The organism is Anoxynatronum buryatiense, assembly GCF_900182905.1.
Classification (GTDB): domain Bacteria; phylum Bacillota; class Clostridia; order Peptostreptococcales; family Tindalliaceae; genus Anoxynatronum; species Anoxynatronum buryatiense.
On the sequence record NZ_FXUF01000003.1, the window covers coordinates 57,672 to 115,342 of the forward strand.

Annotated in this window: 63 protein-coding genes (2 of these 63 cut by a window edge); 60 read left to right on the top strand and 3 right to left on the bottom strand. The window is 44.2% G+C overall.

All coding sequences use genetic code 11. The features are described 5' to 3' along the window. Nucleotides 1-1,094, bottom strand: the 5' portion of a protein-coding gene (locus QOL74_RS04960) for an Rqc2 family fibronectin-binding protein (RefSeq protein ID WP_283408342.1). The gene continues 694 nt to the left of window position 1, outside the view; only the first 1,094 of its 1,788 coding nucleotides appear in the window; the start codon lies at nucleotides 1,092-1,094; its stop codon lies off the left edge, out of view. A gap of 165 nt (nucleotides 1,095-1,259) precedes the next feature. Here QOL74_RS04960 and dapF point away from each other — a divergent pair, with 165 nt between their 5' ends. The 17 genes from dapF to QOL74_RS05045 all read left to right on the top strand — a co-directional run bounded on the left by dapF (nucleotide 1,260) and on the right by QOL74_RS05045 (nucleotide 17,995). Beyond that, on the top strand, nucleotides 1,260-2,078 hold the full coding sequence (dapF, locus tag QOL74_RS04965; RefSeq protein WP_283408343.1) for a diaminopimelate epimerase: 819 nt from the start codon (nucleotides 1,260-1,262) through the stop codon (nucleotides 2,076-2,078). A gap of 33 nt (nucleotides 2,079-2,111) precedes the next feature. Next, nucleotides 2,112-2,981 carry a YicC/YloC family endoribonuclease gene (locus QOL74_RS04970; protein ID WP_283408659.1) on the top strand — a complete coding sequence of 290 codons (870 nt, stop codon included), beginning with the start codon at nucleotides 2,112-2,114 and terminating at the stop codon, nucleotides 2,979-2,981. 12 nt (nucleotides 2,982-2,993) lie between these two features. Next, complete coding sequence (gene remA, locus QOL74_RS04975; RefSeq protein ID WP_283408344.1) at nucleotides 2,994-3,299, top strand: extracellular matrix/biofilm regulator RemA; 306 nt, start codon at nucleotides 2,994-2,996, stop codon at nucleotides 3,297-3,299. Between the two features lie 30 nt (nucleotides 3,300-3,329). Next, nucleotides 3,330-3,938: a guanylate kinase gene (gene gmk, locus QOL74_RS04980; protein WP_283408345.1), complete on the top strand. Its 609-nt coding sequence runs from the start codon at nucleotides 3,330-3,332 to the stop codon at nucleotides 3,936-3,938. Nucleotides 3,939-3,978: 40 nt separating this feature from the next. Continuing rightward, on the top strand, nucleotides 3,979-5,178 hold the full coding sequence (coaBC, locus tag QOL74_RS04985; RefSeq protein ID WP_283408346.1) for a bifunctional phosphopantothenoylcysteine decarboxylase/phosphopantothenate--cysteine ligase CoaBC: 1,200 nt from the start codon (nucleotides 3,979-3,981) through the stop codon (nucleotides 5,176-5,178). A 26-nt stretch (nucleotides 5,179-5,204) separates the two neighbouring features. Next, nucleotides 5,205-7,460, top strand: coding sequence for a replication restart helicase PriA (gene priA / locus QOL74_RS04990; RefSeq protein WP_283408347.1), 2,256 nt, complete (start codon nucleotides 5,205-5,207; stop codon nucleotides 7,458-7,460). A 41-nt stretch (nucleotides 7,461-7,501) separates the two neighbouring features. Beyond that, on the top strand, nucleotides 7,502-8,005 hold the full coding sequence (gene def, locus QOL74_RS04995) for a peptide deformylase (RefSeq protein WP_283408348.1): 504 nt from the start codon (nucleotides 7,502-7,504) through the stop codon (nucleotides 8,003-8,005). 43 nt (nucleotides 8,006-8,048) lie between these two features. Beyond that, on the top strand, nucleotides 8,049-8,984 hold the full coding sequence (fmt, locus tag QOL74_RS05000) for a methionyl-tRNA formyltransferase (RefSeq protein ID WP_283408349.1): 936 nt from the start codon (nucleotides 8,049-8,051) through the stop codon (nucleotides 8,982-8,984). Between the two features lie 5 nt (nucleotides 8,985-8,989). Continuing rightward, complete coding sequence (locus QOL74_RS05005) at nucleotides 8,990-9,760, top strand: DUF116 domain-containing protein (RefSeq protein ID WP_283408350.1); 771 nt, start codon at nucleotides 8,990-8,992, stop codon at nucleotides 9,758-9,760. A gap of 5 nt (nucleotides 9,761-9,765) precedes the next feature. After that, the gene (locus QOL74_RS05010; protein ID WP_283408351.1) at nucleotides 9,766-10,449 is read left to right on the top strand and encodes a zinc metallopeptidase; all 684 of its coding nucleotides are present in this window, start codon (nucleotides 9,766-9,768) and stop codon (nucleotides 10,447-10,449) included. Between the two features lie 91 nt (nucleotides 10,450-10,540). After that, on the top strand, nucleotides 10,541-11,917 hold the full coding sequence (gene rsmB, locus QOL74_RS05015; protein ID WP_283408352.1) for a 16S rRNA (cytosine(967)-C(5))-methyltransferase RsmB: 1,377 nt from the start codon (nucleotides 10,541-10,543) through the stop codon (nucleotides 11,915-11,917). Between the two features lie 29 nt (nucleotides 11,918-11,946). After that, on the top strand, nucleotides 11,947-12,990 hold the full coding sequence (gene rlmN, locus QOL74_RS05020) for a dual-specificity RNA methyltransferase RlmN (RefSeq protein WP_283408353.1): 1,044 nt from the start codon (nucleotides 11,947-11,949) through the stop codon (nucleotides 12,988-12,990). 44 nt (nucleotides 12,991-13,034) lie between these two features. Next, nucleotides 13,035-13,784, top strand: a complete 750-nt coding sequence (locus QOL74_RS05025) for a Stp1/IreP family PP2C-type Ser/Thr phosphatase (protein WP_283408354.1) — start codon at nucleotides 13,035-13,037, stop codon at nucleotides 13,782-13,784. 5 nt (nucleotides 13,785-13,789) lie between these two features. Then, the gene (pknB, locus tag QOL74_RS05030) at nucleotides 13,790-15,778 is read left to right on the top strand and encodes a Stk1 family PASTA domain-containing Ser/Thr kinase (RefSeq protein WP_283408355.1); all 1,989 of its coding nucleotides are present in this window, start codon (nucleotides 13,790-13,792) and stop codon (nucleotides 15,776-15,778) included. A 9-nt stretch (nucleotides 15,779-15,787) separates the two neighbouring features. Continuing rightward, nucleotides 15,788-16,666: a ribosome small subunit-dependent GTPase A gene (gene rsgA, locus QOL74_RS05035; RefSeq protein ID WP_283408356.1), complete on the top strand. Its 879-nt coding sequence runs from the start codon at nucleotides 15,788-15,790 to the stop codon at nucleotides 16,664-16,666. Nucleotide 16,667: 1 nt separating this feature from the next. Further along, nucleotides 16,668-17,330, top strand: a complete 663-nt coding sequence (rpe, locus tag QOL74_RS05040) for a ribulose-phosphate 3-epimerase (protein ID WP_283408357.1) — start codon at nucleotides 16,668-16,670, stop codon at nucleotides 17,328-17,330. A gap of 11 nt (nucleotides 17,331-17,341) precedes the next feature. Beyond that, entirely contained in the window at nucleotides 17,342-17,995 is a 654-nt protein-coding gene (locus QOL74_RS05045; protein ID WP_283408358.1) for a thiamine diphosphokinase, read from the top strand. Between the two features lie 63 nt (nucleotides 17,996-18,058). Here QOL74_RS05045 and rpmB read toward each other — a convergent pair whose 3' ends face one another. Further along, on the bottom strand, nucleotides 18,059-18,250 hold the full coding sequence (rpmB, locus tag QOL74_RS05050) for a 50S ribosomal protein L28 (RefSeq protein WP_283408359.1): 192 nt from the start codon (nucleotides 18,248-18,250) through the stop codon (nucleotides 18,059-18,061). A gap of 270 nt (nucleotides 18,251-18,520) precedes the next feature. On the opposite strand from rpmB, the gene QOL74_RS05055 reads away from it, so the two are divergent. The 5 genes from QOL74_RS05055 to QOL74_RS05075 are packed head-to-tail and all read left to right on the top strand — an operon-like array spanning nucleotide 18,521 to nucleotide 22,071. Beyond that, nucleotides 18,521-18,877 carry an Asp23/Gls24 family envelope stress response protein gene (locus QOL74_RS05055; protein WP_283408360.1) on the top strand — a complete coding sequence of 119 codons (357 nt, stop codon included), beginning with the start codon at nucleotides 18,521-18,523 and terminating at the stop codon, nucleotides 18,875-18,877. Nucleotides 18,878-18,895: 18 nt separating this feature from the next. Further along, nucleotides 18,896-20,524, top strand: a complete 1,629-nt coding sequence (locus tag QOL74_RS05060) for a DAK2 domain-containing protein (protein WP_346771717.1) — start codon at nucleotides 18,896-18,898, stop codon at nucleotides 20,522-20,524. Continuing rightward, on the top strand, nucleotides 20,484-21,110 hold the full coding sequence (rsmD, locus tag QOL74_RS05065) for a 16S rRNA (guanine(966)-N(2))-methyltransferase RsmD (RefSeq protein WP_283408361.1): 627 nt from the start codon (nucleotides 20,484-20,486) through the stop codon (nucleotides 21,108-21,110). The genes QOL74_RS05060 and rsmD overlap by 41 nt, the downstream gene beginning before the upstream one ends. Next, nucleotides 21,107-21,610 carry a pantetheine-phosphate adenylyltransferase gene (coaD, locus tag QOL74_RS05070; RefSeq protein WP_283408362.1) on the top strand — a complete coding sequence of 168 codons (504 nt, stop codon included), beginning with the start codon at nucleotides 21,107-21,109 and terminating at the stop codon, nucleotides 21,608-21,610. Before rsmD ends, coaD begins: the two co-directional genes overlap by 4 nt. 2 nt (nucleotides 21,611-21,612) lie before the next feature. Then, nucleotides 21,613-22,071 (top strand): ATP synthase subunit B family protein, encoded by a 459-nt coding sequence (locus QOL74_RS05075; RefSeq protein WP_283408363.1) that lies wholly within the window; start codon nucleotides 21,613-21,615, stop codon nucleotides 22,069-22,071. Between the two features lie 9 nt (nucleotides 22,072-22,080). On the opposite strand, the gene QOL74_RS05080 is transcribed toward QOL74_RS05075, so the two are convergent. Continuing rightward, on the bottom strand, nucleotides 22,081-23,334 hold the full coding sequence (locus tag QOL74_RS05080) for a nucleotidyltransferase (protein ID WP_283408364.1): 1,254 nt from the start codon (nucleotides 23,332-23,334) through the stop codon (nucleotides 22,081-22,083). A 336-nt stretch (nucleotides 23,335-23,670) separates the two neighbouring features. Here QOL74_RS05080 and QOL74_RS05085 point away from each other — a divergent pair, with 336 nt between their 5' ends. The 38 genes from QOL74_RS05085 to QOL74_RS05270 all read left to right on the top strand — a co-directional run. After that, nucleotides 23,671-24,867, top strand: coding sequence for an acetate/propionate family kinase (locus QOL74_RS05085; protein WP_283408365.1), 1,197 nt, complete (start codon nucleotides 23,671-23,673; stop codon nucleotides 24,865-24,867). A gap of 72 nt (nucleotides 24,868-24,939) precedes the next feature. Further along, nucleotides 24,940-25,473 (top strand): YceD family protein, encoded by a 534-nt coding sequence (locus QOL74_RS05090; protein WP_283408366.1) that lies wholly within the window; start codon nucleotides 24,940-24,942, stop codon nucleotides 25,471-25,473. 12 nt (nucleotides 25,474-25,485) lie between these two features. Further along, nucleotides 25,486-25,665, top strand: a complete 180-nt coding sequence (gene rpmF, locus QOL74_RS05095) for a 50S ribosomal protein L32 (RefSeq protein WP_283408367.1) — start codon at nucleotides 25,486-25,488, stop codon at nucleotides 25,663-25,665. A 128-nt stretch (nucleotides 25,666-25,793) separates the two neighbouring features. Next, nucleotides 25,794-26,387, top strand: coding sequence for a transcription factor FapR (gene fapR / locus QOL74_RS05100; RefSeq protein WP_283408368.1), 594 nt, complete (start codon nucleotides 25,794-25,796; stop codon nucleotides 26,385-26,387). Continuing rightward, nucleotides 26,384-27,403 carry a phosphate acyltransferase PlsX gene (gene plsX, locus QOL74_RS05105; RefSeq protein WP_283408369.1) on the top strand — a complete coding sequence of 340 codons (1,020 nt, stop codon included), beginning with the start codon at nucleotides 26,384-26,386 and terminating at the stop codon, nucleotides 27,401-27,403. Before fapR ends, plsX begins: the two co-directional genes overlap by 4 nt. Continuing rightward, nucleotides 27,400-28,128, top strand: coding sequence for a ribonuclease III (rnc, locus tag QOL74_RS05110; RefSeq protein ID WP_283408370.1), 729 nt, complete (start codon nucleotides 27,400-27,402; stop codon nucleotides 28,126-28,128). The genes plsX and rnc overlap by 4 nt, the downstream gene beginning before the upstream one ends. Nucleotides 28,129-28,190: 62 nt before the next feature. After that, nucleotides 28,191-31,778: a chromosome segregation protein SMC gene (smc, locus tag QOL74_RS05115; RefSeq protein ID WP_283408371.1), complete on the top strand. Its 3,588-nt coding sequence runs from the start codon at nucleotides 28,191-28,193 to the stop codon at nucleotides 31,776-31,778. A gap of 49 nt (nucleotides 31,779-31,827) precedes the next feature. Continuing rightward, nucleotides 31,828-32,793: a signal recognition particle-docking protein FtsY gene (ftsY, locus tag QOL74_RS05120; RefSeq protein ID WP_283408372.1), complete on the top strand. Its 966-nt coding sequence runs from the start codon at nucleotides 31,828-31,830 to the stop codon at nucleotides 32,791-32,793. A 79-nt stretch (nucleotides 32,794-32,872) separates the two neighbouring features. After that, nucleotides 32,873-33,247, top strand: a complete 375-nt coding sequence (gene ylxM / locus QOL74_RS05125; protein WP_283408373.1) for a YlxM family DNA-binding protein — start codon at nucleotides 32,873-32,875, stop codon at nucleotides 33,245-33,247. Between the two features lie 12 nt (nucleotides 33,248-33,259). Then, nucleotides 33,260-34,606 carry a signal recognition particle protein gene (gene ffh / locus QOL74_RS05130; protein ID WP_283408374.1) on the top strand — a complete coding sequence of 449 codons (1,347 nt, stop codon included), beginning with the start codon at nucleotides 33,260-33,262 and terminating at the stop codon, nucleotides 34,604-34,606. Between the two features lie 83 nt (nucleotides 34,607-34,689). Beyond that, nucleotides 34,690-34,938, top strand: a complete 249-nt coding sequence (rpsP, locus tag QOL74_RS05135; RefSeq protein WP_283408375.1) for a 30S ribosomal protein S16 — start codon at nucleotides 34,690-34,692, stop codon at nucleotides 34,936-34,938. A 27-nt stretch (nucleotides 34,939-34,965) separates the two neighbouring features. Beyond that, nucleotides 34,966-35,193, top strand: a complete 228-nt coding sequence (locus tag QOL74_RS05140; protein WP_283408376.1) for a KH domain-containing protein — start codon at nucleotides 34,966-34,968, stop codon at nucleotides 35,191-35,193. Nucleotides 35,194-35,259: 66 nt separating this feature from the next. Beyond that, nucleotides 35,260-35,763 (top strand): ribosome maturation factor RimM, encoded by a 504-nt coding sequence (gene rimM, locus QOL74_RS05145; RefSeq protein WP_283408377.1) that lies wholly within the window; start codon nucleotides 35,260-35,262, stop codon nucleotides 35,761-35,763. Further along, nucleotides 35,760-36,500, top strand: coding sequence for a tRNA (guanosine(37)-N1)-methyltransferase TrmD (trmD, locus tag QOL74_RS05150; RefSeq protein WP_283408378.1), 741 nt, complete (start codon nucleotides 35,760-35,762; stop codon nucleotides 36,498-36,500). The genes rimM and trmD overlap by 4 nt, the downstream gene beginning before the upstream one ends. Before the next feature lie 103 nt (nucleotides 36,501-36,603). Beyond that, a complete protein-coding gene (rplS, locus tag QOL74_RS05155; RefSeq protein ID WP_283408379.1) occupies nucleotides 36,604-36,948 on the top strand; it encodes a 50S ribosomal protein L19 in 345 nt (114 codons plus the stop codon). A 45-nt stretch (nucleotides 36,949-36,993) separates the two neighbouring features. After that, nucleotides 36,994-37,851, top strand: a complete 858-nt coding sequence (gene ylqF / locus QOL74_RS05160; protein WP_283408380.1) for a ribosome biogenesis GTPase YlqF — start codon at nucleotides 36,994-36,996, stop codon at nucleotides 37,849-37,851. Then, nucleotides 37,848-38,471: a ribonuclease HII gene (gene rnhB / locus QOL74_RS05165; RefSeq protein ID WP_283408381.1), complete on the top strand. Its 624-nt coding sequence runs from the start codon at nucleotides 37,848-37,850 to the stop codon at nucleotides 38,469-38,471. Before ylqF ends, rnhB begins: the two co-directional genes overlap by 4 nt. 4 nt (nucleotides 38,472-38,475) lie before the next feature. Further along, nucleotides 38,476-38,835 (top strand): YraN family protein, encoded by a 360-nt coding sequence (locus QOL74_RS05170; RefSeq protein WP_283408382.1) that lies wholly within the window; start codon nucleotides 38,476-38,478, stop codon nucleotides 38,833-38,835. Between the two features lie 96 nt (nucleotides 38,836-38,931). Then, complete coding sequence (locus QOL74_RS05175) at nucleotides 38,932-40,467, top strand: YifB family Mg chelatase-like AAA ATPase (protein ID WP_283408383.1); 1,536 nt, start codon at nucleotides 38,932-38,934, stop codon at nucleotides 40,465-40,467. Between the two features lie 4 nt (nucleotides 40,468-40,471). Then, on the top strand, nucleotides 40,472-41,560 hold the full coding sequence (gene dprA / locus QOL74_RS05180) for a DNA-processing protein DprA (RefSeq protein WP_283408384.1): 1,089 nt from the start codon (nucleotides 40,472-40,474) through the stop codon (nucleotides 41,558-41,560). Between the two features lie 51 nt (nucleotides 41,561-41,611). Further along, entirely contained in the window at nucleotides 41,612-43,714 is a 2,103-nt protein-coding gene (topA, locus tag QOL74_RS05185) for a type I DNA topoisomerase (protein WP_283408385.1), read from the top strand. 94 nt (nucleotides 43,715-43,808) lie between these two features. After that, nucleotides 43,809-44,588, top strand: coding sequence for a GTP-sensing pleiotropic transcriptional regulator CodY (codY, locus tag QOL74_RS05190; RefSeq protein ID WP_283408386.1), 780 nt, complete (start codon nucleotides 43,809-43,811; stop codon nucleotides 44,586-44,588). A gap of 248 nt (nucleotides 44,589-44,836) precedes the next feature. Beyond that, the gene (gene flgB, locus QOL74_RS05195) at nucleotides 44,837-45,244 is read left to right on the top strand and encodes a flagellar basal body rod protein FlgB (protein WP_283408387.1); all 408 of its coding nucleotides are present in this window, start codon (nucleotides 44,837-44,839) and stop codon (nucleotides 45,242-45,244) included. A 2-nt stretch (nucleotides 45,245-45,246) separates the two neighbouring features. Beyond that, nucleotides 45,247-45,690 (top strand): flagellar basal body rod protein FlgC, encoded by a 444-nt coding sequence (flgC, locus tag QOL74_RS05200; protein ID WP_283408388.1) that lies wholly within the window; start codon nucleotides 45,247-45,249, stop codon nucleotides 45,688-45,690. Between the two features lie 25 nt (nucleotides 45,691-45,715). Then, nucleotides 45,716-46,015, top strand: coding sequence for a flagellar hook-basal body complex protein FliE (fliE, locus tag QOL74_RS05205; protein WP_283408389.1), 300 nt, complete (start codon nucleotides 45,716-45,718; stop codon nucleotides 46,013-46,015). A gap of 30 nt (nucleotides 46,016-46,045) precedes the next feature. Further along, nucleotides 46,046-47,569, top strand: coding sequence for a flagellar basal-body MS-ring/collar protein FliF (fliF, locus tag QOL74_RS05210; RefSeq protein WP_283408390.1), 1,524 nt, complete (start codon nucleotides 46,046-46,048; stop codon nucleotides 47,567-47,569). A gap of 12 nt (nucleotides 47,570-47,581) precedes the next feature. Further along, entirely contained in the window at nucleotides 47,582-48,601 is a 1,020-nt protein-coding gene (gene fliG, locus QOL74_RS05215; RefSeq protein ID WP_283408391.1) for a flagellar motor switch protein FliG, read from the top strand. After that, complete coding sequence (locus tag QOL74_RS05220; protein ID WP_283408392.1) at nucleotides 48,594-49,379, top strand: FliH/SctL family protein; 786 nt, start codon at nucleotides 48,594-48,596, stop codon at nucleotides 49,377-49,379. Before fliG ends, QOL74_RS05220 begins: the two co-directional genes overlap by 8 nt. Further along, on the top strand, nucleotides 49,379-50,695 hold the full coding sequence (fliI, locus tag QOL74_RS05225; protein WP_283408393.1) for a flagellar protein export ATPase FliI: 1,317 nt from the start codon (nucleotides 49,379-49,381) through the stop codon (nucleotides 50,693-50,695). Before QOL74_RS05220 ends, fliI begins: the two co-directional genes overlap by 1 nt. A 15-nt stretch (nucleotides 50,696-50,710) precedes the next feature. Continuing rightward, nucleotides 50,711-51,154, top strand: coding sequence for a flagellar export protein FliJ (gene fliJ, locus QOL74_RS05230; protein ID WP_283408394.1), 444 nt, complete (start codon nucleotides 50,711-50,713; stop codon nucleotides 51,152-51,154). A 21-nt stretch (nucleotides 51,155-51,175) separates the two neighbouring features. After that, the gene (locus QOL74_RS05235) at nucleotides 51,176-52,417 is read left to right on the top strand and encodes a hypothetical protein (RefSeq protein ID WP_283408395.1); all 1,242 of its coding nucleotides are present in this window, start codon (nucleotides 51,176-51,178) and stop codon (nucleotides 52,415-52,417) included. A gap of 38 nt (nucleotides 52,418-52,455) precedes the next feature. Then, nucleotides 52,456-53,865, top strand: coding sequence for a flagellar hook-length control protein FliK (locus QOL74_RS05240; RefSeq protein WP_283408396.1), 1,410 nt, complete (start codon nucleotides 52,456-52,458; stop codon nucleotides 53,863-53,865). Nucleotides 53,866-53,901: 36 nt separating this feature from the next. Next, complete coding sequence (locus QOL74_RS18455; RefSeq protein ID WP_430383856.1) at nucleotides 53,902-54,330, top strand: flagellar hook capping FlgD N-terminal domain-containing protein; 429 nt, start codon at nucleotides 53,902-53,904, stop codon at nucleotides 54,328-54,330. A gap of 27 nt (nucleotides 54,331-54,357) precedes the next feature. Next, nucleotides 54,358-54,747, top strand: a complete 390-nt coding sequence (locus QOL74_RS05250; protein ID WP_283408397.1) for a TIGR02530 family flagellar biosynthesis protein — start codon at nucleotides 54,358-54,360, stop codon at nucleotides 54,745-54,747. A gap of 87 nt (nucleotides 54,748-54,834) precedes the next feature. Continuing rightward, the gene (locus QOL74_RS05255) at nucleotides 54,835-56,229 is read left to right on the top strand and encodes a flagellar hook protein FlgE (RefSeq protein WP_283408398.1); all 1,395 of its coding nucleotides are present in this window, start codon (nucleotides 54,835-54,837) and stop codon (nucleotides 56,227-56,229) included. A 65-nt stretch (nucleotides 56,230-56,294) separates the two neighbouring features. After that, nucleotides 56,295-56,477, top strand: a complete 183-nt coding sequence (locus QOL74_RS05260; protein ID WP_283408399.1) for a flagellar FlbD family protein — start codon at nucleotides 56,295-56,297, stop codon at nucleotides 56,475-56,477. 40 nt (nucleotides 56,478-56,517) lie between these two features. After that, nucleotides 56,518-57,306, top strand: a complete 789-nt coding sequence (locus QOL74_RS05265) for a flagellar motor protein (protein ID WP_283408400.1) — start codon at nucleotides 56,518-56,520, stop codon at nucleotides 57,304-57,306. Next, on the top strand, nucleotides 57,306-57,671 hold the start of the coding sequence (locus QOL74_RS05270; protein ID WP_283408401.1) for a flagellar motor protein MotB. Its footprint extends 381 nt past the window's final position; only the first 366 of its 747 coding nucleotides appear in the window; the start codon lies at nucleotides 57,306-57,308; the stop codon falls past the right edge of the window. Before QOL74_RS05265 ends, QOL74_RS05270 begins: the two co-directional genes overlap by 1 nt.

Sequence of the window (57,671 nt, forward strand, 5' to 3'; positions counted from 1 at the left end):
ACTGTCTGATAGGTGGACTGACCGGCCTCAATTTCATGCAAACCGGCCATCAACAAATCAGCCTTGATTTTATCTTGAGTGGCCTTCAGTGCATTCGTCTCATCCTGATGCAGGTTTTGCAGTTTGTGGGTGTGGCGATTTCGTTTAAGAGTAAGCATCTTGCGCAAATCTGAAGAACGTTGTGTTAAACGTTCCTGATGATCTTTGAGTCCATAAAAGCGCTCTAGCAGTTGGCTGGTACTGTCTGCGGGGATCGAATCAAGAGCATTCAAATGCTGGATGGGAATAACAGAAAAATCGATCATTCGACCAGTGACAGTATCCTGATACAATGCAGGGGAGAAATCGGCCTGAGAAATAAGATGGGTCACTTCTAAGAACACATTCTTAAAAGATTTCTTTTCTGCGTGACTCAGTTCAGACCAGTGTTGACTGTGATCAATGCCTGACCGAACAAGTATTTCAGAAGCCATTAGCGGGGACAACCCATTAAAGGTGTTTATAAGGGTGCTTTTTAATGGCTGGTTGTCAGAATGCGAAAAACAGTCGTTCAGATCAATTGCATCGCTCAATGTCAGTGGATTTATTTTACTCATGGGTGGCATCTCATAAGCTAATCCTGGAAGAACTTGACGTTTGCGACTGATGTGAAGCGGGACTCTTTTGATGGCATCCAGAATCAGGCCGGAATGTGTATCCACCAGAATGATATTGCTATGTTTTCCCATCATTTCGATAATTAATTTCTTGTGGGTGATCTGATTAAGCTCGTCGAGCCCCTGCACGTGAAAAATCAGCATCCGTTCAAAGTCAGGCTGCTCAATATGGATGATTCGACCACCCGAAAGGTGCTTTCGAAGCAGCATGCAAAAAACCGGCGGCTGAGCAGGATTAGATCGTGCAAGGGTGGTGAAATGAGCACGTGGATACTGATTGTGCGCCGAAATAAGCAGCCGACGTTGTTCACCACGATTGCGGAGAGTTAATACCAATTCATCAGATTCCGGTTGGTATATTTTATCAATACGGCTGTCAAGGGCATACTGTTCAAGTTCATGGCGGAGAGCTGCCACAACACTTCCATCTAAAGGCATAATAATCACTCCTGTCTATTCATGAGATATCATACTTGATTCAGAGATGATATTCAAGGGGTATCGACAGGCGAGTTATTTCTAAATATGGAATTTAAGGAAAGTGCCATCGAAATAAAAGGGAGAATTTGTTATAATGGAAGGAATAAAAAAGGAGGCAATCCTGTGAAAATCCCGTTTGTTAAAATGCAGGGCATTGGAAATGATTTTATACTGGTGAAAGAAATGGAACTTCCGGCAGGCATCGAAATTGCCAGCCTTGTTAAGAATGCTTGTCATCGGCGTTTTGGCATTGGTGCTGACGGGCTGATGGTCGCCGCCGCATCCAGCGTTGCAGATGCACGCATGGATTACTACAACAGTGACGGATCGCGAGGAGAAATGTGCGGCAATGGCATTCGTTGTTTTGCGCGTTACATTGATGCAAAGGCATCTTCTGACAAAAGAGAAATGCGCATTGAAACCCTTGCAGGTGTGATCGCATTAAACATTCGAGCGGTCGACATCAATACCAGCGAAGTGTCTGTTGACATGGGTAAACCCGTGATACATACATTACATGCAACACTTGAAGCGGGTGGTCAATCATTTGAATATGCTTATGTCACCATGGGAGTGCCTCATGTTGTCATTTTCACTGATAGCCCTGTACCTGATCTGGTGGATCAAGTTGGGCCGATGATCGAGAAGCATGCACTTTTTCCTGATGGAACAAATGTGAACTTCTGCTACATTGAAAACTCCCGCCAGGCCCGGGTGATGACCTGGGAACGGGGCGCAGGGCATACACTTGCCTGTGGAACAGGAATAACCAGTGTTTGTGCGGTGGCTCATCAACTAGGCCTTGTAAAAGATGAGGTTCAAGTAAACGCAGAAGGTGGTCAGCTTCATCTGGCTATTTACCCAGACCAGCGACTGGTAATGACCGGACCGGCAACTGATATTTGTCATGGGGAGTATTTGCACAGAAATGACAGCATTTAATCCAAAGAGAGGACGTGTTAACCAGTGAACAGCATGACAGGATTTGGAAGAGCTGAAGTGACTGTGCAGCACACCGGATTCACAATTGAAATCAAATCAGTGAATCACCGGTATCTTGATATGGGGATTAAAATACCCCGAAAGCTGGGATTTCTTGAAGAAAAGATTCGCCAGTGCCTTAAGGCGCACATTCGAAGAGGTCGTGTTGACCTGTATGTCAACCAGCGATCGAGTGAGGAGTCAGACAAACGAGTCCTGATTGACGAAAATCTTTGCCGCGAATATCAACAATCCATGGTACGTCTGAGTGATTCCCTCGCAATTAGAAATGATCTGACAGTCGCTCAACTTGTAAGATTGCCGGAAGTGATTACCGTTGAACAACAGGAGTTGGATGAAACGTTGTTGTGGAACTGCCTTGAAAAAGGTGTGCTGACTGCTCTGGGACAGCTAATGCAAATGCGAAAAACTGAAGGAACAACGATGAAAGCGGTTTTATCGGAAAGACTTGATTTACTAAAAGAAATGATTGATCAGATTCAGCTGATTAGTCCCGAAGTGTCTGAAAGCTACCGGGAACGTCTGATGAGACGAATACAGGAGATAACGGATCGCGAGATTGAAATCGACGAAAATCGACTGATGATGGAAATTGCCATGATGGCAGAAAAAAGCAGTATTGATGAAGAAGTTGTCCGGTTCAACAGCCATTTGAGTCAGTTTCTGCATACCATGGAGCAAGAAGATGCTGTTGGCCGAAAGTTGGATTTTTTAATGCAGGAATTGAATCGCGAGATTAACACGATCGGATCAAAAGCAGGCGATTTAAAAGTAAATGGGCTGGTTGTCGAAATAAAGAGTGAACTGGAGAAAATTCGGGAACAGGTTCAGAATATCGAATAAAGGAGAATCATCATGACACATCGCCTGATCAATATTGGATTTGGCAATATTGTTTCTGTTAATCGAATTGTAGCCATCGTTAGTCCTGAATCAGCTCCGATTAAACGAATGATACAGGAGGCACGGGAACAGGGTTCGTTGATAGATGCTACTTATGGTCGCCGTACCAGGGCAGTCATAGTCACTGACAGTGATCATATTATCCTTTCGGCTGTTCAGCCCGAAACGGTGGCTCATCGGCTGCATACCCGAAACGACTCAAAAGAAGAAAAAGATGACGGTAAAGAGTATAAGGGTTATGATGCAGATGAGGAATAGACGAATCAGGAAAAAGATGGAGGAGCAGCGATGACACAAGAGGGAATTCTGATTGTTATTTCCGGACCTTCTGGAACCGGCAAAAGCACCATTGTGAAAGAATTTATCAGACGAAATCCAAGCGTACAACTTTCAGTTTCTGCAACGACGCGAAAAGCAAGGCCCGGTGAAGTGGAGGGCATTAATTATTTCTTTCATTCCGAGGATGAGTTCCAGAAAAAATTGCATCAAGATGCTTTCTTAGAGCACGCAGTTGTCTATGGAAATTATTATGGAACCCCCAGAGAATTCGTCAGAGAGCAGCTGGAGAGAGGCAAAGATGTATTGCTGGAAATTGATACGGCAGGTGCCATGCAGGTGCGAAAAAAGTTTTCTCAGGGAGTGTTTCTCTTTATTTTACCACCATCAATGGAAGAACTGCATCGAAGGATTAATCACCGTGGAACCGAAACGCCGGAAGAACTGGAGCGGCGGATGAACAGTGCATTGGAGGAGATTCTTCATCTTGGGAACTACGATTATGCTGTCATGAATGACCATGTCAGCGATGCTGTTCAACTTATTGAAAGCATTTTAAAGGCTGAAAAGGCCAGCGTTGTCCGCAGCAGGCATTATTGGCTTAAAACTTTCTCTTCCTGAAAAATGATAGACATCGTTTATGTGAAAGAGGTGGGATTCAATGCTGAAAGGAAAACAGATAGTTGTTGGTGTTAGTGGCGGGATAGCTGCCTATAAATCATGTGAGCTGGTTAGTCGACTGGTCAAGCAGGGAGCACAAGTGGATGTGGTCATGACAGAGGCTGCCACATCATTTGTTCACCCACAAACATTTCAGGCATTGAGCAGAAATGTGGTGGTTACAAGTTTGTTTCAGTCCATTAAACACTGGGAAATCGAACATATTTCATTATCACAAAAGGCAGATCTTATTGTGATTGCTCCGGCAACTGCCAACATCATCGGAAAGATTGCTGGGGGTATTGCGGATGATTTTCTTACGACAGCAGTGATGGCATCGACTGCACCTGTTGTTTTTGCACCTGCCATGAATACAAAAATGTATGAAAATCCCATTTTTCAAAAAAACATGAAGACATTACAGCAAGTGGGCTATCAATTCATTGATCCCTGCGAAGGCCTTCTGGCTTGTGGTGACACGGGAACAGGTAAAATGGCAGAACCAAGTCAGATTGAAGGGTATATTCTTGATCACTTCCGTCGCAACCAAACCCTTAAAGATGTGAATGTGCTTATCACAGCAGGACCAACCATGGAGCCGATTGATCCTGTTCGCTACATTTCAAATCACTCATCAGGGAAAATGGGCTTTGCATTGGCAAAAGCAGCATTGCTCTGCGGAGCCAAAGTGACTCTGGTGGCTGGGCCTGTCCATTTGGAACCACCTGCAGGCTGCACTTATCATTCTGTGAAAACAACCAAAGAGATGCATGAGATAGTTTTACAACTGTTCGATCAGCAACAGGTCGTCATCAAGGCAGCAGCAGTTGCAGATTATAGGCCTGCAGAGATGGCGATGCAGAAAATAAAAAAGAATCAGACTGATTTGACCATTCAAATGGTGAAGAATCCTGATATTTTGCTGGAACTTGGGAAAAAGAAAACACATCAGATTCTGGTAGGATTTGCGGCAGAAACAGAACAGGTGGCTGCATATGCTGCTGATAAAATGAAAAGAAAGCGATTGGATCTGATGGTTGCCAATGATGTCAGTCGTGAAGGGGCTGGGTTTCAGCACGATACAAACGAGGTGATTTTAATGAAGCCGTCAGGTGAAATGAAAGAAATCCCGCTTGCGTCGAAAGAGATCATTGCCCAGGAAATTATCTCGGAAATTGTCACCATTTTGAATAGAAAGTAGGAACCGTCTGCTTAGGGGGCATTCACTTGAAGAAAGAAATACTGATTGCCCAGGTTATTCTGGACCATTATCATGCTAAACTTGATCATCTGTTTGATTATCTTATCCCAGAACATATGCAAACGCTGATTCAACCAGGCATGCAGGTAACGGTGCCCTTCGGTAGAAACAATCGCCTCACAGAAGCTTTTGTCATGTCGATCAAATGCCGGCAGAAAATGGATCAACCATTAAAAGAACTGGCGCACATTTCGGAAGAAGCATACGTGATGACCGCCGCACAGATAGAAATGGTTCGGTGGATGAAAAAATCATATTTATGCCGTTACATTGAAGGGATTCGATGCTTTGTTCCGAATCATCGTACGGGAAAAAAGAAAGTCATTTGGGTACACTGTCAGCTTGAGAGCGAAGAACTGGCAGAGCAACAAATAAAGATGAAGCGGGCTCCGATGCAGCAAAAAGTTCTTGAAGCATTACAGGAAATCAGACATGCGCCATTAGCATCACTGCTAAAAATGACAGGGGCACCCAACAGTGCAGTGAAGGCATTGGCTGCGAAGGGCTTTATAACGATTTCCGAAGAAATAACCCGGCGCAACCCTTTTAAGGATTCGGTGACAACCCCATATCCTGAACCCAGACTAACTCATTTTCAGGAAAGGGCAATGATGCTGATCAGAGGACACTGGGAAAAAAAACCGGAAATACCAGTATTGCTGCATGGTATCACTGGCAGCGGAAAAACGGAAATATATCTACAACTTATTAAAAGAACATTGGCACAACAACAAGACAGTATTTTGCTTGTTCCTGAAATTGCATTAACACCCCAAATGGTTCAGCGATTTCGCGGCCGTTTTGGGGACCAGGTTGCGGTACTGCACAGTCATTTATCAGAAGGAGAAAAACTGGATGAATGGGGGCGGATTCGCAGGGGAGAGGCAAGAATTGTGATAGGACCACGGTCGGCTATTTTTGCACCGTGCCAAAACCTGGGGATCATTATTATTGACGAAGAACACGAACATACCTATAAATCGGAGCAGGCACCCCGCTATCATGCCACCGAAATTGCCAGACAACGATGTCGTCTTGAAAAGGCGCAGCTGCTTTTGGGATCAGCAACCCCCTCCTTGGAGTCTTACCATGAAGCAGAGCATCAAAAGATATTGCTGGTTGAACTTAAAGAAAGAGCGGCAGGAGGGCGTTTACCTCAGGTGGAAGTGGTTGATTTAAGAAAGGAAGCCAGGGAAGGAAACAGAACGCTTTTTAGCCGTTCGCTGATAGCTGCGCTGGAACATTGTCTGGGCAAAAAACATCAGGCTATATTGCTTTTGAACCGGCGTGCGTTTGCCACACTTGTGATGTGTCCCCAGTGTGGGTATGTGGCCAAATGCTCTCAATGTGATATCTCTATGAAATGGCATCGAAAAGAACGTGTACTGAAATGCCATTATTGCGGTCGACGGGAGCCGGTGCCAGAAAGTTGTCCGATGTGTGGTGAACTTGTCAGCTTTCAGGGGGCAGGTACCCAAAAGGTGGAAGAAGGCTTGCAGTTGCTTTTTCCCGATCATGTGGTTGCAAGAATGGATCAGGATGTCACTCGACAAAAAGGATCACACCAGGCAATCCTGGAAAGGTTTGAAGCAAAAGAAATTGATTTACTTGTGGGAACCCAAATGATCGCCAAAGGACTTGATTTTCCAAATGTAACAGTGGTGGGAATTTTACTTGCCGATACTTCGCTGAACTTGCCGGATTTTAGAGCGGCAGAAAAGACATTTCAGCTGATGACGCAGGTAGCGGGCCGTGCAGGGCGGGGAATGCAAGAAGGAAAAGTCATTCTCCAGACATTTCAACCTGATCATTATGCGGTTCATCTGTCTGCTATTCAGGATTACCATCGCTTTTATCAGGAAGAAATGCAAATTCGCCAACGCTTTCTTTACCCACCGTTTTCCCGTTTGATTCAGGTAACATTTTGGAGCGAATCAGAAGAAGCGGTGGCTAAAGCAGCACATCATTCAGCTGCGGCAGTACGCTTTATTCTCGAAAAAAGCGGATATGGCGAGCATCTTGAGGAAGTCATGGAGCCGGGTCCAGCTCTAATTGCCAAAATCGAAAACCGCTACCGCTATACACTGTTGATGAAATCTGTAAAAATACCCTTTCATCTTATGAGAAAAACGGTCAAATATCTGTTGATGGATGGCCGCGATCGATATATTTCTCCAATGGTAACTGTGACCGTTGATCCTGACCCGCGAATTGTGGGGTAAGTTAACTTGTTGGTACAATCTATTTCGAAAGGAAGTTGACAATGGCAATACGAATTATTCGAACAGACGACGACCCGGTCTTGAGAAAAAAATCAAGGGAAGTTACTGATATTAATCAACGGGTTTTGACGTTGTTAGATGATATGAAAGAAACAATGGCCTTGGCAGATGGAGTTGGGTTGGCAGCGCCTCAGGTGGGGATTTTGAAACGCATTATTGTGACGGATGTGGAGGAAGAAGTGATTGAGTATATTAACCCGACGATCATTCATGAAGAAGGAGAGCAATGCGCCATTGAAGGATGTTTGAGTCTTCCTGATCAAAGCGGCCGTGTGATTCGACCTGAAAAGGTGCGCGTACAGGCATTAAATCGAAAAGGTGAGATTTTTGAACTTGATGCCGAAGGGCTGCTGGCGCGAGCTATATGTCATGAAGTGGATCACTTGAACGGTATTCTGTTCATCGACAGGGCTTTGCCGGAAGATGATGAGGATGATCAAGATGATGAAATAACTGACGCATCACCGGTCATCGAACGGCAGTAATCTGAGAGATAATCATAGGCATGGCATTGACAGGAGGAAAACAATGAGAACAGTCTTTATGGGAACCCCGGCATTTGCAGTTCCCTGCCTGGAGGTTTTGTCCACCATACCTGAAATACAGCTTCAGGGTGTCTACACTCAGCCAGATAGGCCGAAAGGGCGTGGTTATCACACGTCGCCAACGCCGGTAAAGGTAAAAGCACTTGAATTAGGTCTGCCTGTGTTCCAACCTGAATCTTCAAAAGATGAAAAATTTCGGTCCACCCTGGCGTCATGGAGACCGGAAGTAATTGTTGTCGTTGCTTATGGGCTGTTGCTGCCGGCTGATGTGATCCGCTTACCGGCATATGGCTGCATTAATGTTCATGCCTCATTGCTGCCTTTTTATCGGGGAGCTGCACCGATTCAACAGTGTCTGATCGACGGATGTCTTGAAACCGGCATTACGACAATGCTGATGGATGAGGGCATGGATACAGGACCAATGCTGTTGCAGAAGAGCATCAAGATTCGTAAAGATGAAACCGCACAGACCCTGCATGATCGTTTGTCGGTCATTGGCGCTGAGACGCTCAGGGAAACGATGATCTCATGCATTACCCAATCATTGGATCCGAAGCCTCAAGATCATTCCAGAGCGACGTATGCACCCAGACTGACAAAACATGCTGGATTAATCAACTGGAATGCTTCTGCATCCAGTATTGACTGCCTGATTCGAGGCACTCAACCCTGGCCAACTGCCTATACACAATGGAACGGTAAGACGCTGAAGATTTGGGAAGCATCAGTACTTTCTGGAACATCTGCGCTACCATCGGGAACAGTGGAGCAGGTCTCTTCTGAAGGAATGGTCATTGCAACTGGTGAAGACAGATTATTGGTAAAGGATGTTCAATTGGAAGGAAAAAAAAGAATGGCAGTCTGCGATTTTTTACATGGTCACAGCATTAAACCCAACATGCGATTTGGAGTATGATCATCATGAACAGGATGACCAACCAAGAGCAAAAGAGCCTCAAAAAAACAATGATACTATTGCTGCTGCTATTGGTCGCTCTTGCGACAGCGATAGGAGTCTTTGTGTGGATTTTGGCTGAGGAAACGCTCTTGGGATATCGTCTCATCGGAGTTGTGTTACTGGCCGTCTTAGTGGCGCTCTCTATTATTGCATTATCGGGAATGGTGGCCTTTCGACGTTTGTGGTATAATAAACCCATTCCCATTTGGATGTTTTCAATGTCACACTTTTTCCTAAGATGGCTTTACCCAACGCTGACTCACATGAGTCTCTGGTTCAACATTGACAAAGATGATATACGTCGGGCTTATACAAGGCTGAACAACCAGGCTCTTTTAAATCATAAAAAGCGTTATAATGCTGATGAAGTGCTGATACTCACCCCCCACTGTCTGCAACAAGCTGCCTGCGGGATTAAAATTACCAATGATATTACCCAGTGCACCGAATGCGGCGCCTGCAACATATCCGGGCTTCTGGACTTACAGCGACGATATCAGGTGGAAGTAGTGGTGGTAACAGGAGGGACGTTGGCCAGAAAAAGAATCCAAGATATGAAACCTGCCCTGGTCATTGCCATTGCCTGCGAACGTGATCTCATGAGCGGGCTGATGGATGTGAGACAACTGCCAGTTTATGCCCTGACCAATGAAAGACCAGAGGGGCCTTGCCATAATACCAGGGTGAATTTGTTAGAAGTAGAACAAGTATTGAAACGATTTATAAAGAGGTGATAAAAGTGTGGTTACCCTATGATTCGAGTTTTGTCATACTGATTCCGGCAATGATATTCGCACTTTATGCTCAGAGCAAAGTCAAAAACACTTTCGCTAAATTTCTTCGAGTCGCTGCACGCAAAGGCTACACGGGAAGAGAAGTGGCCAGGTCGATTCTGGATCAACATCATTTATTTGATGTGCCGGTGGAATTAACAGAAGGCTACTTGTCGGACCACTACGACCCCCGTTCGCGTGTGTTGCGGCTTTCTCGTGAAGTTTACCAGGGAACGTCGGTTGCAGCGGTCAGTGTGGCTGCCCATGAGGTGGGGCATGCGCTTCAGCATGCCAATGGATACGCCCCGTTATCATGGAGAAATGCTATTTTCCCCATTGCACGTTTCGGATCATCCATGGCCTGGGTTTTTGTCATTGCTGGCTTTATCTTTGATTCACTGGGAATGATCGACTTGGGTATTCTGTTGTTTACGGCGGCGGTTCTATTTCAGGTGGTCACACTTCCTGTGGAGTTCAATGCCAGTAGCAGGGCGTTGCAGTTGCTGTCAACAAATGGATTTTTGGTGGACGATGAAGTGCCAGCCTCGAAAAAAGTACTTAATGCCGCAGCTCTCACTTATGTAGCGGCGATGGCTACGGCAGTAGCACAACTGCTAAGATTGATCTTACTTCGAAACCGAAGATCCTGATGAAAAGGCGTGATAAGCGCCTTTCTTTATGTTTGACATTGTTTATTACTGTTCATTTCATTCGAGAACAGCAAAGAAGGGATGAAACTCCTTGAAAATAAGTCCGAGAGAAGCGGCTGCCCATGCATTGGAGAACATATTAACGTTTGAACGTTTTTCCAATCGGGAAACAGGTCGCTGGTTGGAAAAGGGTTGGTGGTCAGATGAAGACCAGCGGTTATTCCTGTTGCTTGTCTATGGATCACTGGAGCAGTTGCTTCAGCTGGATCAACTGATAGCGACCCATGCCCGGCGCCCTGTTGATAAACTGGACCCTTTTCTGAGAGGGATTCTACGCATATCAGCCTATCAACTTTGCTTTACAGATAGAATTCCGGCTTATGCTGTTATCAATGAGGCGGTCGAGCTGGCAAAGAAGAAAAAGCCGAAAGCAGCCGGTCTGGTAAATGCTGTGTTAAGAGCAATTACCCGCAGTGGAGTTAAGAATAGAGTGAGTATGCCAATCATAGTGAATGATAATATTCAGGCATTGTCGCTGCGTTATTCTCATCCACTATGGTTGGTGGAACTTTTGCATCAGGATTACAGCTGGTCAGATTTGAAAACGATGCTCGCTGCTCATCAGCAGCCTCCGAGCCTGACAGTGAGGCTCAATCTGCAGAAGGGAAAAATGGAAGATTTGCTGCTTGCCATTGGGCAGGAGGGAATTGAGCTGGAGCCGCTGGGCTATATCCCTGAGGCTTTCAAAGTGACTACACAACAGGGCCTGATTACCCATAGCGATGTGTATCGACGTGGCCTGTTTCATATCCAAAGTCTTGCCTCAATGATGGCGGTGCATTGGCTTGATCCTCAACCGGGAGAAAGAATCATTGATATGGCTGCGGCTCCTGGAGGTAAAGCGACTTTTATTGCGCAGCGTATGAAAGGCCGGGGCATGGTGATGGCAAGAGATATATCTGTCGGTCGAATTCAGCAGATCCAGGATAATGCCCGGCGCCTGGGTTGCAACGAACTCATTACGTGTCAGGAACAAGACGGCCGCAAACCGGATCCTGAAATGATACAGAAAGCCGACAGGGTTTTGCTGGATGCTCCATGTTCGAGTCTTGGGATGATTCGAAAAAAACCGGAACTTAAGTATATTAAAAACTGGCAGCGACTGCGAGAGCTTCCCCAGCTACAGTACCAGATGCTGGAAAATGCAGGCAAGATGGTTCGAAATGAAGGCGTGCTTGTCTATTCCACCTGCACATACCTGCGCAGGGAGAATGACGCTGTTTTAGAACGGTTCCTTGATAATCATCCAAACTTTAAACTGGAACCATTGATCGAGAAAGGGATACATGATTCCATCAATGATCTCTTCACTGAAACAATAGTGTCAAAAGGATTTATTCAACTGGGTCCACATGTTCATATGGACTTTGACGGTTTTTTTGTGGCGCGTATGAAAAGAACAGATTAAGAAGAAAGAATTTCATGGAGTGAACAGGTATGAAAAAAGACTTACTGAATTATTCGTTTGAAGAAATGCGAAAGGAAATCCAAGAACTTGGCTGGCCGGCTTTTCGTGGCGATCAAGTTTTTGCGTGGCTTCAGAAGGGAATCACTTCCTTCGATGAAATGACCAATTTGCCAATCGATCAGCGGCAGACATTGAAAAATAGCTATTACATCAATGCACTGAAAATGGTACGCAAACAAGTCTCATCGGTGGATGGTACCACCAAATATCTGTTCCAACTGGAAGACGGGCAACTCATTGAAAGCGTTCTGATGATATACCGACACGGAGTCAGCGTATGCCTCTCCACTCAGGTTGGTTGTGCCATGGGATGCTCTTTTTGTGCATCTGGACAAGAGGGGCTGATTCGCAACTTGACAACGGCCGAACTGCTTGGTCAGGTTCTCTTCATTGCTGGTGATCAGCCCAGGCGGGTAAGTCATCTGGTCCTTATGGGTAGCGGTGAGCCTTTACAGAACCTGGCTAACGTAGTAAAATTAATGAAAATTGTTAATCATCCTAAGGGACTTCATATCAGCATGAGGCATATTACCCTCTCTACATGTGGGCTAATTCCTGAAATAAGGCAGCTGGCATTGCTTCAACTGCCTTTTAATCTGGCAATTTCCTTGCACGCCCCCAATGATGCCATCAGAATGAGACTGATGCCTGTAGCAAGCCGGTACTCAGTTCATGATCTTGTTGAGGCCTGTGAAGCGTATGCCAGACAGACGGGAAGGCGAATCACCTATGAGTATGCCCTGATCAAGGGTGTGAATGACTCAGTAGAGCATATGGGTATGCTGGGAGACCTTCTTGTCGGAAAACTATGCCATGTCAACCTGATTCCGGTTAATCCAATAAGAGGTTCAACATTTCGATCAACAGATGGGCAGCATGCCCAACGATTAAAGTTGGTGTTAGAGAAAAAAGGAATTCCAGTAACAATCAGAAGAGAAATGGGCAGTGATATTGATGCTGCCTGTGGTCAGCTCAAAAGGCGCACATTAACCGAACCTGAGCTGGGAGAGTAACACTGGAAAAGAGGGTCATAAGACGAGTTGCGGGAGGAGCCATCATGAGAACAGGTGTCTGCACAGACGCCGGTAAAATCCGGGAAATCAATCAAGACGATTATGGCATTCTGGAAAATGGATATGGCCTCTACGTTGTTGCTGACGGAATGGGAGGACATCAGTGTGGTGAAGTAGCCAGCAGAATGGCGGTCGAAGCGGTCTTGGAGCATGTTCGAAAGTATGCTTCTCCTGATCTGGACAATGTTGCAGCTGAAGGGCTTTTATTTGAAGCATTTCAACGTGCCAATCGCCGTATTCTGGATCATGCCCGCATGGAACCTTCATGCAGCGGGATGGGGACGACGCTGACGTTGCTTTTTCACTCAGCTGAAGGATCGATTGTGGGTCATGTTGGTGACAGCCGGGCCTATTTGCTGAGAAGTAAAAAAATAACGCAGTTAACGAGAGATCATTCTCTGGTGGCGGAACTATACCTGCGAGGTGAAATCACAGAAGCAGAAGCCATGAATCACCCACAAAAACACGTGATAACAAGGGCGTTGGGAATTAGTGACACCATTAAAACAGACTTTTTATCCATTGAACTACAACCCCATGATCGGGTTTTATTGTGTACAGATGGATTGACTAATATGGTGAGTGACGCAGAAATAACACTGACAGTTCTGCAGGCAACACACGAACAGGAAGCTGCAAGAAACTTGGTAGAGCTTGCAATTCAACGAGGTGGGCATGATAATATTACTGTGTTGCTGGTGAACGTTCAGCCAGATCAGAAAGAAAGCAGGTGAGCCCCTTGATTGGCAGAATGTTGGGTAATCGTTACGAAATTATAGAAAAAATTGGCGGAGGAGGCATGGCAGTAGTCTATAAAGCTAAATGCCATCTTCTGAACAGATATGTAGCCATCAAAATTCTGCGTCATGAGTACATTCACGACAAAGATTTAGTCAGCAAATTCAAAAGGGAATCTCAGGCAGTTGCAAGTCTATCACACCCCAACATTGTCAATGTGTATGATGTCGGTGAAATTGATGATCTCTATTATATTGTGATGGAACTGGTGAGTGGCAAAACCCTTAAGAAGCTGATCCAGGAAAAAAAGAACTTACATCAGGAAGAAATAATATACTTCACAAAGCAAATAGCAAGGGCATTGCAACATGCCCATGAGAACTTCGTGGTCCATCGCGATATTAAGCCACAGAACATTCTAATAACAGAAGACCATCGGGCAAAAGTCACGGATTTTGGGATTGCTTTGTCAGCCTCGGCGTCCACCTTGACGAATACAGGAAGTCTGGTGGGTTCTGTTCACTATTTTTCACCTGAACAGGCACGGGGGGGATATACTGATGCCAAAACAGACTTATATTCTTTGGGAATTGTGATGTATGAAATGGCCACAGGGAAAGTGCCCTTTGAAGGTGAGAGCCCTATTACGGTTGCCCTTAAACATCTTCAACAAGATATGGAATTGCCCTCTGATGTCAATCCTTCTATTTCTGAGGGTCTTGAAGGCATTATTCTCAAACTGACCCAAAAGGAACAAATGGCTCGTTTTCAGTCAGCAGCTGCTTTAATAGATGCACTCAATCAGCTGGAAACTGATCCGACCTATATTTTGGAAGATGCAGATGAAGAGTATGATGAAAGTCCGACACAAATCACTCCGCAGACAAAAGGAGACGGGATTCGAAAAATGGCTGCTCAAAAAAGTAACAGAAGAAAAAAAACAGGGAAAACCAGATTTATTCTTGTGACAGGCGTTCTTACTGCCTTGGTGGCAGCATTACTATTCACATTTGGCTTATTTTATCTGAGCAGTCTTTTTGGCACATCCGACGACAGTATAAAGGTGCCGCAACTTGAGGGACTCTCACTGGAAGAAGCACGCATTGAGCTGGAAGCACTTGATTTGCAGCATCGTATTGAATATCGGTTTGATAGTGAAGTGGCAGCAAATACTATATTGGCACAGAATCCTTCGGCAGGGATGAGTGTGCGCCCCAACTACCCGGTGGAACTAATTGTCAGTACGGTTGAAGATGCTGTCGAAGTGCCGGACGTTACATACAAAACCCTAGATGATGCCCGGTTTGCATTGGAAGATGAAGGGTTTGTGATGGCGGAACCAGAATATGTTTTTAGTGATTTACCAAAAGGCACTGTCGTGCGGCAGGATCCCAGGGCAGGCAGTGCTCATGAAGAAGGCGGCACGGTACATCTGATTATCAGTGAAGGGCCTGAGGTGGCTCTGATTCCCATGCCCAACGTTGAGGGAAACACCCTTGAAAATGCAAGGGGAATTCTTGAAAGTTTTAATCTGCGCATTGGAGAAGTCCGGGAAGAATTCAGTAATGAGTATGTGGAAAACATGGTTATCGGGCAGAGTATTCCAGCTGGCCGGGAAGTAGCGGAAAATACTGCTATAACAATCACGGTGAGTAAGGGTGTAGAAGAAATTCAAATTGAAGAGCCTGTGTTGGATCCCGAAGATCCTGAAGAGGTCAATGGAACAACACCGGAAGCACCGACAGATCCAGCAACCGGTGAGTCAGTGCGCTCGCGTCCCATGACTATTGGACCAGTTGGACAGAGCGGCATTGTGGAAGTAAGGCTCTATCGACTGGATGATGGACAGCGAACATTGATTTTCAGTAAAACACATAATATTGACAACGAAGGTGACCATTTACAAGTGAACGTTACCGGAACAGGAGTCCAGACCTACGAAATAGAAATTGATGGTCGCGTGGTGCATACGACTGACGTTACTTTTTAGGGAGGGATCATGATCAAGGGCAGAATTGTCAAAGCAATTAGTGGATTCTTCTACGTACAGACAAATGAAGGTGTGATTACATGTAAAGGAAGGGGAATTCTTAAAAAAAAAGAGGTGACGCCTCTTGTTGGTGACGAAGTTGAAGTGACCGTCACGCAACATGAAGTGAGTGAAGGTATGCTGGAACTAATTTATCGGCGCCATAATGAACTGATTCGACCACCTGTAGCCAATGTTGATCAGGTTCTTGTGGTTTTTGCCCATCAAAAGCCAGCTCCCAATTTTGTGTTGCTGGACAGAATTTTGGTAATGGCAGAGAGTCAGCAGTTGCCTGTGATCATATGTTTTAATAAAATGGATATGAATAGTTCTCAAGAAGATGAAAAACTGATGAAGGCATACAAACAGGCGGGGTATCAGGTGTTGCATGTCAGTGCTGCAACAGGCGAAGGGTTATCAACTCTCAAATCATCCCTGCAAGCCCATACAACAGCACTTGCGGGCACTTCTGGAGTGGGAAAATCGACGCTGATTAACAGCTTGTTTCCGGGTTTTTCGCTTGAAACTGGCAAGTTGAGCGTAAGGATTAACCGGGGTAAACACACCACTCGTCACTCGGAACTATTTCAAGTGAATGATGAAACATGGCTAATGGATACGCCTGGATTTAGCACACTGACGGTAGACTATTTGGAAAAGGAAGAGGTACGCCATTATTTCAGAGAGATAGAAGCTGTTCAGGAAAAATGTCGATTTAGTTCCTGCTTGCATTTGGAAGAGCCGGGTTGTTTTGTGAAAGAAGCTGTTAACATAGGCGATATTCACTCGAACCGCTATCAGAACTACAAACAGATTATTGAGGAGATTCGTCAGAATCGGAGGTATTAATATGATAAAAATTGCTCCCTCCATCCTTGCGGCAGATTTTTCGTGTCTGGGGCAGGAAATCACTCGTATGGAAAAAGCGGGTGCCGACTATATTCATGTGGATGTTATGGATGGACGCTTTGTACCGAATATTACAATTGGACCACCAGTAGTGGCTGCTTTGCGTTCTAAAAGTCAGCTGCTCTTTGACGTGCATTTAATGATTGTTGAACCTGAAAAATATATACCGGACTTTGTGAAAGCTGGCGCCGATATCATATCTGTGCAGGCTGAGACTTGTCCACACCTTCACCGAACCATTTACCAGATTAAGGAGCTTGGGGCGATGGCATGTGTGGCACTTAATCCTTCAACACCACTTCATACACTGGAATATGTACTTTCAGATCTGGATATGGTGCTGGTAATGACAGTCAATCCTGGTTTTGGAGGGCAGACATTCATTTCTGCAATGCTTCCCAAAATTGCAAAACTGAAAGACATGATCACAACCGCCTCAAGTCAGGCTGTCATCCAGGTGGACGGAGGTATTCATTCCGGCAATATCGGAGAAATAGCTGCCGCCGGCGCGACTGTTTTCGTTGCAGGATCCGCCATTTTCAACAGCAAAAATCCTGAACAGGCAGTTGCTGGTTTAAGAAGAGCTGCAACTGAACAAGTGTAGGAGTGACATAGATGAGAATTCTTGTGGTGACCAATGGTGATGTTGACGATCTGGCTTATTTGGAGGAACAGGCAAATGTACATGATATGATTATTTGTGTTGATGGAGCCGTCAGACATTTACGTCCCATTGGTATAACACCATCGATACTGGCAGGAGATCTGGATTCGATATCTGCTGAAGATCTTCAATGGGTTGAAGAACATCATATTCCCCTCCTGCGCTACGAAACCCGTAAAGATTATACTGATACTGAACTGGCGCTGCTCCACGCCATTGAAAAAGGCGCCAGGCACGTGACGATGACAGGTGCAATTGGCAGTCGGATCGATCATACCCTTGGAAATATCTTTTTATTGAAATTGCTTTGGAATCGTCAAGTGGAAGGAACTATTGAAAGTGAAACGGTTGAAATGCGTATTATCGGAAAAGAAGTTAATCCTTCATGGAGAAGTGGAGAAACGGTTTCCTTTATCCCCATATCAAATATGGTGACGGGGCTGACGCTTCTTGGATTCGAATATCCGCTGAATCGGGCAACAATACATCTGGGGAGCAGTCGTTGCATCAGCAATGTTATCGCTTCGGATTGTCCGGTGATTCGGGTGGAAAAAGGGCTATTGCTGGCTATTCGCAATAAGAGGAAAGAACAAAGTCTCGGGTGATCGGGAAAATAAAAAAAGCCTCTCCGTTACCGCAACAAAGAGGCTTTTAATATCCGAAAAAGCTTATAAAGCACGCTCCACTTTCCCTGAACGGAGGCATCGGGTACATACGTTGATTCTTCTTGGTGAGCCATCAATCACAGCTTTGACTCTTCTGAGATTTGGCAGCCAGACTCTTTTACTGTGGCGGTTGGAGTGACTGACCTGATTGCCAAACACTTTTCCTTTGTCGCATACGTAGCATGTTCTTGCCATGTTGAAACACCTCCTTTAATCAAGGTCAACCTTTAAAACATTAACATGTTATCACATAAATGACGGTTTTGCAACAGCCTATTAATAACTTGATGATGAAACGGCAAATGGTGGTTGCTATTGGGTTGATAGAATTGGTCGTCAACAAATTCTATCAGCTGTGATATAATGATTAGGGTATCCCAACGTTCTATGAGTTTTTGAAAAGAGCGATGATGAAGGAGACCGCATTGATGAAGGCTGATAACGAATAGATAGGGAGGAACATCTATGCCTGGCAAATTGACAAACCAGTACGGGACAACCATTATTGATGATCATGTACTGGCATCCATTGCAGGACTTTCGGCCATGGAGTGCTATGGTGTTGTGGGAATGGTCACCCGATCGTCTGCAGGTGGGCTGGTTGAACTTTTGCTTCGTGAGCAATCCAGCAAGGGCGTTAAGGTTCACACCAACGATGACGAAATTGTCATTGACCTTTACGTGATCATTCAGTTTGGAACCCGAATTTCTGTGGTTGCAAATAACATCATTGAAAAAGTTAAATACAGCATTGAAAACCTGACGGGGATGACAGTGAGCAAAGTGAATGTCAACATTCAGGGTGTGCGTGTACAAAAGTAACTGAAGGAGGTAGCCCCTTTGAATAAAGAGACCATCGATGGCGTCATGCTGAGAAAAATGCTTACGGCTGCCAGACAGAACCTGCAGGCACAGCAGGAGGTCATCAATGCATTGAATGTTTTTCCCGTGCCAGATGGCGATACAGGCACCAATATGTCACTCACGATGGAAGCTGCCATTAGAGAACTGGGAAAAGCACAAAGTGATGAATTGGATGAACTAATGGAACATGCTGCGAATGGATCATTGATGGGTGCCCGGGGAAATTCGGGAGTGATTCTCTCTCAGTTGTTTCGTGGTTTTTCCAAGAGTGTTGCAGGAAAACAACGGTTAACCATACAAGATATGGCACTTGCATTGAAATGTGCTTCAGATACTGCCTATAAAGCAGTGATGAAGCCAACAGAAGGAACCATTTTGACAGTGGCTCGCGAAAGTGCTGAAGCTGCCATTAAGTTGGCAGAGCAGTCTGTTGAGTTGGAGTATTTTTGCGAACAGGTGATTCGGGCAGCCAATGAATCTCTGGAGGGGACTCCAGAATTGCTAAAAGTGCTTAAAGATGCCGGTGTAGTCGATTCAGGTGGAAAAGGATTGGTATCAATTCTGGAAGGCGCATACAATGGACTTACAGGCAAAAGCATCGTACTGATTGAGGAAGCATTGCCTCAAATGAATGTCACTTCATCACATGAACATGATGAATCGCTTGAGTACGGCTATTGCACCGAGTTTATTATTCATTCAGATGCCAGCCATGTGGATCCATTGAGAGAGGCCTTTGAAACATCGGGTGATTCACAGCTGGTGGTGGGTAACGGGAATATCATAAAAGTTCATATTCATACCAATCACCCCGGTGAAGTGATGGAATCAGCTTTGAAACTGGGATATCTGAGTGATATTAAAATTGATAATATGCGTTTGCAACACCGTCATGAGATTTTTGAAAAAGCAGTAACAGAGACAACGGCTGCAACTGAAGATCCGTCAAAACCTTATGGCATGATCACTGTTGCCATGGGGGAAGGGATTGCGCAAATTTTCAGGGATTTTACGGTTGATGAGGTCATTGAAGGTGGCCAGACCATGAATCCCAGTACAGAGGATTTTTTGAAAGCCATTGAAAAAATGAATGTGGAACATGTTTTTATTCTGCCCAACAACAGTAATATTATAATGGCTGCAAATCAGGCAAAGGCATTGAGTCCAAAACCTGTGACAGTGATACCGAGCAAGACTGTTCCGCAGGGAATTGCTGCCGTGCTGGCGTTTCATCCTGAAATGAGCGCAGAAGAGAATCAGGATTTGATGCAGGAAGCAATCACCGATGTCAGAACCGGACAGGTAACCTATGCGGTACGAGATACAGAAATGAATGGGCTGACCATTAACAAAGGCGCTATGATCGGTTTGGCAGGGAAAGAAATTCTGGCTGCCGGAAAAGACGTTCAACAGGTGTCTCTACAATTGATAGAGAAAATGATTACCGAAAAAGATGAAATTTTGACAGTCTATTATGGGGAAGATATCAAAGAATCAATGGCATCAGAGTTGGAGGAACACTTAAAAAAACAGTACCCTGAGCTTGAAATTGAGGTGTACTTTGGTGGTCAGCCACTCTATTACTATCTTTTTTCGCTGGAATAACTCACAAAGGGAATGGGACCATATGCGCGTAATTGGCGGGAGTGCGAAAGGACACCGATTGCTGTCACCTAAAGGAACGGCAGTTCGCCCCACCTCTGACAGGGTTCGGGAAGCGATCTTTAACTCTATACAGTCGCGGGTGGGAAATGCGGTTGTATTGGATCTTTTTGCGGGTGCAGGCACCTTGGGCATTGAAGCGTTATCACGCAACGCTCAAAGAGCTGTTTTTGTCGATTGTGCACCCAGGCAGATAGAACTGATAAAGGAAAACTTGACCAAAACACGCTTGTTGGAAAGGGCTGAACTGCTTCAACAAGAAACAGATATTGCAATAAAGCAGCTTAAATCTAGGCAAATTATGTTTGATTTGGTTTTTGCAGATCCGCCCTATTGCCAGGGTCACATTGAAAAAACCCTGCGGTGCTTGAGCCAGGCAGGAGTGGTCAAAATGGAGGGGCTTGTGGTGGTTGAGTTCAGCTTTGAAGAAAAGATTCCAGAAAAAATGGGTGATTTTCATCAAACATCAGTGCGAAAATACGGAACCACCGGCGTTGCTTACTACAACCGGAAGGAGGAACGCGAATGATCAGGGCTTTATACCCGGGAAGTTTTGACCCTATCACCAACGGGCATCTGGATATCATTGAGCGCGCTTCAAGGCTTTGTGACGAAGTCTTTGTGACAGTACTTCCCAATACCTCGAAGTCACCGCTGTTCACTCTAGAGGAAAGAGTTGCCATGATAGAGGAAGTTGTTGCTCCCTTTCACAATGTGTCGGTTAAAATGCATGCAGGTCTTTTGGTTGATTTTGCGGATGAACAGAATGCACAGGTTATTATTAAAGGGCTGCGAGCAGTTTCTGATTTCGAATATGAGTTTCAAATGGCTTTAATGAATCGAAAGTTAAACCAAAAGGTTGAGACGATGTTTCTGATGACACAGAGTCAGAATTCATTTTTAAGTTCCAGTCTTGTAAAAGAAGTTGCAAAACTGAATGGCTGCATTAAAGGGTTAGTGCCGGAAACGGTCGAAAAAGTGATTCGACATAAATTTCGTTCTGGGTTAACAGATGACAGGGAGGGATAGTCGTGGATGTACTGCAACTGCTTGAAGAACTGGAAGACTTGATTGAAAGCGGATCAACGATCCCTTTTGTAAGCAAAGTCATGGTTGATCAGGGAGAGTTACTGGAAATCATTAAAGAAATCAGAATTCATCTACCTGATGAGATGAAACAGGCTCTTTGGATTAAGGAAGAACGCCAGCGAATTTTAACAGAAGCACAACAGGAAGGTGAACAAACCATCCAGGAAGCACGCAAGCATGCTGAATCGCTGGTTGAGCAGGATGAAATTGTTCGCATGGCGCGACAAAAGGCAGAAGAAATTATTCTGCAGGCACAGCAGGGAGCCAAAGAAATGAAGATGAGCGCCCGGGAATATACAGATGACCTGCTGGCTGAGACCAGTGAGACGCTTCGCGAAATGTTGCATACCATTGAAGAAAACAGAAAAGAGTTGAAGCAAATGAGTCGCCAGAACAACTAACGATTCAGGTTATTTAACATAAACGGGGCTCATGAGAAGGTCTGGATCTCCATGCAAAAAAGACTTATGGAGCAGTTTTGCACCATAAATTCGACTGGCCTTGAAGTCTATGTCCAGTAACTGATTGATTTCAGGAGAAGCTGTTTGGAAATTGGCCATTTTGTTGATAAGCGGTATTTTTGCGGTGGCTTGACAAGTTCGGATTAACTCCCTTCCCCTGTCATTGAAAGCAAGAATGCGGCCATATGTTGAAGATGTGTCATGCTGGTATGTTGCCAGTTGGTTTCGGTTGAGATTTAATAGCAAATGGATGAGCATTCTTTGCAAACGAGTGTATGGCACTCGTTTGTTTTTGACGCAAAACATGAATTCTTCAATGGAGCCTGCTTTTTTAACGCATTTCATGATTCGATGTTCAAGTCCTTCAGAAATATCTGGAAGGTTTGCAAACTCGCAAATACTGGAACGCTTTAAAAGTGTCAGAAGCTCCTGATGATAATCATCATGAAACACCGGCCCGCGACCTTCGCTAATACCACAAAGCAACCTTTCATAAGCTTGGGAAGGCAGAAAGGGTTTGATGGAAGATACATCTCCAGTATTATGGTAAAGGCGTCGGATGCCTGTCGCACTGCTAATGGAATGCACTGTTGTTGGATCATGATATTCGGCTCCGATGCGCTGAATGGTGTGCAATGCCATAGAAGAGCCTGTTTTGATGATGTGCTTGGCATAAGCCATACCCAGCACATTATTTGGTCGATTAAAGACCTGTTTGGCCAATGGCAGTTTTTCTGGGAAATCGCGTTCAATGATATATATCAGGGCTTTTTCCTGAGCGGCAGCAAAAGGAATGCCTGACGATAGAGCTTTTTTTAAATAATAGGAATAGTCAGGATGTGGATCGGCCAGTAAGAACCCAATAAGTTTAAAGATGGCCGGATCGCCTATTTCACTTCCGAAGCATACATCGGTCACGCACCCCAACTGATCAAGCAACAGAATGCTGCCACGTGCAAACTGTTCAGCTGTTGAACAAGCAAAAATAGTAGGCAGTTCAAGCACAAGATCGACACCACAAGCCACAGCCATTGAAGCTCGGGTCCATTTGTCGGTGAGGGCAGGCTCTCCCCGCTGCATAAAATGTCCGCTCATCACAGCCACGGTATGAGTTGCGCCAGTGATTTTTTTTGATTCGTTCAAATGATGAAGATGACCATGATGAAAAGGGTTGTATTCCGTTATAAGTCCCAGAATAGGCATGGTTGAAACCGCCTTTCTTAAGTTATGTTCAATATGATATCCATCTTATCATGAGATGCAAGTAACACACCAGATGGTAAGAGATGTCAATTTCGATGGATATAAAAAATATACCTGTATAACCTTGTTTTCGTAATATGGATAAGTGGTATGGATAAAAGGATTATGCTATAATGAAATTCAGTGTGTCAATAGAGACCAAAGCGAATAAAGAAACATCTGGCAAGTAATGTGATAATTTGGACCAGGTGTTGAAAAATTGTTAAAAGTTTATTATTATTGACAGGAAGCATTGGGAAATGGATGTAATCACATTTAATCATGGGAGGGTCAAACATGAAAGTATTGGTATTAAATTGCGGCAGCTCATCACTTAAGTATCAGATCATCAACATGGAAAACGAAACGCTGCTTGCAAAAGGCGTAGCAGAGCGGATCGGAATCGAGGGTTCTTTTGTCAAGCATGAACCTGTCGATAAAGACAAGACGGTGATAGAAGTCGCACTTCACAATCACAAAGAAGCTATTAAAGTTGTACTGGATGCATTGCAGGACAAAGATCATGGTGTGGTGAGCACGTTGGATGAGATCAATGCAGTTGGTCATCGGGTTGTGCATGCGGGCGAAAAATTTTCCGGCTCAGTAATGATCACCCAAGAGGTCATTGATGCTCTTGAAGAGTGTTCTGATCTGGCACCTTTGCATAATCCTCCCAACTTGATGGGAATCTACGCTTGTCAGGAAATTTTGGCCGAAGTGCCCATGGTTGGTGTTTTTGACACTGCTTTTCATCAAACCATGCCGAAATCATCCTATTTATACGCACTTCCATACGAACTTTACGAAAAATACAAAATTCGTCGCTATGGTTTTCACGGAACATCTCACAAGTATGTGGCTATTAAAACAGCTGAATTACTTGAAAAACCATTGGAAACATTAAAATTAGTCACCTGTCATTTGGGTAACGGGGCAAGTATGGCCGCTGTGATGAATGGCAAATCAATTGATACAACCATGGGCTTTACACCTTTGGAAGGTCTGGCGATGGGAACAAGATGCGGTGATTTGGATCCTGCGATTATTTCCTACATCATGGAAAAAGAAGGTTTAGATATCAACGCTGTGAATAATATCATGAACAAGAAATCGGGTGTGCTTGGAATTTCCGGCGTCAGTAGTGATTTTAGAGATATCGAAAATGCTGCTGCTCAGGATAATGAACGAGCGCAGGTTGCCCTGGAAATATTTTACAAGCGAGTTACCAAGTACATAGGCGCATACGCTGCAGAAATGGGCGGTTTGGACGCCGTTGTATTCACTGCAGGCTTGGGAGAAAACTCTGACACAGCCCGCAAAGAAATATGCAAAACACTGGCTTTCATGGGTGCTAACATCGACGATTCTAAAAATGATAATCTTCGAGGTAAAGAAGCAATTATCAGCACTGACGATTCCACTGTGAAAATTGTTCTGATGCCCACTAATGAAGAACTGATGATAGCAAGAGAAACAAAAGCTTTAATTTCATAAGGTTTGAAATTTGCCTTGACAAATGGTTTCCGGAGCCATATAATTTTTCCTATTGGAAACAGAGGTGGTACGATGAAACTGGATATATCTCCGTTGCTGAAAAAGGAAGCAGATTTTCTCTCCTATGAGTTTACGTATGAGCAACCGGATGTGGACTATTATGGAGATGTGATTGTGTGCAATGGTCCTGTTCAGGTGAACGGTAATGTTCGGAAAATTGGCGATCAGCTTTTTCTGGAAACTCAAATTCAGGTCAATATCACCACCCACTGTGCACGTTGCCTGGAAGCGGTCGAACAGGCAATCGAGGCCCAATCTTTTGAAGAACTGCTGCCCGCTGGAAACGAAAAAGAAATAGAGCCTGAGGGTGATGTATGCTTTTATGAAGGCTTTCATCTGGATTTACTCCAGCATGCACAAGAACAGATGATGATTCAGTTGCCCGTGAAAACACTATGCCGCGAGAACTGCGAAGGAATTTGCAGCCTGTGTGGTCAAAGTCGAGAACAGGGTGAATGTGACTGTCTGGATCGAGAAAAAAATGAAAAAGAGCCAGACCCCAGACTTGCCCAATTGCGAGACTGGCTTGAGAAAGCGAATGAGTAAGGAGGTGTTGTCATGCCAGTACCAAAGCGCAAAACAAGTAAATCTGACCGAGATATGAGAAGAGCTTCTAACTCCAAGTATGTTGCTCCAACCACCTCAGAGTGTCCTCAATGCCATGAACCAAAACTTTCCCACAGAGTATGCACCAATTGCGGAACATACAAGGGCAAAGAAGTCATTGATGTCAAGTAGTAATTTAGAAAACAGCATTGCCGAATGGCTTTGCTGTTTTTTTCTGTTTAGGGACTTCCTTGTCAGTTATAAAAAACTCAGGTATACTGAGATTAGCATCAGGTACTAATGAACCCGAGGTGAATCAGATGAAGATAAACGGTTCGACACCACGCAGAAACAAGCGTGAAAGGCAGGTGCAATTACAACAATTGATTTCGGAAGATCCGTTTCTGACTGATGAAGACCTGGCAATACGATTTCAGGTCAGTATACAAACCATCCGTCTGGACCGGCTGGAGTTAGGTATTCCAGAATTGCGGGAACGCATGCGTCATGCAGCGTCGGAGAATTACGAAAAAGTGAGGAGTATGGCTGGAACAGAGATTGTGGGGGAATTGATTGATTTAAAATTAGGTGAAAGCGGCATTTCAATACTGGAAACAAACAGGGAAATGGCTTTCAAAAAAACCAGCATGGTAATGGGGCATCATATTTACTCGCAGGCGGAGTCTCTGGCGATGGCTGTTATTGATGCCAATGCGGCATTAACAGGCGTATCGAATATTAAATACTTGCAGCCAGTTGAGTCTGGTGACAAGCTTGTCGCCAAGGCTGAAGTTGTCAGAGTCAGAGGCAATAAACACTTTGTTCATGTGCTGATTCAAAACAGACAGGTGCAGGTATTTAGAGGAAAGTTTATACTGGTAACAATGGACACCATAAAGGAGGAACGGGTATGAAAGTGGTAATGGATGCCATGGGAGGCGATTTTGGACCGCGGGCTACTGTTGAGGCAGCGCTTCAGGCCATTGAAGAATTGGGTGTGCACATGATCCTGACCGGACGGGAAGAAGTTCTCCGAAATGAACTTAAGCAATATCCATCGGTTGGAGATGCATTGACAATTGTTCATTGTTCTGAAATTATTGAAAATCAGGATAAACCGTCAGTAGCATTGCGTCAAAAAAAGAATTCATCCATGTCTGTTGCCTTTCAGATGGTTAGAAATGGTGAAGCAGATGCAATCATATCCGCGGGAAATACCGGAGCATTACTGGCTGGGGGACTCTTCATTCTTGGACGAATTAAAGGCATCAGCCGTCCTGCCCTGGCAGTTCCAATACCAACCCCAAGAGGCATTTCTCTTCTGATTGATGCAGGAGCCAATGCCGATTGCAAGCCTCAGCATCTATTGGATTTCGCCCGAATGGGGCGCAGTTACATGCAGACAATGGCAGGGATCGATGAACCGGAAATCAGATTGGTGAATGTTGGCATTGAGGCGGAGAAGGGTAATGAACTCTCAAAAGAAACCTACCCTTTGCTGGAACAGGCCCATATTGGCTTTAAGGGAAATATTGAAGCCAGAGATATTCCAGCCGGTGTTGCGGATGTCATCGTTTGCGACGGGTTTACCGGTAATATTATACTGAAGTTGTATGAAGGAGTGGCAGGCATCTTTGGGGATACACTGAAACAGGAACTGACTCGCAACTTTGTCAGAAAAGCAGGTGCTCTGCTGATAAAGCCGGGGCTCCGTGACTTTAAAAAACGGTTTGATTACACTGAACACGGGGGTGTTCCTTTTCTGGGGGTTAACGGTTTATTAATCAAGGCCCATGGGAGCTCAAATGCAAAGGCACTTAAGAATGCTGTTCGACAGGCTAAAATTTCTTTTGAAAATCAGCTGGTTCCCCATATTGTCAGTCAATTACCTAATGCCTCAATTGAGTTGGAGGAGGCGACGCATCAATGAAAGATTTAGATCATTGGTATCAAATATGTCCGGAACTGCAACAACGCATAGGTTATTCATTTAAAAAGGAAAGTATCCTAATGGAAGCAATGACGCACAGTTCATTTGCAAATGAATGGAAACATCGACGGATGCGTGATAATGAAAGGCTTGAATTTTTGGGCGACTCGGTATTGGGACTGATCATCAGTCATTATATATTTGAAACCTATCACCACTTGCCTGAAGGTGAATTAACAAAAGTTCGTGCCAATGTTGTTTGTGAAGCCTCGTTGGCACTGAAAGCACGACGAATCAATATAGGAAGCTATCTGTTGCTGGGTAGGGGCGAAGAAGCCAGTGGCGGCCGCGACAGAGAGTCAATTCTTGCAGATGGATTGGAATCATTGATTGCAGCTATCTATCTGGATGGTGGATTTGAAATAGCAAGAGCTTTTGTCTTGAACAACTTTCACGACCTGATTGACTTGGCAGCCAATGGCGACTTGATGACTGACTACAAGACAAAGCTGCAGGAAATATGGCAAGGCGGTCAGCAGGGGTCAACACAAGAAAGAATTGAATACTGTGTTGTTGATGAACAGGGACCGGATCATAATAAAACCTTTTTTATCGAGGTTCGTGTCGGAAACCAGACATTGGGTGCCGGACAGGGAAAAAACAAGAAAGAAGCAGAGCAGCGGGCTGCAAAGTCAGCGATCAATTTTTTGGAAATGAAATCGTAAAATGCATGGATTAGGAGCTCTGTGTAAGATAGCATCACAAGTGTGTTTTGGGAGGGTTCCATTTGCGGTTAAAAAAACTTGAAATGAAGGGATTTAAATCCTTTGCACAGCGCGTTGAACTGGGATTTGAAACAGGCGTTACTGCTGTGGTAGGTCCCAATGGCTGTGGCAAAAGCAACATAGCCGATGCGATTCGGTGGGTGTTGGGAGAACAAAGTGCCAGAAGTCTTCGGGGACAAAAAATGGAAGATGTTATCTTTTCTGGCACTGACCGCAAAAAGCCACAGGGATTAGCGGAGGTAACCATCGTTTTTGATAACAATGCAGGAATGATGAGTGTCCCTTATCAAGAAGTGGCGATTACCCGCAGAGTCTACAGATCTGGTGAAAGTGAGTACTTTCTCAATCGCGATCGATGCCGTCTAAAAGATGTTAAAGAGCTTCTGATGGATACGGGCATTGGAAAAGAAGGTTATTCCATCATTGGACAGGGACGTATTGATGAATTACTGAGTCAAAGAGGTGAAGAGCGTCGGCTGCTGTTTGAAGAAGCGGCAGGAATAGTCAAGTACCGAACCCGGAAAGAAGAAGCGGAAAAAAAGATTAAACAAACCAACGAAAATCTTTCCCGGTTAAAAGACATTTTGCTGGAGTTGGAGGAACAGCTTGAACCACTTCGCTTACAGGCGGAAAAAGCGGAAAAATACTTGAATCTGCGGGAAAAAATACGAAGGCTTGAAGTGGATCATTTCCTTAAAGACATCACAAAATCTGACGATGGAATTAATCAGATCAGGATTGAACAGCAACGTTGGCAGCAAATGCTGAATGAGATTCAGACTGAGTTGGTGTTGTTGGAAAGGGAACTTCAAAAATCTGAAAATGAAGTACAACAATGCGAAGCGGAAAAAGAGTTGATCGGTCGACGCATAAAAGAAATTGAAACAGAATTGGAAGAAAACCATACTCAGCATCGCCTTCACAAACAGCACATGGAACATTTGGAGGACCAAAAAAACAGATTAAATGCAACTTCAGGTCAATTGCAGTTAGAAATTTGCCAGGAAAAAGAGAATCTCCTGCAGTTAGAAGAAAAGCTGTTACATCAACAGCAAGGATACATTGAACAGGAAGAGAAAATGGCCGAACTCAATGAAAGAATCCAACTGGAAAGCAGCCAGTTGTTACAAAGGCAAAATCAGTTGGAGAACAACAAGGCGGGCATCATAGAATCTCTGAATCAGATCGCAGGTCTGAAGGCGCGTATCGAAAGAGTACAAGCTTTGGAAGATGCAGCCATTCAACGGCAGCAACAACTGCAGGAAGATCACACGATGATTGAATTAGAAGCCGATGAAGCGCAGCAAAAGCATCAAATGGTGGAGGCTGAATTAAGGGCATTAAAAAAAGCACTGGTGATGATCGCTGGTGAAATGGAGACTTCAGAAGCGTCGCTGGAAGAAGTTGAACGCCAGCTGATGCAGATGGAAAAGCAGCTGTATCAGTTGAATCAAGAGCACGACCAACGCATGCACAGGAAAAACACACTGGTGAACATGGAAAAAACCTTTGAAGGATTCCAGCGGGGCGTGAGGAATGTGTTGAGAGCGGTACAGCAAAATCCTGAGCTGGCAGGTGGTTTCCACGGTGTGATTGCTGATTTGCTGAGAGTGCCAAAGGGTTACGAGACTGCCATTGAAACATCTTTGGGACCAGCACTGCAATACTTAGTGACTGATGAAGAGTCTCAGGGAAAAAAGTTGATTGATTTTCTGAAAAACAAGCATCAGGGGAGGGTGACGGTTTTACCCATTAACGTGATCAAAGGTCGCGCTTTGAACCATTATGAACAGCAAATTATTGAAAAATATGAAGAAGCAGCGGCTTGTGCCATTGATCTCATCAGTTTTCCAAGTCCGTATCAGTCTGTTTTTCAGAATTTGCTAGGGCGAGTAGTGGTGACCAGTGATTTGGATACAGCCATTCGTCTTGCCCGGGAATTAAAACATCAGGTGAAATTGACTACAATAGAAGGGGATTTAATACAGCCCGGCGGTTCCATGACAGGGGGGAGTGTTTCAGCCCAACAGGACGGGCTTTTGGTTCGGAAGCGAGAAATTGAAGAGCTTGGCAATGAAATACATCAACTCGCTGAGAAACGCAATTTGGCAGAATCTCACATCGAAAAACTTAAAATCAAGCGGAGTTCAATCAAAGCTCACTTAATGGAGCAGAGACAGGAAAAAACACAACGAGAGCATCAACTGGTGAAATGTGAAGGGGAAATGGACCATTTACAGCAACAGATTTCTTTATTGACTCAGAGAATTCAACGTTTTAATCAGGAACAGGAGCAGCTGTCAGATCATTTAAAAAATCTTGGCAATGAGTTGAAACAATTACGGGAAGAGCTGGATGATAAAGAGAAAGAACTTGCTGGTGTGCGGGCAGAAGTGGAACGTGAAGTGGCACTGCAGCAACAATTGCTATCTCAGTTAAACGAACTAAAAAATATTGCAGGCGAACATCAGGTGGCGTTGGCTGCTCATCGTGAAAAAAATAAAGCACTGGAAGCAGAAAAGAAGAACGTGGAAACGCGGCACCAATCACAGAAAATGAGAGAATTACAATTACTTAAAGATATTGAAGAAACAAGCAGTAAACAAACCGATACACACAACGCTATGCAGGAGTTGAAAGGGAAAGAAACCGTTCAAAATAACAAACTGAAAGAAGAACAACTAAATTTGCAACAACTACAGGATAATCAGAACCGCATTCAGAAGGAACTTCGATTGAAGCAGAAAGATCGGCTGCTGCATAATGAGAATCAACAACGCCTTATTGAGAAAAATCACCAGGCAGAGCTACGCTTATCTAAACAGGAATGGCAACGCCAACAGGTAATAGACCGTTTATTGGAGTATCACGAAATGAACCCTACGCAGGCAAAGATCTGGCTGAACAGTCAGTCGGAAAACGCTTTAAAACCATCTGATCTTCCAGGACTGAAGCAAGAAATGCAGTTACTGGGAGAGGTGCATGTGGGGGCTCTGGATGAATATCGACGTGTGAAAGAGCGCTATGAATTTCTAACCAGTCAAGAGGAAGACATGCTACAGGCAAGACAGTCTCTGGAGACGATTATTTCTGAACTGGAAAAGCACATGATTCAACAGTTTCAGGAACAGTTTGATAAGATTCAGGTGCAGTTCAAATCTGTTTTTCAGCGCTTATTCAGAGGAGGCAATACTGAGCTCGTACTACAAAATCCGGAAGATCTTTTAACAACGGGAATTGATATTATAGCACAGCCGCCAGGCAAAAAATTTCAACATTTGTCGCTTCTATCCGGTGGAGAAAAAGCATTAACGGCGATTTCTCTTCTTTTCGGTATTTTGCTGGTGAAGCCTTCACCTTTTTGTGTTTTAGACGAAATTGAAGCAGCTTTAGACGATGCCAATGTCAGTCGTTTTGCTGATTTTCTAATTGATCTCTCGGAAGAAATTCAATTCATAGTAGTGACCCATAAAAAACAGACGATGGAACGCGCACATACACTTTATGGCGTCACGATGCAGGAGAAAGGGGTTTCCAGCTTACTGCCGCTAAAACTGGAAGAAGTCAAGCGTGAGATGATGACTGGCTGATATCAGCAGTGAGAAATGCTGCAAATGAGTAATCAGGGAGGAACTATTAGTGAGTGAACAAACTAAAACAGGTTTTTTTCAGCGATTAAAGCAAGGACTAAGTAAAACAACAAAAGAGTTTACCGATAAAATTGACACCTTAATCAGTGGGTATGGCAAAATTGACGAAGCATTTTACGACGAGCTGGAAGAGATTCTCATTACAGCAGACCTTGGGTTTGATATCACAATGGAGTTAATAGAATCATTACGAGAAAAAGTAAAAGAAGTAAAAACAGACGATCCGCATCAAGTTAAAGTACTTCTGAAAGAACTGATCATCAATATTTTAAGCACGGGAAATCGAGAGCTTCAGGTGGAACCACCGCCGGCTGTTGTGTTGGTAGTAGGTGTTAATGGAGTTGGTAAAACGACGACAATTGGAAAACTGGCACATTATTTCAAGCAACAGCATAAAGAGGTGATGCTGGCAGCGGGAGATACGTTTCGGGCCGGTGCCATTGATCAGTTGGAAGTATGGGGGCAGCGCAACCAGGTGCCTGTAATACGTCACCAAGAGGGTTCTGATCCTGCAGCAGTCATCTTTGATGCCATTCATTCGGCGAAGGCGCGCAACTGTGAAATCTTAATCTGCGATACTGCAGGCAGGCTTCACAACAAGAAGAATCTGATGAACGAATTGGGTAAAATTTTTCGTGTTGTTGACCGGGAATATCCAGAAGCTCGCAAAGAAGTGTTACTGGTGCTCGATGCCACCACCGGACAAAATGCCCTCCAGCAGGCGAAAGTATTTGGTGAAGTTGCCCAGCTAACAGGAATTGTACTGACAAAACTTGATGGAACAGCAAAAGGAGGTATCGTGCTGGCGATCACCAAGTCTATGGGTACGCCAGTCAAAATGATTGGTGTAGGAGAACAGTTGGAGGATCTTCAACCCTTTGATCCCAGTTCATTTGCAGAGGCACTTTTGGGAGACACCAACGAAACGAGAATTGCTGATGATATCAAAATATGAGGTTGACAAGCATATGAGAATCAAGTAAAATATCCTTGTGTTCGTAAAGCAAATAACCTTTACAGTGGTGAAAAGAATAATGGATAAAAATACAGGCATCTTATTGCTTTATGATTGCTACCAGGCGCTTTTAACTGAAAAGCAGCGTCAAATGATGGATCTTTACTACAACCAGGATTTCACACTGGCTGAAATTGCTGAAGAAATGACCATCTCCAGACAGGGAGTCTATGATCATTTGAAGCGAACAGAGAAACTTCTGGAACAATACGAAGACCGGATGAGTTTGCTGAGAACATTTCAGCGCCAAAGCCGTATCATTCTGCAAATGAAGGAATGCCTGGCAAAAATGGAAATGGAAATGAGTGGCGTTGAAGCTGCTCAGGGATCAATGACACATATTAAGCGAATTAAATCGTCGCTGGAGCAGCTTTATCAGATCAGCACCTCTTAAGGAGCATGCCCTATGATATTTGAAGGACTTTCTGAAAAACTTCAAAATACACTCAGTAAACTGAAAAGCAAGGGGAAACTTACTGAAAAAGATGTGAAGGAAGCTATGCGTGAAGTGAAGCTGGCTTTGCTGGAAGCAGATGTTAACTTCAAAGTGGTGAAAGATTTTATCAAACGTGTATCGGATCGGGCAGTGGGAGACGAAGTAATGGAAAGCCTGACCCCGGGACAACACGTGATTAAAATTGTCAATGAAGAGTTAACCGCCTTGATGGGAAGCAGCCAGAGCAAACTTACTTTTTCATCCAAACCACCAACAATCTATATGATGGTGGGTCTTCAGGGCTCGGGGAAGACAACCACGTGTGGAAAACTGGCTAAACATCTAAAGAAACAGCAAAAGAGCCCTTTGTTAGTTGCTTGTGATATTTATCGCCCGGCAGCTATTCAGCAATTGAAAACTGTGGGCGGACAGGTGGATGTGCCGGTCTTCTCAATGGGAGACGGAACGAGTCCGGTGCATATATCCAAGGCTGCTGTTGAGCACGCCAATCGACAGGGACTTGATACTGTCATTATTGATACTGCCGGCCGGCTGCACATTGATGAACTGTTAATGGAAGAACTGCAGCAGATTAAAGCAGCTGTTAAACCACAGGAAATCTTATTGGTGGTAGATTCCATGACAGGCCAGGATGCCGTGAATGTGGCAGAACAGTTTCACGAGCAAATTGGCATTGACGGTGTTATTCTAACAAAACTTGATGGTGATACACGTGGTGGTGCAGCACTTTCTGTTCGAGCAGTCACGCAAAAGCCGATTAAGTTCGCAGGAATAGGCGAAAAAATTGATGAATTTGAACCATTTCACCCTGACAGAATGGCTTCTCGAATACTGGGTATGGGGGATATGCTTAGTCTGATTGAAAAAGCACAATCCAATATTGATCTGAAAAAAGCTCAGGAACTTGAGAAAAAAATGCGAACACAGCAGTTCACTTTCGATGATTTTCTCGATCAGTTGCAACAAATGAAAAATATGGGACCTCTTAGCCAGGTGTTGCAGATGATTCCGGGAATGGGAGGCAAACAACTGAAGAATCTGGAAGTTGATGACCGGGAACTGGTACACATTGAAGCCATTATTCAGTCAATGACCCGGGAAGAGCGCTCCAACCCCGGCTTGATTAACGGATCAAGACGCAAGCGAATAGCCATCGGAAGTGGCACTAGTATTCAGCAAGTCAATAAACTGCTGAAACAGTTTGAACAGACACGAAAAATGATGAAACAGTTTATGGATATGGAAAAGGGCATGAAAAAGGGTGGACGGTTTAAAATGCCATTTCCCGGCATGTAAACCTTTACTGATAAATGGATTTCCTTGGAATAATCATATTGCCGAAGGAAGGTCCCAGAAACATGAAAGGGAGGTGAAAAAGCATGGCAGTAAAAATCAGACTGAAGCGCATGGGTGCTAAAAAACGTCCATTCTACCGTATTGTTGTGGCTGACAGCCGAGCACCTCGGGACGGACGATTCATTGAAGAAATTGGCTACTATAACCCTGTATCAGAACCCAAAGAAATTAAAATTGATCAGGAAAAGGCACAAAAATGGATTTCAAATGGTGCGAAACCAACCGAAACAGTTCGAGTGTTGCTGAAAAACAATGGCGTCCTGCAGCAATAAACCTGGTGAGCGAGGGAGGATCAAGACATGGGCTATCTGGTGGAACTTATTGCGAAAGCCCTGGTGGACCATCCGGATCAGGTGCAGGTAAACGAAGTGGAAAATAGCTCTTCTATCATCATTGAGCTTCGTGTTGCGCCTGAAGACATGGGAAAAGTGATCGGAAAACAAGGCCGAATTGCCAAAGCAATCCGCACTGTGATTAAAGCAGCAGCGACAAAAGAAAGCAAAAAGGTCATTGTGGAAATCCTGTAACGCCAGACAGATTCCAACAGCGCCAGTAACAGACATTTGAAAAATCTGGCGATGGAGGTTTCAAACATGAAATATCTTAAAGTTGGTTTTATTGCTACGACACATGGAATCAAGGGAGGACTTCGTGTCCGCCCCATGACGGATGATGCTGCCCGATTTCTGGAATTGGAATGGTTATACATTGAAGGTAGCGATCAGAAGTGGGTTATCAGTGAGGTTAAAATCAGACCCAAAGATGTGATACTCTACTTTAAAGGCTTGAATCACATCGACCAGGCAGAGCTGCTTCGTGGTAAGCACCTCTACACTGATGAAACCCAGCGACCGGCTCTGGAAGCTGACCGGCACTATGTTTCTGACTTAGTTGGCTTACAGGCAGTTTATCCGGATGGACGAGAGATGGGCACCCTGACGCAAGTTATCAGTACAGCTGCTCACGATGTGTATGTCATCACCTCTCCTGATGGGAAGGATGAATGGATGGTGCCTGCGGTAAAAGTGTTTGTGCTGGAAATACTTCCTGAAGACGGAAAAATTGTCATTGATCCCATTGAAGGGATGCTTTCATGAAAATTCATATCCTGACATTGTTTCCCGAACTGTTGGAGCAGATCTTCAGTTACAGCATTATCAAGCGTGCACGAGATAAAGAGTTGTTTTCCATTAACTGTCATCAGATTCGTGATTATGCCAACGACCGACACCGTAGTGTGGATGATTATCCCTATGGAGGTGGTGGAGGCATGGTGATGACACCGCCGCCTATTTTTGATGCCCATTCCAATGTGACAAGGCAACTTCCTGGCGATCGAAAAATCCGCACGATCTACTGCACACCCAAAGGAAACACTTTCACACAGAAAATGGCTGTAGAGCTTGCCTGCGAAGAAGCCTTGATTTTTTTGTGTGGTCATTATGAAGGTGTTGATCAACGCGTCATTGATTCGCTGGTGACAGATGAGATTTCCATAGGCGATTATGTTCTGACCGGCGGCGAATTACCGGCGGCAGTGATGATTGATGCGATTGTCAGGTTGATACCCGGTGTCTTAAAAGATGAACAAAGCTACATGGATGAATCGCATTACAATGATTTACTGGAATACCCTCATTACACCCGCCCGCCCGAATATCGTGGGATGAAAGTGCCTCACACATTACTTTCGGGAAATCACGAACATATTCGACAGTGGCGCAGGTGGGAGTCTATTCGTGAAACCTGGCAAAAAAGACCAGATCTGATGGCAAAAGCTGAGTTATCACCCAAAGAACTTCAGTGGCTTGAAAAACTGAAACAAGAATCATAAATGGATTGTACCAGATGTACCTGCATGTTATAATGGCAGGATGACGAACGTTCCTCTATGAAATGGTAAACATACGAACGTTCTTGAGGAAGGAGGGACAAACATGGACTTAATCCGCACATTGGAACAAGAGCATTTAAAGCAGGATCAAGTGACGTTTAACACTGGTGATACTGTTAAAGTGCATGTCAAGGTTAAAGAGGGCAATCGCGAGAGAATCCAGGTGTTTGAAGGAATCGTCATCAAACGTCAGGGCGGTGGATTGCGTGAGACCTTTACAGTTCGAAGAATTGCTTCAGGTGTTGGTGTAGAAAGAACCTTCCCTGTTCATTCACCCAAGATTGAAAAGATTCAGGTGATGAAAAGAGGTAAGGTTCGCAGAGCAAAACTCCACTATATCCGTGACCGTATCGGCAAAGCTGCTTTTAAAATCAAAGAAAAACGGTAGTGAAAAGGGACTCTTTGAAGTCCCTTTCATTATAGGGGTGAATAAATGAGCATTAACTGGTACCCGGGACACATGAAAAAAACAGAAAGCCTGCTGAAAGAACAGTTGCAGTTGGTAGATTTGGTGTTGGAGCTTCTTGACGCTCGCATACCATACAGCAGCAGTAATCCGAAGCTGGCGAATCTGTTGCAACATAAGAAAAGGATCGTTGTGTTGAACAAAGTTGACCTTGCCGATGAATACATGAACAAACAATGGCAGGCATATTTTCAGCAACAGGGCCTTGAAGTGATTCAGGTGAATGCAACCAGGAGTGGCATTAACCGTTTGGTCCAAGAATCTGTTGACAAGGTATTTAAGGAAAAGGCGGCACAACTGAAAGCCAGGGGAAGAAATTCACGGCCTGCCAGGGTAATGGTTGTGGGAATTCCCAATGTGGGCAAATCGACGCTCATTAATCAGCTGGCAGGAAAAGGCAGCGCCAAAACCGGTGATAAGCCTGGTGTTACAAGAGGGAAGCAATGGATTCGCGTTCATGACAGAATAGAATTGTTAGACACGCCAGGCATTCTTTGGCCCAAATTTGAGGATGCCGCGACAGGGATCCGGCTGGCTCAGACCGGTGCGATTCGTGATGAAATCGTCGACCAACAGGAACTAGCCTGGAATCTATTGCAAACATTACAAATACATTACCCATTATTGCTGGAAGCTCGATATGGAGGAGATGTCACTCAGCCGCTGACAGATTACATTGATTCCATTGGACAAGCAAGAGGATGTCTTTTAAAGGCAGGCGAAATTGATTATCAGCGAATTGCCCGCATTTTGCTGGAAGAGTTTCGAAGTGGTAAGTTGGGGCGTATTACATTGGAAAAGCCATCGGATGAGGTGACCGCATGAAGCCATTTCACCATGAAGAACTTCTCTGGAACAAAGGTACTCACCACATCGCCTGCTGTGATGAAGTTGGACGCGGATGTCTTTTTGGTCCAGTCGTTGCTGCTGCGGTGATTCTAAAACCCTATGAGTATCTGGACGGTGTGAAAGATTCAAAGAAGCTGTCTCCATCAAAACGCACGTTCCTATACTCGATTATTAAAGAAAAAGCATTGGCCGTTGGCATTGGTGTGGTAACTGCTGAAGAAATTGATCGCATCAACATCAAACAGGCCTCGCGAAAAGCGATGAAGTTAGCGGTTGAAAATCTCCGGGACAAAGAGGGGAAACCGACAATTCCGGAGGCGTTGTTGATTGATGCTGAAATTCTGGATCTTCCATATCCCCAACAATCATTGATACATGGCGAAGATCGGGTTCATGGAATTGCAGCTGCATCCATCGTCGCAAAAGTGACGCGTGACCAGATGTGCGAATCGTGGCATGAGCAGTACCCGGTATATGGCCTTAATCAACACAAAGGCTATGCAACAAAAAATCATCGGGAAGCCTTACTGAAGTTTGGACCAAGTCCTTTGCATCGGTTGACATTTATTCGAAAACTGATGAATGGAAAGGGTTAAGATAATGAATCAAGTGACTGGAAAAGCAGGTGAGCAGGCAGCGCTGAAACATCTTATTGAAAATGGATATCAACTCGTTCATCGAAATTATCGTTGTCGTTTGGGTGAAGTGGACCTCATCATGCGGCGTGAAAAAATGCTTATTTTTGTGGAGGTTAAAACAAGAAAGTCAACCCAATATGGCTTGCCCAGAGAATCGGTAACGTATGCCAAACAGAAGAAAATATATCAAATTGCGCAGCAGTATATTCAACGATATAGAATCAACCACCTATTATTTCGGTTCGATGTGATCGAAATTCTCTGTAAAAACGGAGAGGAACAGATTAATCACATTGAAAATGCCTTTTTTTTCAATGGATAATTGCATTTTACAACAAATATCGAAGTTGAATAAGTGATACCATCTGCTACGGGTACACATTGTTGTGAAGGAAATCATAGGGAAGGGCGAACGGTGATGCTTTCAAAAACGACAACAGCCAGTCTGACCGGATTACATGTGTTGAAAATTGATGTTGAAGTGGATACGGCCAATGGGTTGCCCACGGTTAACATTGTCGGATTACCTGATGCGGCGGTGAAAGAATCGCGCGATAGAGTGCGTGCAGCAATTGATAACAGCGGGTTCCAGTTTCCAATGCAGCGGGTAACAGTTAATTTGGCACCTGCAGATTCTCGCAAGGAAGGCAGCCATTTTGATCTGCCCATTGCTTTAGCCATATTATTATCCACCGGCCAGTTGCCCGCGGAACCATTGAAAGAGGCAATAATGCTGGGAGAACTGTCATTAGATGGCTCAATTCTTCGAATTAATGGCGCGTTGCCTATGATGATGGAGCTTCAACGCCAGGGTTACAACCGGGTTATTCTTCCATGGGAAAACCGATACGAAGCAGGGTTGTTAAAGGGATTACAATGCTGCTTTCCTAAAGATTTGCGGGAACTGAACTCGATGATTCAAAAGGGTTTAACATTTGCTGATTCAGAAACATTTTCACAAACCAATCCTGATCATAAGCAAGAGTGGCCTGTTTTGGCTGATTTGCGCGGGCAGGAAAATGTGAAGCGGGCACTTGAAATTGCAGCTGCTGGTGCACATAACTTACTGTTAATTGGCCCGCCTGGTTCTGGGAAAACCATGGCTGCAAGAAGACTGCCGGCAATTTTGCCGGAAATGTCTTTCAGTGAATCGATGGAAGTGGCAGTGATTCAAAGCGCGGCAGGTTTACTGACACCTGAAAATGCATCTTTCAGGCAACGGCCCTTTCGAGCACCACATCATACGACTTCTGCGGTGGCCCTTGCAGGCGGCGGTCGAATCCCGAGACCGGGAGAGATTTCCCTTAGCCATCGAGGTGTTCTTTTTTTGGATGAATTGCCTGAGTTTGACAAACGCTCAATGGAAATTCTCAGACAACCACTGGAAGACGGTTGTGTCGTCGTTTCAAGATCAGCAGGTTCATTTTCTTTTCCCAGCGAATTTATGTTGGTTGCGGCAATGAACCCTTGTCCTTGCGGGTATGCAGGATTTGAAGAAAAGGGGCAAATCTGCCAATGCGCACCCCATCAAGTACAAAGATATACCAATAAAATATCTGGACCAATGCTCGATAGGATAGACTTGTTCGTTGAATCCAGACGTATTGAATACGAAGATCTGACAAAGGAGACGTCTTCAGAAAACACTGCAACGGTGCGGGAAAAAGTCAGAAAAGCAAGAGAAATACAACGACAACGTTATAGAAAAGCATCATGCTATACAAATTCGGGTTTAAAACCTGCCCAAATTAATCAATACTGTCCACTTGAGCCAGATGCAGAGAAAATGATGAAGCAGGCATTTGATCGTATGAAGCTAAGTGCAAGAGGTTATCACCGCATTCTAAAAGTCGCTCGCTCAATAGCCGATTTGGATGCCTCAGAAATCATCTTACAGCAACACTTGGCTGAAGCACTTCAGTTTCGGAACATGCATCATTTTAAAAGGAGTTGATGCCATGAAAGAACGAGATGCTCTCATTGCTTTGAGCTTGGCAGGCTGTCATTACTCTCAGTCTCTGACAGTTCTTAGAGAATATTGCAATTCATTTTCTGAAGTTCTGAGTCTTACGGAAAATCAAATTGAATCCATATCTGGAATAGGGCCGCAGATGAAAGGATTGCTTTCAAGCTGCATCAAGAACAGGGAAGAACTGTTGGAAACCACATTTTGCGTACAGGATAAATTTACCATCAAGACACTTTTGGATGAAGAATACCCGGAAGACTTAAAACATATTTTTGACCCCCCTTGGGTGATTTACATAAAAGGACACTTCACGAATCATATGCCGTTTCTTGGCATTGTTGGAGCGCGCCGGGCGACAAGCTATGGAGTTTGGGCGGCCGATCATTTTAGTCGGGAGCTTTCAAACAAAGGTATTGGGATAGTCAGTGGATTAGCTTATGGTATTGACGCTGCTGCACACCGAGGCACGTTGGATGTTGCCGGTTATACCATTGGTGTGTTGGGTGGCGGCATTGATGGAATATATCCTGCAGCTCACCGATCTCTTTACCAACAAATAGAGGAATCAGGGGCGCTGGTAAGCGAATACGGGCCTGGTGTGCAGCCTCAAAAACACTACTTTCCGGCTAGAAATCGCATTATTAGTGGATTGAGTCGAGGCGTGTTTGTCGTGGAAGCTGGTGAGAAGAGCGGCGCTTTAATAACTGCTGACTTTGCAATGGAGCAGGGACGGGAAGTTTTTGCATTGCCTGGCAATGTCAATCAGAAAGCAAGTGCTGGAACCAATCGTCTTATTCGTGACGGTGCAAGAATGGTGCTGGAGACTGATGACCTTCTTGATGCTTATCCAGAGGTTAAGCATTCAACGAAAACTGTGAGAGATTCTGGTGAATGGAGAAATCAGCTCAGTCTGGCAGAACTTGAAGTGATGGACTTGATTGCGGAGGGACCGGTACAAATGGAGATGTTAATTTATCGACTTGAAAAAACAGTATCTGAAGTCAGTTCGCTTCTGACGGTACTCGAGCTGAAGGGCCTGATTCAACAACTGCCTGGTAAAACATTTACAGTATATTGAAAACCTGATATAATCGACCGTGAGTTTTTAAAATGCAAATGAGGTGTTTTCATGTCCAAATCACTGGTCATTGTCGAGTCGCCGGCAAAAGCCAAAACCATAAAGAAATTTCTTGGTAGTCACTATACGGTTAAAGCGACTGTGGGTCATATCATCGATCTTCCTAAAAGTAAAATGGGAGTGGATATTGACCATGATTTCGAGCCGCAGTATATCACCATTCGAGGCAAAGGGCCGATACTGAATGAGATAAAAAAAGAAGCAAAAAAAGCGAAGAAAGTATTGCTGGCAACTGACCTTGACCGGGAAGGCGAAGCCATCTCATGGCATCTGGCAAAAGCACTGAACCTCTCCGATGAAGAACCATGTCGAATTGTTTTTAATGAAATCACAAAAAATGCCATTAAAACGGCGGTGAAAAACCCCCGTGTGATTGATAAGCAATTGGTTGATGCCCAACAGGCCAGGCGCGTGTTGGATCGCCTGGTTGGGTATAAATTAAGTCCATTATTGTGGAAAAAACTGAGAAAAGGTCTTAGTGCGGGGCGAGTGCAGTCAGTTGCTACTAAAATGATCAAAGATCGTGAAGAAGAGATCAAACGCTTTATTCCCGAAGAATATTGGAATTTAGAGTTGGACATTATAAATTCAAAGAAGGACCGGTTAAAAGTTGCTTTTCATCAGGATGAAAATGGTAATAAAAAATTACCAAACCAGGATGCGGTTGATCGCGTATTACAGCATATTAATCAATCTCCATTAACTGTTTCTCAAATAAAAGATGGAGAAAAGAAACGCAATCCGGCAGAGCCGTTCACAACCAGCACCTTGCAGCAAGAAGCTTCAAATCGCATTGGTTTTGCCACACGGAAGACGATGATGGTGGCACAACAGCTTTATGAAGGCATCGATCTTGGCAAGGAAGGAAGCATCGGTCTTATTACCTATTTGAGAACAGATTCTACCCGGGTATCGGATGAAGCTGAGGCCGGTGTGCAGGCCTATATTCTTGATGAATATGGAAAAGAGTATCTGAACAAAAGCAAAAGCAGCTCTGCAAAAAAGAAAAAACAAGGCAGTGCTGTTCAGGATGCACATGAAGCCATTCGGCCAACGGATGTCTTGAAGACTCCGGATGAACTGAAATCATTTCTGTCAAATGACCAGTATAAGTTATACCGACTGATCTGGGAACGATTCGTTTCCAGCCGCATGCAACCGGCTAGATATCAATCAATCGCTGCCATTTTCGAGGTGAAAGACTGCCAGTTTAAAGCCAATGGTTCCCGCTTAATTTTTGATGGTTTTCTGAAAGCATATAGTTTTGCCACAGTAGCGAAAGATCAATTACTTCCAAATCTTGAAGTGGGAGATATTTTTGATATAGACGCCACAACACCGTCCCAACACTTTACTCAGCCACCAGCCAGATATACAGAAGCAAGTCTGGTCAAAGCGATGGAAGAACTTGGTATTGGTCGCCCCAGCACCTACGCACCGACCATCAGTACAATCCTTTCAAGAGGATATGTGATCAGAGAAAGCAAAAATCTGAAGCCAACTGAGTTGGGGGTTTTAGTCACCCGACTTCTTGAAGATTATTTTGGTCAGATTATAGAAGTCAATTTCACAGCAGAGATGGAAAAGCAGTTGGATGAAGTGGAAGCAGGCAATGAGGAATGGAAGCGAATTATACGTTCGTTTTTCGAGCCGTTTGAAGTTATGCTGAAGCATGCTGATGAACATGTTGAAGAAGTTGACTTTGTTGAAGAAAGTGATGAGTTGTGTGACAAATGTGGTTCACCAATGCTTATCAAGTATGGGCGGTATGGAAAATTTCTTGCCTGCTCAAACTATCCAGAATGTAGCAATACGAAACCATTTGTTAAAAAGCTGGGAATCCCATGCCCCATATGTGATAATGGAGAAGTGGTGGAACGCAAATCCAAAAAAGGACGCATCTTTTATGGATGCAACCAGTTTCCAGATTGTCGCTTTGTATCGTGGAATCAGCCTGTGAACGAAAAATGTCCTAAATGCCAGTCGTTACTGACCATTAAAAAAACCAAAAAAGAAACGAAACTGGTTTGTCCCGACAAAACGTGCGGATTTGAAAAAGCATATTTAGATGAAACGACGGAAAAAACAAATTGAATTTTTTGAATAATTGTGTTAGGATTTGATTATGCAGAAGAAACGTTATATGAAAGATCACATATAACAACGACAACTAAAAGGAGGTTCCGTAATGTCCGCTTCATTATTGGAAAAAACCAGAAGAATTAATTCGATTCTTCAAAAATCATCAGAAAATGCCGTATCATTCAATGAATTGTGCAGAACCCTCAGCGATATTCTTGATGCAAATGTCTATGTTGCCAGTTCAAAAGGAAAAGTGCTTGGTGTCAGTTTGACAGATACTTCAGACTGCCCGATCATCCTGGATGAACAAACCGGCGAAAAGAGATTTCCTGAAGAATACAACGAACAGTTACTTCTTGTAACAGAAACACAGTCAAACATCACCAAAGACGCACTGCTTAAACTGTTCAAGTACGATGTGCAAAGTTATAATAAATTGGTGACGGTGGTTCCCATTAACGGAAGTGGTCAACGATTAGGAACAATGGTGCTGGCCAGACACGACAATGAGTTCGCTGATGATGATTTGGTGATGGCAGAATACAGCGCGACTGTTGTTGGTCTGGAAATTCTGAGAGCCAAATCTGATGAAATTGAAGAAGAGGCCCGCAAGAAAGCAGTCGTTAAAATGGCGATTGATACACTTTCATATTCAGAACTTGAGGCGGTTGAACATATCTTCAATGAACTGAACGGGACGGAAGGGTTGCTTGTCGCCAGTAAGATTGCTGACCGTGTGGGAATTACACGATCGGTCATTGTTAATGCCCTTCGCAAGTTTGAAAGCGCCGGAGTGATCGAATCCCGCTCGCTGGGCATGAAAGGAACTCACATCCGTATTCTGAATACGCGTTTATTGGAAGAGCTGCGAAAGTTAAAACGGTAACAATAGTGACAAATTGATACAAGAAAGAAGTCGTTATTCAATGGCTTCTTTTTTCCATATATTTAAAGATCAATATGTAGAGCTGCAATAACTGATACTATGGTCTTAATATATGTTAAAAAATGCAAAAAAAAGACCCCAAAATCCTTCGCTGTGCTATAATAGATTTTGTGAAATATTGTCCTATCAAGTGATTTGCATGGCATATTCATTCTTCCAGCATCAACTAATAAGGAGGAAGCTTGAGAATGATAAATCTCTATCAAAATGTTGATATGATGTCGAAAGCTTTAGACGCATCGTGGAAGCGAAACGAAATTATCAGTAATAACATCGCCAACGTGAACACGCCGGGTTATAAAAAAAGCAGTGTTGAATTTGAATCCATTCTCCAGAACGTATTGAATGGTTCAACTCTTGCAGGTTGGCAAACACATCAACGGCATTTGCCAATTGGGGCAGCCACTATTGACGATGTTCAATATGAGGTAAGGCAACATCAGTCTTACAGTACTCGAAGAGATGGCAACAATGTTGACATTGATGTTGAATCAGCCGAGCGTGTGAAGAATGAATTATTATATCAAACACTTAGTGCACGTGTGAACAGTAGTTTTCAGAAACTGCGCACAGCCATTACAGAAGGAGGTAAATAGCCGTGAGCCTCTTCAATTCGATGAACATTAGCGCGACGGGATTGACTGCTGAAAGACTTCGCATGGATGTTATCTCTAAGAACATTGCAAATGCGAATACTACAAGAACTGCCAGCGGTACACCCTATCGACGACAGGTTGTTACATTTCGAGAAAAATCAACTCCTCTTCCCTTCTCACATTTCCTCAATCAGGCAAGCAAAAATCAATATGGTATCGGTGGTGTTGAGGTAACAGGCATTCATCATGATCCAGCACCATATAAAATGGTGTATGATCCAGGACATCCTGACGCAAATGTTGAAGGATATGTGGAAATGCCCAATGTTGATATCATGACCGAAATGGCCAATTTGATCACTGCATCCAGAGCATATGAGGCGAATGTTAATGCCATGAACACATCTAAAAATATGGCGCAGCGTGCATTGGAAATTGGAAGATAGGTTTAAGATTCGGGAGGAATGAACAATGGAAATGATGTCGATCAATCGCATAATGACGGAAAGCAGCCTTGGTTTATTTGATCAAAAACAGACAAATCAGGAGCAAAGTTCATTTATGGCAGTGATGGAGAACGCCCTCAGGGAAACCAATGAACTTCAATTGATATCCGATCAATACGCAGAAAAACTGGCCACTGGTCAAGTGGATAACTTGCATGATGTGATCATCGCTGGTCAAAAAGCTGATATTGCTTTTCAAATGGTTGCGGCGGTACGTGGAAAAGTAATGGAAGCATATCGCGAAATTATGCGGATGCAAATTTAATTAACCAATAAATTGAGGTGAACAGGATCGATGGCAGAGGCTCTTGAAAAAATACGCGCACAGCTTAATGAGTTTTTTCTACAATACAACAAAAGACAAAAAATAACCATGGCTGTCGCACTTGCGTTGGTCCTGTTGATTGCGACAGGCGTTATTTTTTACGTGACAAGAACTGAATATGTTGTTCTTTATGACAATTTAGACCCTCAACAATCAGGCGAGGTTATGAATGTCCTTCAGGCAAATAATATTCGTGCACAGCTGGGTGCAACCAGTCGAATTATTGAGGTGCCTAAAAGCGACGAAAAAAGAGCCCAGGTGGTCGTCGCGACCGAAGGCCTGCCTACCGCCAGATTTTCATTTGACGAGGCCTTTTCGGGCAGTTCATTTATGATGACAAGTGAAGAACGTTCAAGGAGGATTCAGCTGGCCCAACAAAACTTTCTGGCAGCCACCATTGAAGAAATTCCAGGAGTCCGAAAAGCAGTTGTTAACATCTCGATTCCTGAACGTTCAGGGTTTCTCCTTGGTGACGAGCAGTCCTTTTCAAAGGCATCAGTTTTTTTAGATTTGCAAAACCAGCTTGATGATGCCAGTGTCAATGGCATTGCAGTACTGGTATCGAATGCGGTTGATGGATTGGTTCCTGAAAATGTGACGGTTCACGGGCCTGATGGACGTGTTTTGAGTCAACGCCAGGAATCATCAGAGGCCATGGAAGTAAGCAACCAGCTCACCATGCAGCGAACGGTTAAGAGTGACCTTGAAAAAAGCATCACTGACTTTTTGTCAACCGTTTATGGGTATGGAAATGTGGTTGTAATGGCGAATGTCAGACTCGATTTCAACAGTGAAGTTACTGAAATTCAGCAGTTTTCCCCTCCAATTGAAGATGAAACCGAAGGAATTGCCAGAAGTCTGCAAGAGTTGCACCGGTCATCTGTTTCTGAGGGTGGAGGGGCAGTCCCCGGAACGGACCCAAATGTGGAAGATGTCGTCCAATATGTGGAAATGGATGGCACAACCACTACATACGAAGAAGCCAGCAGAACGATCAACTATGAGATTAATGAACTCCGACAGAAAATCATAAAAGCACAGGGACAGGTTCAAGATATTACTGTTGCGGTTTTTATCAATAGTGATGCACTGCCAGATGGCAACTTAACTGACGATGAACGCACAGAACTGATGAATATCATATCTGCAGCTGCTGGCTTGGATACAAGAGTTGTTCAGGTAGGAGTTCAACGTTTCGATGTACCGGCTGTGCCAGACTTTACTACTGCCGCTGCTCCGGTTATTCCAGTGTGGTTGCTAGTGGTATTGGCGGTGGTTGCGTTGGTGGGCAGTTTTCTTCTATATAGACGATTTACCAGAAAAGAACCAGAGGATGAACTTGAGTTGGATATGGCATTTCAAGACCAGGTACCTGAGGATGATCTCGAATTAGAAATGTCAGGTTCTCAGGTAAAACAACAAATTGAAAAATTGGTTGATAAAAATCCTGAAGCGATTTCACATCTGTTGAGAAACTGGCTCAGCGAGGATTAGGGGTGGACAATTATGAGTAAGCGGGGTTCTAAAGGTCAACTGAGCGGCAAGGAGAAGGCTGCCATCTTGTTGATCAGCCTGGGGCCGGAGTATTCATCGCAGATTTTCAAAAACCTTCATGATGAAGAGATTGAAGAATTAACACTGGAAATTGCCAATATGAAAAAAGTGGCTCCTGAAGAAAAGGAACGTATTCTTGAAGAATTTTATCAAATATGTGTGGCGCAAGAGTACATTTCTGAAGGCGGTATTAATTACGCAAAAGATGTGCTGGAAAAAGCACTGGGATCTGAAAGAGCCATGGATATCATCAACAAACTGACCGCCTCTCTTCAGGTTAAACCATTCGACTTTGCTCGCAAGGCAGACCCAAGTCACTTACTTAATTTTATTCAGAATGAACACCCTCAGACTATTGCACTCATATTGGCTTACTTATCTCCAGAGCAATCATCACAGGTCCTGTCAGCATTACCGCAGGAGAAGCAATCCGAGGTTGCACAACGGATTGCGACCATGGATCGCACTTCTCCTGAGATCATCAAAGAAGTGGAGATGGTCCTTGAAAAAAATCTGTCATCCCTGGTAAGTCAGGATTATACCAGCGCTGGAGGTATTCAAACGATTGTTGACATCCTCAATGCGGTAGATCGTGGGACAGAGAAAAACATCATGGATACACTTGAAATTCAAGACGCTGAACTGGCAGAGCAAATTCGCAAGAAAATGTTTGTCTTTGAGGATATCATTAATTTGGACAGCACTTCTATTCAGCGGTTCATCCGTGAAATTGACAATAGCGACATGGCGATTGCCCTCAAGGGAGCCACGGAAGAACTGGCGAATGTATTCTACAGCAACATGTCAAAGCGTATGGCTGAAATGATACGTGAAGATATGGAGTTTATGGGCCCCATACGTCTACGAGATGTGGAAGAAGCGCAGCAGAAGATTGTCAATGTCATCAGAAAATTGGAAGACTCCGGAGATATTATTATTGCTCGCGGTGGAGGGGATGACATTATTGTATAAAATTTACAAATCCAGTCAATTGCAGATCGGGGATAAAATTGAAATTAAAGCCCGTGCTTTTCAGAGCCAGGAAAAAGAAAAAGCGCTGCACGAAAACGCTGACATGCCCAATGATAGTTATCCAGAATATGAGGCTTGGCAACAGGAAAGACAGTCCATCATTTCCAAAGCTGAAGAAGAGTCAACGGTTATTATTGAGCAGGCTGAAAAAGAAGCTGCTGAAATTCTTGAGAAAAGTTATCAGGATAGTCTAAAAGCGCTGGAACAAGCTAAAGAAGAAGGCTATCATGCTGGCTTTGAGACTGGCTCTGCGGAGGGTAAAGAATCTGGTTATCAGGAAACGATGGCGATTTTGCTGGAAGCGAAGCAACTGAAACAACAGGCGATAGATGAGAGAAATCGATTGGCCAAGGAACTGGAATCTCAGATTGTCCAATTAGTCATTCAAACTTCCCGACGCGTGATTCAGTCAGAAATGCAAGACAATCAGGAAAGCATCTTTACGCTGATTGAAGAAGGCCTCAAAAAGTGCAATTATACAGAAAATCTGGTCATTCACGTGAGTGAAATGGATTATGATTTGGTATATGCTTACCAAAATCGCATTTATTTAATGACAGAAGGTATCTATGATATAGAGGTTAAAAGCGACCCCTCCATGAGTCCGGGGAGTGTCGTGATAGAAACTGCCTCGGGGCAGGTTGATGCCGGAATTGAAACGCAGCTTCGTCAAATTGAAGCAGCATTTACGGAATTATTGAAAAGTGGGGATGACTAATGCCTGGCATCGAACTCAATAAATATCATGAAGCGCTCCAGCAGGCAGAACTCATCAAGTATTTTGGGAGAGTGTCCCAAGTGATCGGACTTACAATTGAGTCAGTTGGTCCTTCTGTGAGGATTGGTGAAATTTGCAAAATCTACACGTTTAAAGATTCAAAACCTCTTATGGCAGAAGTGGTTGGTTTCAAAGAAAAAAAAGTATTGCTAATGCCATTGGGTGATATGGAAGGAATTGGTCCGGGAAGCAAGGTTGAAGCTACGGGCACGAGCTTAAAGGTCAAGGTTGGCAACCAATTATTGGGAAGGGTTCTGGATGGCTTGGGAAACCCCCTTGATGGAAAAGCATCTATTCAAGGTTCTACCAGCTATCAGGTGATGGGACAGCCGCTAAACCCTCTTGAAAGAAGTCGTATTCTGGATGCATTGCCCCTGGGTGTTAGAGACATTGATGGTCTGCTGACATGCGGCAATGGCCAGCGGATTGGTATTTTCGCAGGTAGTGGTGTGGGTAAAAGTACGCTGCTGGGAATGATCGCCAGAAACACTCAGGCAGATGTCAATGTGATTGCCCTCATTGGCGAGCGTGGTCGTGAGGTAAGAGAATTTATTGACAACGATCTTCAACAAGAAGGTTTGAAACGCTCAGTGGTCATTGTTGCCACTTCAGACCAGCCGCCTCTGATTCGCATGAAAGGTGCCCTCCTGGCCAGTGCAGTGGCTGAGTATTTCCGGGATGAAGGATTGAATGTGATGCTGATGATGGACTCCATCACCAGGTTTTCAATGGCTCAACGAGAAATAGGCCTTGCAATTGGAGAGCCACCGGTAACAAAGGGATACACACCATCAGTTTTCGCGGTATTGCCTAAGTTACTTGAGCGATCTGGCACTTCTGAAAATGGCGCCATCACTGGTCTATATACGGTTCTTGTGGATGGTGATGACCTCAACGAACCGATTGCCGATGCAGTACGGGGAATACTTGACGGGCATATCGTGCTCTCCAGAAAGCTTGCCAACAGAACTCATTATCCAGCCATCGATGTATTGGCAAGCTTAAGTCGTGTGATGCCAAATATCGTTGCGAAAGAACATACACGAATGGCGAATGAAGTGAAGGAAATCCTTTCAACGTATCAGGAAGCTGAAGATTTGATTAGCATTGGGGCCTATGCAAGAGGCTCCAATAGAAAAATCGACTATGCCATTGAAAAAATAGAAGCCATCAATCAGTTTCTTCAGCAAGATGTGCACGAGCCGACAACATATGATCGCACGCTTGAGTTAATGGCAGAGTTGCTTCAAGAATAAAGGGAGTTGCTGGTAATGCCAAAAGGGTTTGAATTTCGTTTCGAAAATTTGCTTGCTTTTAAGGTAAAAAAAGAAGATGAAGCCAAAATGAAGCTTGGAGAAGCTGTTGGAAAGCTGGAGGAAGAGAAAAAAAAATTAGCTCATTTAACTGAACAACATGAGAAAGCAATGTCACTATGGCACGAGGCAATCCACCAACAGGTACGTGTATCAGAGATGCAACTGAAGTCAAATCAGATACAATGGTTTCAGGATTTGATCCGTCTGCAGCAGACGATGATTGATGATGCTGAAGAAGAAGTGGAAAAATGCCGAAATATATTGGTAGAAGCAAAAAAAGAGACCCGAAAATTCGAAAAAATTAAAGAAAAAGATTTTGAATCCTTTCGTGAAACAGAGCAAAAAATTGAGCGGGCCGGTATCGACCAGTTCGTATCCTTTAAAAATGCATTGAAATAGTTGTGCAACAAGGAGGTCGCGATGTCGGAAGCCATTCAGGAAAGAGATGAAAAAGCCGGTTCCTTTAAAACAATCCTTATTGTCGTTTTGGTAGTATTACTAATTCCCATTGTGACAATAGGTGTCCTTTATGTCAGCAATGAGTCTTTTAAACAATCCACAAATAATATATTGTCTTTGATTCCAGGTCCGGCGGGAAACTATTTCAGGTCGTTGCCGACACCAGAAGATCAAGATATTTTGAAGCGGGAAATCGCCCGTCATTATATCACCATGGATCAGGATCGCATTGTTGACAAACTTTTGGTCATTCGAGCTGAAGACGAGCAGCTTTATCAGGATTTACTGTTAATGATGAATCGGGAAAACCCCCGAAAAATGGCAGATGTGACTGAAAAATTGCAGCGAGCATTTGTCAATGATGATACACTCCTGCGCATCCTTGAAGAGGTTGAACAGGACCTTCTTGTCCGTTCATCGTCCCTGTCAAGTTACTTGACCTCGCTGTCACGTCCTGATGCTGTCAATGAAATTCAAAGAATGCATCGCTCTGGTGAAATCAGATCTGATGAGCTGGGACAATTATTTCATCAGTTTGCGCCGGCACAAGCGGCCTACTATATGCGTTACCTTGATGACAGTCTGGTACAGCAGGTGCGCAATCAGTTGCCGGGATCCCTCTTGTCAGAGATTGATAAGCAAGTGGCCTCTCAGCTAAGTCATGAGCAGGGACTCATACAGCAGTCAAACTTATACAGCAGTAAACGTGTTAAAGAACTCATTCCATTATTGACAACTGAAAATGAGCACCCGCTGACAGACCTTGCATTTTTATACCATCAACTGAGCGTCAGCAAAGGTGGTAGAATTCTGGCCAGGTCTGAAGATCCGGAAATAACCCAACAACTTCTAAAAGAAATGATGCAGCTGGAAAAACTGGTTGAATCAAGAGAAGGAAAAACCAAACAATTAACAGAAGCAGTTAGTGTCTATCAGGATTACAACCGAAAAATACAGGAACTGGTAGCGGTTTATCAGCGAATGGATTTAGCAGAACTGGCTCCTTTGGTAGAACGTATGCTGGTAAGCAACACCATTGTACAACAACATATTTTTTCGCCGGAAGATCAGATTGTGATTACTGAAGAACAGTTAGTCTTAGATGTCCTGAATGAAATGAGGCCAGCATTAATTTCGGAATTACTGGGCCAACTCAGCACTCCAAGAGCGGTTTTGCTCTCCCAAAGGCTTTACGGGGAGTAGGATAGATTTGACAATCATATTTGAAAGGAGGTGAAAGAATGCAAAAAATCGATCAAAATATGATGATGCCTGCGTTGCAACAAAGAGCAGACAGATCTCTTCAAAAACGATCAGCTTCATCAGGATCCTTCGATCGTTTTCTGAAAAACTCTCTTGAAAAAAGCAATAACAGAATCAATCAGCGGGGAAAAGATGAAGGCCGTCAACCAATGAACAGAAACATTGCTGCACAATCAGAAACACCACAAACACCACAAACACTTCAGAATCAAGCTTCACAAACAAAAGATCAGACTGAAGCAATTCAAAATTTGCCAGCAGTGAAAGATGAAAAAGTGCTTGAAACAGAAGAAACGAAAGTCGACCAAGAGATGGTTATTCCGGAAAACTGGCAGGAACTGCCTGCGGATGAACTGCTCTCAGCACTTCTTCAGGCACTGAAATTCAACGACCTGAGTATAGTGGCAGACACAGATCAAGATCACGTATTATCAAAAGCTGCTAATGAAAGTGAGTTGTTGGCAAAATCATTACTCGACATGGTTAAAGAATTTCAGGATTTGATGAAATCTGACGAAAGCAGTCATGATGAGATTGAAAAAGGGCTGAAAGAGCTCCTTCATAAACTGCAACAGGAACTAATGCCTGAAGAAGGTTTGCAAAAACTGTCACAAACTGCAAAAGAAGAACAACCGACAGTTTTGGCAGAGAGTCAACAGGCGGTAGTACCTGACACAAAGCAAGAAATCGTCACACCTGAAAAATCACCAGCGGGTATGGCAGACCAGAAGGCAGAAACTGTGATTGACCTGACTCAGGCTTCGAATAGCTCGAATCAACAACAGCCAGACCAGCAGGGAAAAGAACAACGACAATCACCCGAACCGGCCAGTGTGACCATCAATCATCAAGGTGAAACACTTGTTCAAATGACACCCAATCAGGTGGAACTCTGGCTTAGTCAAAACAGTTTCGTCCAGGAGCTCGATCATCAAAAAGAACACTTGCAGCAGGATGTGACTCAACAGTTAATGCAAAAAATCCAGGTTATTCACAGCAAAAATGAAAGTCAGGTTACCATGCAGCTGATTCCGGAGAATCTGGGAAAATTGACAATCCAGCTAGTTGCCAATCAACAGAATGGTCTGACTGCCAGAATTTATGCCGAAACACAGCAGGCACGTGATTTAATCGAATCAAATTTTGGGCAACTGAGAGACGCGCTTTCTGGCAAGGGAGTGAACTTGTCTGGGTTGGAAGTTTTCGTTGGACAAGACCCTGAGTCATCAGACAAACAGCGGGCTTTTCAGTTTCAGCAAGCTCGTCAACGGCGAAGACTCAACAAAGCCGAAATGTCAGAGGGTGTCAGTGGGTTAACAACAGCCGCGGTTCAAATGGAATCTCACAATCCATATTTAACTACAGGCGGATTTGACCAGGTGGGATAAGTAAGCCAGTAAAATTTGCAGGAAAGGAGGTTTATCATGCCGAATACAGTAGATCAAATTGATTGGAAAACACGGGAATATGATCCGCAACAGAGCAGCCAAAACAATAGTGTGCTGGACAAAGATGCCTTCCTGAGACTTTTGGTGACGCAATTGAGTAATCAGGACCCTTTAAGCCCCATGGAAGATCGGGAATTCATTGCACAAATGGCACAGTTCAGTTCATTGGAACAAATGCAGAATCTCAATGACTCTTATAAAGCCAATCATGAAGAAATCATGGATCACATGATTCACATGAACAACAATATTGTGAACAGCCAGACAACCATTGCCACCCAATTGACAAAACTGAATTTAATGCTTGAAGCGTATCTGGGCACCAGTACACCGGCGCCAGAGAATCCCGACCCCGAAGATTCAGAAGAGGGCAATGATGAAGATAAAGAAGTATCAGAACCATAAAGTGTATATTCGCAGGGAGGCGACAGCATGAAGGCATATGAACTTAAAATTAACTCAGCCATCAGTCCTGTTCAGCCGGCTGCAGGAAACCCCAAAATCACGTCGGCAACCGATGATGGCAACTCTTTCAAGCACGTTTTAAACGAACATGTGCAAAGACAGCACCATGTGGTTTTTTCTAAACATGCCACCGAAAGATTGATGCAGCGAAATATTATACTGACACCTCAGGAAATACTGCGTATCGATGCTGGCATCAGTCAGGCAGCGAAAAAAGGAATTAAAGAGACACTGATTATGATGGATAATCGTGCATTCATTGCCAGTGTGAAGAACAAAACAGTGATTACTGCTACAGTTGAGGATCAATTAAAAGATCAGGTTTTTACCAACATCGATGGAGCAGTGATTGTCTAAAGCGAACAACAAGCCGGACCACATGGTGGGGGCTTGTCACTTCCGACTGACAGAGGAAGTGAACCAACTCATAGGAGGTCATGTAAGATGATGCGATCAATGTTCTCTGCTGTGTCGGGCCTGCGGGCTCATCAGCTTCGTATGGATGCCATCGGCAATAACATAGCGAACGTCAACACAGTGGGATATAAAGCAAACCGGGTGACTTTTCAGGAAGTCTTTAACCAAACCCTGAGAGGCGCTGGGTCACCCCAGGCGGGCCTTGGAGGTACCAATCCGCAGCAGGTGGGTCTGGGGATTAACGTGGCATCCATGGATACCTTTCATATTCGTGGAGCTGTGGAACGAACCGATTACAATACAGATATGATGATTAATGGCGATGGTTTTTTCATCGTTTCCAACGACGCCAACTTCCTCAACCGAAGCTATACCCGCGCCGGCAGTTTTGCCCTTGACCGAGACGGCAATATGGTTACCCCGGACGGATATCGGGTACTGGGGTATATGGCAGACAATGAAGGTGTTCTGGGAAGCAATCTGGAAGGATTAGTTATCTCAAAAGCTCAATCATTTCCGGCAGAAGCAACAGACCGCGTGGGATATGAAGGCAATTTGAACAGTGAAGCACCTATTTGGGCGGGCGATATTGTAGACCCAGCAGGGATATATTCGATTGTTGACGATCGTCTGGTTGTTAATGCAGGTATGGAACAGTACATTGCCCGTGAAACAACCTTTGAGGTATATGATGGACTGGGCGGTATTCACCGTATTAAGCAAGTTTTTGTTAAAACTGGAGTGGATAATACAGACCCAGATAATCCCATCAGTGAATATTCGATGGAAACCTTCTACCTAAACAAAGATGGTACTGTCATTCAGGCAGGAGGAGCAACAGGAGGAGCTGTCACTGACCCGCCAACTGCACCGACAACAAGTCCAACAATTGAGTTTGATAAAGATGGCAGGCTTACTGGCACAACAACAACCTTAAATCTTTCGATTGGTGCAGGACTAACCAACGGAGCAGGTGTTTTACCATTTACGATAAGTTTTGCAGGTTTGACCATGTTTGCCAACGAATCCACGGCTTCAGCTCCGAATATCAACGGTTTCAAACAGGGGACACTGGAAGACTTTTCAGTAGCCTCAACAGGAGAAATTACTGGATTCTTTGATAATGGCCAAAGCCGGATCATCGGTCGTGTTGCTCTGGCAAACTTCAAAAATGCGGCAGGTCTTGAGAAAACCGGCAGCAACCTGTACCGTGTCACCAACAACTCAGGTCAGGCCATCATTGGTGCACCTGGGGCGGGTGGATTTGGCGGACTAAATCCCGGAGCTCTTGAAATGTCAAATACAGACTTATCAAGAGAGTTCACCAACATGATCACTACCCAGCGTGGTTTCCAGGCGAATTCTCGTATTATCTCCACCAGTGATGAGATGCTGCAGGAAGTTGTTAACATGAAACGATAGGTTCAACAGGAAATGAGTCCGGGAGCCGTTAACGGCTCCCGGAGTACCTGAAAGGAAGAATGCCCATGATCAGGCTCAAACGCCTCAATCAAAGCGAAATAGTCATTAATGCCGAACTCATTCAAGCGATTGAAGAAACACCGGATACTGTGATCACACTAACCAATGGTCAGAAAATCGTTGTGGCTGATTCTATTGACGAGATTCTGGAAAAGGTTATTCAATATAAACGAAACATACATATTTAGCTGAGCATTTGATATCGGCAAAGGGAAAAGGGGTGCTGTTTTGGATTTAGCAACCATTGTGGGAATCCTGGTAGGTCTGGCATTTATCATTATGGGAATTATGCAGGATGGCGACATTGTTACATTCTTTAATTTGCCATCTATCCTAATTGTTGTTGGCGGTACGGTTGCAGCTACTTTTGTGGCTTACCCACTATACACAGTGCTGGATTCTCTCAAAGTCGTACGAAAAGCATTCTCGGCACAAAAGAATGAAGCTGGTATAATCATTACTAAAGTAATTGATTTAGCCAATACAGCTCGAAAAGAAGGGTTGTTAGCCCTTGAAGAGGCTTCTGAGCAAATTGATGACCCGTTCTTGCAAAAGGGTGTCATGTTGGTGGTTGATGGGACCGACCCTGAGTTGGTGCGTAATCTTCTGGAAACTGAACTTTCTTTTGTAGAAGAAAGACACAAAGAAGGTCAGGGTATTTTTGAAGTAATGGGCACCTATGCACCAGCTTTCGGAATGATCGGAACGCTTATTGGCCTTATTAATATGCTGCGAAGGTTGGATGACCCTTCCACCATTGGTCCGAGTATGGCTGTTGCTCTTATCACCACCTTTTATGGGTCTCTAATGGCAAACCTGATCTTTCTTCCCATTGCCAACAAGCTGAAATTTAGAAGTCGAGAAGAAATCTTGCTGAAAGAAATTATGCTTGAAGGGCTGCTTTCAATACAGGCGGGGGAAAACCCTAGAATTATCGAAGAAAAATTAAAAGCCTTCTTACCGCCTAAAGTCCGGGCTGAAATATCGGAACAGAAGCAGAAAGGTGAGGAAGAGTAATGCCCAGAAAAAAACCGGCAGAAGAGGCTAAAAAAGGTGCTCCGGAGTGGATGACAACCTACGGAGATATGGTGACACTCCTGCTGTGTTTCTTCGTTCTTCTTTTTGCCTTTTCAGAAATCGATGTGCGCAAACTGGATGCTTTCATTCAATCATTTCAGGGAGCGGTAGGTGTACTTGAGGCAGGACGAACCATAGAACCCAGTGAAATACTATCAGAAGCAGAGCTGGATGACCTTACCCTGCAGGAGCTCCAGGAACTGGAAGATTTTCGCAGACTCCAGGAGCGCTTGGCAGAATTTCTTGAAGAAAGAGACATGCAGGCGGATGTTCTGGTGACACTTGAAACGCGAGGATTGGTGCTG

Bases quoted from the DNA above. Each gene is read 5' to 3' on its own strand.
- topA (WP_283408385.1), top strand. From the start codon at position 41,612: ATGTCCAAATCACTGGTCATTGTCGAGTCGCCGGCAAAAGCCAAAACC.
- QOL74_RS05170 (WP_283408382.1), top strand. From the start codon at position 38,476: ATGAATCAAGTGACTGGAAAAGCAGGTGAGCAGGCAGCGCTGAAACAT.
- coaD (WP_283408362.1), top strand. From the start codon at position 21,107: ATGATCAGGGCTTTATACCCGGGAAGTTTTGACCCTATCACCAACGGG.
- QOL74_RS05045 (WP_283408358.1), top strand. From the start codon at position 17,342: ATGAGAATTCTTGTGGTGACCAATGGTGATGTTGACGATCTGGCTTAT.
- QOL74_RS05260 (WP_283408399.1), top strand. From the start codon at position 56,295: ATGATCAGGCTCAAACGCCTCAATCAAAGCGAAATAGTCATTAATGCC.
- fliI (WP_283408393.1), top strand. From the start codon at position 49,379: ATGCCTGGCATCGAACTCAATAAATATCATGAAGCGCTCCAGCAGGCA.
- fliJ (WP_283408394.1), top strand. From the start codon at position 50,711: ATGCCAAAAGGGTTTGAATTTCGTTTCGAAAATTTGCTTGCTTTTAAG.
- fapR (WP_283408368.1), top strand. From the start codon at position 25,794: ATGAAGATAAACGGTTCGACACCACGCAGAAACAAGCGTGAAAGGCAG.
- fliG (WP_283408391.1), top strand. From the start codon at position 47,582: ATGAGTAAGCGGGGTTCTAAAGGTCAACTGAGCGGCAAGGAGAAGGCT.
- QOL74_RS05250 (WP_283408397.1), top strand. From the start codon at position 54,358: ATGAAGGCATATGAACTTAAAATTAACTCAGCCATCAGTCCTGTTCAG.
- fliF (WP_283408390.1), top strand. From the start codon at position 46,046: ATGGCAGAGGCTCTTGAAAAAATACGCGCACAGCTTAATGAGTTTTTT.
- fliE (WP_283408389.1), top strand. From the start codon at position 45,716: ATGGAAATGATGTCGATCAATCGCATAATGACGGAAAGCAGCCTTGGT.
- trmD (WP_283408378.1), top strand. From the start codon at position 35,760: ATGAAAATTCATATCCTGACATTGTTTCCCGAACTGTTGGAGCAGATC.
- rpe (WP_283408357.1), top strand. From the start codon at position 16,668: ATGATAAAAATTGCTCCCTCCATCCTTGCGGCAGATTTTTCGTGTCTG.
- coaBC (WP_283408346.1), top strand. From the start codon at position 3,979: ATGCTGAAAGGAAAACAGATAGTTGTTGGTGTTAGTGGCGGGATAGCT.
- QOL74_RS05080 (WP_283408364.1), bottom strand. From the start codon at position 23,334: ATGCCTATTCTGGGACTTATAACGGAATACAACCCTTTTCATCATGGT.
- ffh (WP_283408374.1), top strand. From the start codon at position 33,260: ATGATATTTGAAGGACTTTCTGAAAAACTTCAAAATACACTCAGTAAA.
- QOL74_RS05140 (WP_283408376.1), top strand. From the start codon at position 34,966: ATGGGCTATCTGGTGGAACTTATTGCGAAAGCCCTGGTGGACCATCCG.
- rnhB (WP_283408381.1), top strand. From the start codon at position 37,848: ATGAAGCCATTTCACCATGAAGAACTTCTCTGGAACAAAGGTACTCAC.
- rpsP (WP_283408375.1), top strand. From the start codon at position 34,690: ATGGCAGTAAAAATCAGACTGAAGCGCATGGGTGCTAAAAAACGTCCA.
- rnc (WP_283408370.1), top strand. From the start codon at position 27,400: ATGAAAGATTTAGATCATTGGTATCAAATATGTCCGGAACTGCAACAA.
- QOL74_RS05090 (WP_283408366.1), top strand. From the start codon at position 24,940: ATGAAACTGGATATATCTCCGTTGCTGAAAAAGGAAGCAGATTTTCTC.
- remA (WP_283408344.1), top strand. From the start codon at position 2,994: ATGACACATCGCCTGATCAATATTGGATTTGGCAATATTGTTTCTGTT.
- ylxM (WP_283408373.1), top strand. From the start codon at position 32,873: ATGGATAAAAATACAGGCATCTTATTGCTTTATGATTGCTACCAGGCG.
- rpmF (WP_283408367.1), top strand. From the start codon at position 25,486: ATGCCAGTACCAAAGCGCAAAACAAGTAAATCTGACCGAGATATGAGA.
- QOL74_RS05005 (WP_283408350.1), top strand. From the start codon at position 8,990: ATGAACAGGATGACCAACCAAGAGCAAAAGAGCCTCAAAAAAACAATG.
- QOL74_RS05055 (WP_283408360.1), top strand. From the start codon at position 18,521: ATGCCTGGCAAATTGACAAACCAGTACGGGACAACCATTATTGATGAT.
- fmt (WP_283408349.1), top strand. From the start codon at position 8,049: ATGAGAACAGTCTTTATGGGAACCCCGGCATTTGCAGTTCCCTGCCTG.
- QOL74_RS05235 (WP_283408395.1), top strand. From the start codon at position 51,176: ATGTCGGAAGCCATTCAGGAAAGAGATGAAAAAGCCGGTTCCTTTAAA.
- rplS (WP_283408379.1), top strand. From the start codon at position 36,604: ATGGACTTAATCCGCACATTGGAACAAGAGCATTTAAAGCAGGATCAA.
- QOL74_RS04970 (WP_283408659.1), top strand. From the start codon at position 2,112: ATGACAGGATTTGGAAGAGCTGAAGTGACTGTGCAGCACACCGGATTC.
- QOL74_RS05255 (WP_283408398.1), top strand. From the start codon at position 54,835: ATGATGCGATCAATGTTCTCTGCTGTGTCGGGCCTGCGGGCTCATCAG.
- flgB (WP_283408387.1), top strand. From the start codon at position 44,837: ATGATAAATCTCTATCAAAATGTTGATATGATGTCGAAAGCTTTAGAC.
- codY (WP_283408386.1), top strand. From the start codon at position 43,809: ATGTCCGCTTCATTATTGGAAAAAACCAGAAGAATTAATTCGATTCTT.
- rpmB (WP_283408359.1), bottom strand. From the start codon at position 18,250: ATGGCAAGAACATGCTACGTATGCGACAAAGGAAAAGTGTTTGGCAAT.
- QOL74_RS05240 (WP_283408396.1), top strand. From the start codon at position 52,456: ATGCAAAAAATCGATCAAAATATGATGATGCCTGCGTTGCAACAAAGA.
- plsX (WP_283408369.1), top strand. From the start codon at position 26,384: ATGAAAGTGGTAATGGATGCCATGGGAGGCGATTTTGGACCGCGGGCT.
- QOL74_RS05025 (WP_283408354.1), top strand. From the start codon at position 13,035: ATGAGAACAGGTGTCTGCACAGACGCCGGTAAAATCCGGGAAATCAAT.
- def (WP_283408348.1), top strand. From the start codon at position 7,502: ATGGCAATACGAATTATTCGAACAGACGACGACCCGGTCTTGAGAAAA.
- ylqF (WP_283408380.1), top strand. From the start codon at position 36,994: ATGAGCATTAACTGGTACCCGGGACACATGAAAAAAACAGAAAGCCTG.
- rsgA (WP_283408356.1), top strand. From the start codon at position 15,788: ATGATCAAGGGCAGAATTGTCAAAGCAATTAGTGGATTCTTCTACGTA.
- QOL74_RS05175 (WP_283408383.1), top strand. From the start codon at position 38,932: ATGCTTTCAAAAACGACAACAGCCAGTCTGACCGGATTACATGTGTTG.
- gmk (WP_283408345.1), top strand. From the start codon at position 3,330: ATGACACAAGAGGGAATTCTGATTGTTATTTCCGGACCTTCTGGAACC.
- rimM (WP_283408377.1), top strand. From the start codon at position 35,260: ATGAAATATCTTAAAGTTGGTTTTATTGCTACGACACATGGAATCAAG.
- QOL74_RS05085 (WP_283408365.1), top strand. From the start codon at position 23,671: ATGAAAGTATTGGTATTAAATTGCGGCAGCTCATCACTTAAGTATCAG.
- QOL74_RS18455 (WP_430383856.1), top strand. From the start codon at position 53,902: ATGCCGAATACAGTAGATCAAATTGATTGGAAAACACGGGAATATGAT.
- dprA (WP_283408384.1), top strand. From the start codon at position 40,472: ATGAAAGAACGAGATGCTCTCATTGCTTTGAGCTTGGCAGGCTGTCAT.
- rlmN (WP_283408353.1), top strand. From the start codon at position 11,947: ATGAAAAAAGACTTACTGAATTATTCGTTTGAAGAAATGCGAAAGGAA.